Origin of the sequence: Methylophaga pinxianii (genome assembly GCF_020447225.1) — a bacterium.
Classification (GTDB): Bacteria; Pseudomonadota; Gammaproteobacteria; order Nitrosococcales; family Methylophagaceae; genus Methylophaga; species Methylophaga pinxianii.
In genome coordinates this window covers 1-49,384 of the sequence record NZ_JAJAEO010000166.1, presented here as the reverse complement: position 1 = coordinate 49,384, position 49,384 = coordinate 1, and the positions used below count along the sequence as shown (strand labels likewise).

Annotated in this window: 49 protein-coding genes and 1 riboswitch; of the genes, 21 read left to right on the top strand and 28 right to left on the bottom strand. The window is 45.2% G+C overall.

Annotated features, from left to right (window positions below; all coding sequences use genetic code 11):
- On the bottom strand, nt 1–705 hold a 705-nt coding region (locus tag LGT40_RS07255), incomplete at its 3' end, for a DUF2066 domain-containing protein (protein ID WP_226343182.1).
- Nucleotides 706–763: 58 nt separating this feature from the next.
- Between LGT40_RS07255 and purM the strand changes: the two genes are divergently transcribed.
- Genes purM through LGT40_RS07235 form a run of 4 tightly spaced genes read left to right on the top strand, consistent with a single transcriptional unit; the run spans nt 764 to nt 3,791 of the window.
- Entirely contained in the window at nt 764–1,825 is a 1,062-nt protein-coding gene (gene purM, locus LGT40_RS07250) for a phosphoribosylformylglycinamidine cyclo-ligase (protein ID WP_226074640.1), read from the top strand.
- Nucleotides 1,822–2,409, top strand: a complete 588-nt coding sequence (purN, locus tag LGT40_RS07245; protein WP_226074642.1) for a phosphoribosylglycinamide formyltransferase — start codon at nt 1,822–1,824, stop codon at nt 2,407–2,409. Before purM ends, purN begins: the two co-directional genes overlap by 4 nt.
- Nucleotides 2,410–2,415: 6 nt before the next feature.
- The gene (locus LGT40_RS07240) at nt 2,416–3,159 is read left to right on the top strand and encodes a DUF3108 domain-containing protein (RefSeq protein WP_226074644.1); all 744 of its coding nucleotides are present in this window, start codon (nt 2,416–2,418) and stop codon (nt 3,157–3,159) included.
- Nucleotides 3,160–3,185: 26 nt separating this feature from the next.
- On the top strand, nt 3,186–3,791 hold the full coding sequence (locus LGT40_RS07235; RefSeq protein ID WP_226074652.1) for an NUDIX domain-containing protein: 606 nt from the start codon (nt 3,186–3,188) through the stop codon (nt 3,789–3,791).
- On the opposite strand, the gene LGT40_RS07230 is transcribed toward LGT40_RS07235, so the two are convergent.
- From LGT40_RS07230 to icd, 3 genes are all read right to left on the bottom strand, one after another.
- Nucleotides 3,788–4,696, bottom strand: coding sequence for a D-hexose-6-phosphate mutarotase (locus tag LGT40_RS07230; protein WP_226074654.1), 909 nt, complete (start codon nt 4,694–4,696; stop codon nt 3,788–3,790). The genes LGT40_RS07235 and LGT40_RS07230 overlap by 4 nt on opposite strands.
- A 70-nt stretch (nt 4,697–4,766) precedes the next feature.
- On the bottom strand, nt 4,767–5,249 hold the full coding sequence (locus LGT40_RS07225) for an FKBP-type peptidyl-prolyl cis-trans isomerase (RefSeq protein ID WP_226074656.1): 483 nt from the start codon (nt 5,247–5,249) through the stop codon (nt 4,767–4,769).
- Between the two features lie 9 nt (nt 5,250–5,258).
- Nucleotides 5,259–6,512 carry an NADP-dependent isocitrate dehydrogenase gene (gene icd / locus LGT40_RS07220; protein WP_226074658.1) on the bottom strand — a complete coding sequence of 418 codons (1,254 nt, stop codon included), beginning with the start codon at nt 6,510–6,512 and terminating at the stop codon, nt 5,259–5,261.
- A gap of 57 nt (nt 6,513–6,569) precedes the next feature.
- Between icd and LGT40_RS07215 the strand changes: the two genes are divergently transcribed.
- Genes LGT40_RS07215 through hflD form a run of 4 tightly spaced genes read left to right on the top strand, consistent with a single transcriptional unit; the run spans nt 6,570 to nt 9,301 of the window.
- Complete coding sequence (locus LGT40_RS07215; RefSeq protein ID WP_226074660.1) at nt 6,570–7,268, top strand: pseudouridine synthase; 699 nt, start codon at nt 6,570–6,572, stop codon at nt 7,266–7,268.
- Nucleotides 7,201–7,566 carry an NUDIX domain-containing protein gene (locus tag LGT40_RS07210; RefSeq protein WP_247363558.1) on the top strand — a complete coding sequence of 122 codons (366 nt, stop codon included), beginning with the start codon at nt 7,201–7,203 and terminating at the stop codon, nt 7,564–7,566. Before LGT40_RS07215 ends, LGT40_RS07210 begins: the two co-directional genes overlap by 68 nt.
- Nucleotides 7,567–7,568: 2 nt before the next feature.
- Nucleotides 7,569–8,672, top strand: coding sequence for a tRNA 2-thiouridine(34) synthase MnmA (mnmA, locus tag LGT40_RS07205; RefSeq protein ID WP_226074662.1), 1,104 nt, complete (start codon nt 7,569–7,571; stop codon nt 8,670–8,672).
- Complete coding sequence (gene hflD, locus LGT40_RS07200) at nt 8,669–9,301, top strand: high frequency lysogenization protein HflD (RefSeq protein WP_226074664.1); 633 nt, start codon at nt 8,669–8,671, stop codon at nt 9,299–9,301. Before mnmA ends, hflD begins: the two co-directional genes overlap by 4 nt.
- Nucleotides 9,302–9,376: 75 nt before the next feature.
- On the opposite strand, the gene acnB is transcribed toward hflD, so the two are convergent.
- Nucleotides 9,377–11,914: a bifunctional aconitate hydratase 2/2-methylisocitrate dehydratase gene (acnB, locus tag LGT40_RS07195; RefSeq protein WP_226074666.1), complete on the bottom strand. Its 2,538-nt coding sequence runs from the start codon at nt 11,912–11,914 to the stop codon at nt 9,377–9,379.
- 138 nt (nt 11,915–12,052) lie between these two features.
- Here acnB and purB point away from each other — a divergent pair, with 138 nt between their 5' ends.
- From purB to LGT40_RS07175, 4 genes are read left to right on the top strand one after another with little or no spacing between them, the layout of a single operon-like run.
- Nucleotides 12,053–13,420, top strand: a complete 1,368-nt coding sequence (gene purB, locus LGT40_RS07190) for an adenylosuccinate lyase (RefSeq protein WP_226074668.1) — start codon at nt 12,053–12,055, stop codon at nt 13,418–13,420.
- Nucleotides 13,421–13,927 (top strand): DUF7931 domain-containing protein, encoded by a 507-nt coding sequence (locus tag LGT40_RS07185; RefSeq protein ID WP_226074670.1) that lies wholly within the window; start codon nt 13,421–13,423, stop codon nt 13,925–13,927.
- The gene (locus tag LGT40_RS07180; protein ID WP_226074672.1) at nt 13,924–14,706 is read left to right on the top strand and encodes a hypothetical protein; all 783 of its coding nucleotides are present in this window, start codon (nt 13,924–13,926) and stop codon (nt 14,704–14,706) included. Before LGT40_RS07185 ends, LGT40_RS07180 begins: the two co-directional genes overlap by 4 nt.
- Before the next feature lie 16 nt (nt 14,707–14,722).
- On the top strand, nt 14,723–15,325 hold the full coding sequence (locus LGT40_RS07175) for a nitroreductase family protein (RefSeq protein WP_226074674.1): 603 nt from the start codon (nt 14,723–14,725) through the stop codon (nt 15,323–15,325).
- A gap of 4 nt (nt 15,326–15,329) precedes the next feature.
- Here LGT40_RS07175 and LGT40_RS07170 read toward each other — a convergent pair whose 3' ends face one another.
- The 10 genes from LGT40_RS07170 to LGT40_RS07125 form a co-directional block, all read right to left on the bottom strand.
- Nucleotides 15,330–16,367, bottom strand: coding sequence for a GGDEF domain-containing protein (locus LGT40_RS07170; RefSeq protein ID WP_226074676.1), 1,038 nt, complete (start codon nt 16,365–16,367; stop codon nt 15,330–15,332).
- A 24-nt stretch (nt 16,368–16,391) separates the two neighbouring features.
- A complete protein-coding gene (locus LGT40_RS07165) occupies nt 16,392–17,603 on the bottom strand; it encodes an argininosuccinate synthase (protein WP_226074678.1) in 1,212 nt (403 codons plus the stop codon).
- A gap of 50 nt (nt 17,604–17,653) precedes the next feature.
- Nucleotides 17,654–18,421, bottom strand: a complete 768-nt coding sequence (locus LGT40_RS07160; protein ID WP_226074680.1) for a DNA adenine methylase — start codon at nt 18,419–18,421, stop codon at nt 17,654–17,656.
- A gap of 124 nt (nt 18,422–18,545) precedes the next feature.
- A complete protein-coding gene (lpdA, locus tag LGT40_RS07155; RefSeq protein WP_226074682.1) occupies nt 18,546–20,339 on the bottom strand; it encodes a dihydrolipoyl dehydrogenase in 1,794 nt (597 codons plus the stop codon).
- Nucleotides 20,336–21,658: a dihydrolipoyllysine-residue acetyltransferase gene (gene aceF / locus LGT40_RS07150; protein WP_226074684.1), complete on the bottom strand. Its 1,323-nt coding sequence runs from the start codon at nt 21,656–21,658 to the stop codon at nt 20,336–20,338. The genes lpdA and aceF overlap by 4 nt, the downstream gene beginning before the upstream one ends.
- Before the next feature lie 3 nt (nt 21,659–21,661).
- Complete coding sequence (gene aceE, locus LGT40_RS07145; protein ID WP_226074686.1) at nt 21,662–24,316, bottom strand: pyruvate dehydrogenase (acetyl-transferring), homodimeric type; 2,655 nt, start codon at nt 24,314–24,316, stop codon at nt 21,662–21,664.
- A 179-nt stretch (nt 24,317–24,495) separates the two neighbouring features.
- Nucleotides 24,496–25,098 (bottom strand): protein-methionine-sulfoxide reductase heme-binding subunit MsrQ, encoded by a 603-nt coding sequence (msrQ, locus tag LGT40_RS07140; RefSeq protein WP_226074688.1) that lies wholly within the window; start codon nt 25,096–25,098, stop codon nt 24,496–24,498.
- A complete protein-coding gene (gene msrP / locus LGT40_RS07135; RefSeq protein WP_226074699.1) occupies nt 25,098–26,054 on the bottom strand; it encodes a protein-methionine-sulfoxide reductase catalytic subunit MsrP in 957 nt (318 codons plus the stop codon). Before msrP ends, msrQ begins: the two co-directional genes overlap by 1 nt.
- The gene (locus LGT40_RS07130) at nt 26,041–26,676 is read right to left on the bottom strand and encodes an HvfX family Cu-binding RiPP maturation protein (RefSeq protein ID WP_226074701.1); all 636 of its coding nucleotides are present in this window, start codon (nt 26,674–26,676) and stop codon (nt 26,041–26,043) included. Before LGT40_RS07130 ends, msrP begins: the two co-directional genes overlap by 14 nt.
- A gap of 66 nt (nt 26,677–26,742) precedes the next feature.
- A complete protein-coding gene (locus LGT40_RS07125) occupies nt 26,743–27,039 on the bottom strand; it encodes an HvfA family oxazolone/thioamide-modified RiPP metallophore (protein WP_226074703.1) in 297 nt (98 codons plus the stop codon).
- A 248-nt stretch (nt 27,040–27,287) separates the two neighbouring features.
- Here LGT40_RS07125 and LGT40_RS07120 point away from each other — a divergent pair, with 248 nt between their 5' ends.
- Together LGT40_RS07120 and LGT40_RS07115 are read left to right on the top strand one after the other, a co-directional pair.
- Complete coding sequence (locus tag LGT40_RS07120) at nt 27,288–27,908, top strand: RNA polymerase sigma factor (RefSeq protein ID WP_226074705.1); 621 nt, start codon at nt 27,288–27,290, stop codon at nt 27,906–27,908.
- A 1-nt stretch (nt 27,909) separates the two neighbouring features.
- Entirely contained in the window at nt 27,910–28,149 is a 240-nt protein-coding gene (locus LGT40_RS07115; protein ID WP_226074707.1) for a zf-HC2 domain-containing protein, read from the top strand.
- A 22-nt stretch (nt 28,150–28,171) separates the two neighbouring features.
- Here the strand turns inward: LGT40_RS07115 and LGT40_RS07110 are convergent, their stop codons facing one another.
- The 8 genes from LGT40_RS07110 to LGT40_RS07075 form a co-directional block, all read right to left on the bottom strand.
- Entirely contained in the window at nt 28,172–28,417 is a 246-nt protein-coding gene (locus tag LGT40_RS07110) for a DUF1244 domain-containing protein (RefSeq protein ID WP_226074709.1), read from the bottom strand.
- Nucleotides 28,410–30,428, bottom strand: a complete 2,019-nt coding sequence (locus LGT40_RS07105) for an ABC transporter ATP-binding protein (RefSeq protein WP_226074711.1) — start codon at nt 30,426–30,428, stop codon at nt 28,410–28,412. The genes LGT40_RS07110 and LGT40_RS07105 overlap by 8 nt, the downstream gene beginning before the upstream one ends.
- Nucleotides 30,425–31,834, bottom strand: a complete 1,410-nt coding sequence (locus LGT40_RS07100) for an ABC transporter permease (RefSeq protein ID WP_226074713.1) — start codon at nt 31,832–31,834, stop codon at nt 30,425–30,427. Before LGT40_RS07100 ends, LGT40_RS07105 begins: the two co-directional genes overlap by 4 nt.
- A gap of 8 nt (nt 31,835–31,842) precedes the next feature.
- A complete protein-coding gene (gene ispH / locus LGT40_RS07095; RefSeq protein ID WP_226074716.1) occupies nt 31,843–32,805 on the bottom strand; it encodes a 4-hydroxy-3-methylbut-2-enyl diphosphate reductase in 963 nt (320 codons plus the stop codon).
- Nucleotides 32,806–33,894, bottom strand: a complete 1,089-nt coding sequence (gene pheA / locus LGT40_RS07090; protein ID WP_226074718.1) for a prephenate dehydratase — start codon at nt 33,892–33,894, stop codon at nt 32,806–32,808.
- 2 nt (nt 33,895–33,896) lie between these two features.
- The gene (serC, locus tag LGT40_RS07085; protein ID WP_226074720.1) at nt 33,897–34,976 is read right to left on the bottom strand and encodes a 3-phosphoserine/phosphohydroxythreonine transaminase; all 1,080 of its coding nucleotides are present in this window, start codon (nt 34,974–34,976) and stop codon (nt 33,897–33,899) included.
- A gap of 5 nt (nt 34,977–34,981) precedes the next feature.
- Nucleotides 34,982–37,567 (bottom strand): DNA gyrase subunit A, encoded by a 2,586-nt coding sequence (gyrA, locus tag LGT40_RS07080; protein WP_226074730.1) that lies wholly within the window; start codon nt 37,565–37,567, stop codon nt 34,982–34,984.
- 150 nt (nt 37,568–37,717) lie between these two features.
- Nucleotides 37,718–38,359 (bottom strand): ABC-type transport auxiliary lipoprotein family protein, encoded by a 642-nt coding sequence (locus LGT40_RS07075; RefSeq protein ID WP_226074737.1) that lies wholly within the window; start codon nt 38,357–38,359, stop codon nt 37,718–37,720.
- 167 nt (nt 38,360–38,526) lie between these two features.
- Here LGT40_RS07075 and LGT40_RS07070 point away from each other — a divergent pair, with 167 nt between their 5' ends.
- Together LGT40_RS07070 and LGT40_RS07065 are read left to right on the top strand one after the other, a co-directional pair.
- On the top strand, nt 38,527–39,042 hold the full coding sequence (locus LGT40_RS07070; RefSeq protein ID WP_226074739.1) for an adenine phosphoribosyltransferase: 516 nt from the start codon (nt 38,527–38,529) through the stop codon (nt 39,040–39,042).
- A complete protein-coding gene (locus LGT40_RS07065; protein ID WP_226074741.1) occupies nt 39,042–39,884 on the top strand; it encodes a MotY family protein in 843 nt (280 codons plus the stop codon). The genes LGT40_RS07070 and LGT40_RS07065 overlap by 1 nt, the downstream gene beginning before the upstream one ends.
- On the opposite strand, the gene thiE is transcribed toward LGT40_RS07065, so the two are convergent.
- The 5 genes from thiE to thiC are packed head-to-tail and all read right to left on the bottom strand — an operon-like array spanning nt 39,873 to nt 45,248.
- Entirely contained in the window at nt 39,873–41,342 is a 1,470-nt protein-coding gene (gene thiE, locus LGT40_RS07060; protein ID WP_226074749.1) for a thiamine phosphate synthase, read from the bottom strand. The two genes, LGT40_RS07065 and thiE, sit on opposite strands and share 12 nt — an antisense overlap.
- Complete coding sequence (locus LGT40_RS07055; RefSeq protein ID WP_226074757.1) at nt 41,335–42,132, bottom strand: thiazole synthase; 798 nt, start codon at nt 42,130–42,132, stop codon at nt 41,335–41,337. The genes thiE and LGT40_RS07055 overlap by 8 nt, the downstream gene beginning before the upstream one ends.
- A gap of 1 nt (nt 42,133) precedes the next feature.
- Complete coding sequence (thiS, locus tag LGT40_RS07050) at nt 42,134–42,355, bottom strand: sulfur carrier protein ThiS (RefSeq protein ID WP_247363556.1); 222 nt, start codon at nt 42,353–42,355, stop codon at nt 42,134–42,136.
- Nucleotides 42,345–43,415 carry an NAD(P)/FAD-dependent oxidoreductase gene (locus tag LGT40_RS07045; protein WP_226074759.1) on the bottom strand — a complete coding sequence of 357 codons (1,071 nt, stop codon included), beginning with the start codon at nt 43,413–43,415 and terminating at the stop codon, nt 42,345–42,347. The genes thiS and LGT40_RS07045 overlap by 11 nt, the downstream gene beginning before the upstream one ends.
- A gap of 21 nt (nt 43,416–43,436) precedes the next feature.
- Nucleotides 43,437–45,248, bottom strand: a complete 1,812-nt coding sequence (thiC, locus tag LGT40_RS07040) for a phosphomethylpyrimidine synthase ThiC (protein ID WP_226074761.1) — start codon at nt 45,246–45,248, stop codon at nt 43,437–43,439.
- Nucleotides 45,249–45,354: 106 nt separating this feature from the next.
- Nucleotides 45,355–45,459, bottom strand: a riboswitch (TPP riboswitch).
- 89 nt (nt 45,460–45,548) lie between these two features.
- Here thiC and LGT40_RS07035 point away from each other — a divergent pair.
- The 5 genes from LGT40_RS07035 (at nt 45,549) to LGT40_RS07015 (ending at nt 49,334) form a co-directional block, all read left to right on the top strand.
- Complete coding sequence (locus LGT40_RS07035; protein ID WP_226074763.1) at nt 45,549–46,103, top strand: Smr/MutS family protein; 555 nt, start codon at nt 45,549–45,551, stop codon at nt 46,101–46,103.
- 198 nt (nt 46,104–46,301) lie between these two features.
- Nucleotides 46,302–47,249 (top strand): hypothetical protein, encoded by a 948-nt coding sequence (locus tag LGT40_RS07030; protein ID WP_226074765.1) that lies wholly within the window; start codon nt 46,302–46,304, stop codon nt 47,247–47,249.
- A 93-nt stretch (nt 47,250–47,342) separates the two neighbouring features.
- Nucleotides 47,343–47,888 carry a hypothetical protein gene (locus LGT40_RS07025; protein WP_226074767.1) on the top strand — a complete coding sequence of 182 codons (546 nt, stop codon included), beginning with the start codon at nt 47,343–47,345 and terminating at the stop codon, nt 47,886–47,888.
- 296 nt (nt 47,889–48,184) lie between these two features.
- On the top strand, nt 48,185–48,790 hold the full coding sequence (locus LGT40_RS07020; protein ID WP_226074769.1) for a hypothetical protein: 606 nt from the start codon (nt 48,185–48,187) through the stop codon (nt 48,788–48,790).
- Nucleotides 48,791–48,908: 118 nt separating this feature from the next.
- Nucleotides 48,909–49,334, top strand: a complete 426-nt coding sequence (locus tag LGT40_RS07015; protein WP_226074771.1) for a hypothetical protein — start codon at nt 48,909–48,911, stop codon at nt 49,332–49,334.
- Nucleotides 49,335–49,384: the final 50 nt, after the last annotated feature.

Here is a 49,384-nt window from a genome sequence, read left to right as displayed (position 1 = left end):
TCCCTGACTGGACCATCGTTCAAGATGATCACCCATCATTGCCTGCCAGCTTATCTCTGCTGATTCTTCAGTCCCACTCAAACGTGCAGTCACGATCACAGACGCCCCATAACGAGCGGAAGCTTGTTGAACCGCAGCATTATTTCCTGTTGAAACATCATTGAAGGTCAATTGCGTTTGGTCTTCCAGGTCCATTAGTGGCAAAAGGAGCGGAATGCCGCGTTGCTTTGCTGCCTGTTCTACCTGTAAAAGCAACGAATCTTCATCACCTTCACCAATTAACTGTTGTTTTCCGGCGTATTCAACAGCCATCCAAATCAACGATTCAGGACGTACTTTATCCCACACGGGCAAGCCAATACGCTGCAATGCTGTGTTTACACCATTCGCATTGAAATCAAGCGTCAATACCAGTTGATTCCCCATCGTTTTATCATCACCGTAAGGCACTTGTTGATAATAAAATTTATCAATATAGCGTTCTGCATCAGTAATAAGCGCAGAGATATCTGCCTGCTCAACGGCGCGACGGTCTCCCACTACTTTTATTACTACCTGTTGGAGCAACTTTGGCGCAAGACGATGGCGTTCTTGCTCACTTTGTGACTCAACGGGCGCTTGTGCTTGATATAAATCAGTAACTTCCGCGGCGGAGGCAATCGACGCAGCGAAAACGAAAATCAGTGAGAAAAATAATCTAGGCATTGTGGTATTCTAACACGCTGTTTTTTGTGTGTGATGTCCAAATAATCAGGAAGCCAGCATGACCGATCCCGTCGTTCCACCTACTCAATCAAACCAAGCTCTCAGTTACCGCGATGCCGGTGTTGATATTGAAGCCGGAAATGCGCTTGTCGAGCGTATCAAACCCCTAGCATCAAAAACCCGTCGCCCGGGTGTTATGGCTGGGCTGGGTGGCTTTGGCAGTCTGTTTGAATTACCGCTCGATAAATATAAACAACCGGTTCTGGTCTCTGGAACGGATGGCGTCGGTACCAAATTAAGACTGGCAATTGAAGCTGGAATACATGACACCATCGGTATTGATTTAGTTGCCATGTGTGTCAACGATATTGCGGTTCTTGGCGCAGAGCCCCTGTTCTTTCTGGATTACTATGCCACCGGCAAACTGAATATTGATGTTGCAACCGATGTGGTGAGTGGCATTGCGGAAGGTTGTCTGCAATCCGGCGCCGCGCTGGTAGGCGGTGAAACCGCTGAAATGCCAAGCATGTATCAGGAAGGTGATTTTGATTTAGCAGGTTTTTGTGTCGGAATTGTTGAAAAAGACAACATTATTGATGGATCTCAGGTAAAAGCGGGTGATGCCATTATCGGGATCGCATCTTCCGGGCCACACTCAAATGGCTATTCATTGATCCGCAAGATTATTGAAGTCAGCAAGGCTGATCTCAATATGGCTTTTGATGGTGCAACATTAGGTGAAAAACTGTTAGCCCCAACTCGGATTTACGTTAAGTCACTCCTCCAACTACATGAAAAATTTAATATTCATGCTTTATCACATATCACCGGTGGTGGATTACTGGAAAATATTCCCCGTGTGTTACCAGCCAATGTGACAGCCGTAATTGATAGCCAAAGCTGGCAAAGACCGGCTGTTTTTGATTGGCTGCAACAGCAAGGAAATGTGGTTGATCGTGAAATGTACCGGACTTTTAATAATGGTATTGGCATGGTGGTCTGCGTCGATGAGCAGGATGCTGATGCCACCGTTCAGATTCTCACAGCATTAGGCGAAACGGCTATGCGGATTGGCCATATTGAAGCCAGTCAATCCGATGAACAAGTCATTATTAAATGAGTAACACCTTCAAACCAAAGCTGGTGATCCTGATATCAGGTCGCGGCAGTAATATGCAGTCAATTATCAAGGCTATTCAGGCAAATGAACTGAATGCCGAAGTTTCTGCTGTCATCAGTAATCGGCCCGATGCGGCTGGATTGGCATTTGCTCAGCAGTCGGATATTACAACTCGAATATTGGATCATAAGAATTTTGAGACTCGTGAAGCCTTTGATGCACAATTGATAGATTTGATTGATACCTTTGATCCAGACTACGTCGTATTAGCCGGTTTCATGCGAATTCTAAGCACCGGGTTTGTCCAGCATTTTGCTCAGCGTTTAATTAATATTCATCCTTCACTGTTACCCAAATTCAAAGGCATGCATACCCATAAACGGGCGATTGAATCAGGTGAAACAGAACATGGTGCCACGGTGCATTTTGTTACTGATGAACTAGACTCCGGCCCGGTGATTTTACAGGCCAAAGTCCCGGTAATGCCAGATGATACTGAAGAAACTCTGGCAGCAAGAGTATTAATTGAGGAACATAAACTTTATCCGAATGCCTTAAGGTTGTTGACTCAACAACAGAGCTGATAATTCATGCATTATTTTTGCTACTTTTTTTTGCTGTTTCTGTCTTCTACGGCTTTAGCCCAGGAGCTAGATGACTATTCAGCGAAATATGAAATTGGAATGAATGGTCTCCAGGCGGGTGAACTCACTCAGGAACTGGAGACTTTAACCGATGGTTTGCACCGGTTTCGTTCGGTTACCAAAGCCAAGGGTGTAGTCGCCTTATTTAGACGTGACACGGTGAAAGAAACCAGTTTATGGACGCTTTCACAGCAACAAATAATGCCCCGCCAGTATCTCTACCAACGTAGCGGCGGAAAAAAAGATAAATATTTGCGGATGGATTTTGACTGGCGTAAAAATACCGTTCATATCGATGACAAAGTGCATCCATGGGATCTTGAAATCGAAGCTGACACGCTGGAAAAACATATTTATCAGGTGCAGTTAAGACTGGACTTGTTGCAGCATCCTGAAAAGAAAAACTTTCGTTATTTAATCGCAGATGGTGGGCGCATAAAACACTATCAGATTAAACGACTTGAACAAGAAACTATCTCTACCCCGCTTGGTAAAATTGACACGGTCAAATTCACAAGACAACGAGATCGCGATAGCGATAAAGATCGTGAAACTACGCTTTGGTGTGCGCCAGAACTGGATTATTTACCCGTTAAACTTGAGCACATTGAAAAGGATGGCACGAAATTTACCGCCGTTTTACGCCGCATAGATGGTCTGTCCGAATCCGTATTTACACCCGTCGAATAATATAATTAAAGATACTGGGATACAGGATGCGTAACAAACAGTTTGAAATTATTGATGAAACAACGGCTTATCAAGGTTTTTTTAGTTTAAAAATTGTCACCTTAAGGCATACGCTTTATAAAGGAGGCTGGAGTGCCCCGCTGACTCGTGAAGTATTTCAACGAGGTAATTGTGTCGCGGTATTACTTTACGATCCACAAAAAGATGCACTGGTTATTATCGAACAATTTCGGCCAGGTGCTTTACAACTGGAGGATGAACGAGTCTGGCTGATGGAAATTGTTGCAGGTGCCATCGAGCCGGGTGAAACACCTGAATCAGTCGCTTATCGTGAGGCGGTTGAAGAATCCGGTTGTGAAATACTGGAGATGATAAAAATTAATGAGTTTTTCACTTCCCCCGGCGGCACATCCGAACTGTTACATCTGTTTTGCGGACGAATAGACAGCACCCATATAGGTGGTCTGCATGGGCTGGATGAAGAAGATGAAGATATTTCCGTCAGGGTCCTGTCATTCGATGAGGTCTATGCTTTATTGGAAGCCGGAAAAATCATTTCAGCCATTCCGATTATCGCTATCCAATGGCTGGCTTTGCATCGTGATGAGTTACTTAAACGTTGGTCTAATTAGCCCATTGGCATAATTCTATACCGTGCAGAAACGGTATGGGATTGTCCCGGAGACAAACTGATACTGTCATGTGCAGCATTTGCGGTTTCGACGCAGACAAAATGTCGATAGGCATCATCCGTCATATCTTTCAGCTCTTTAACCCGCTCCCAGGGATTCCAGACAATTGTCGTGTTTGAGCCCACGCTCTCCACAATAATTCGTCGTGACCATTGAGAATCTTCAATAAAAAGTTTATCCGGACTGTCCAGATAGACTCGGTCCGTCTCACCGGCAAAAAATATTTCACCGATCTGAAGTTTTTCACGAAAATTTTCAACCTTGTCGAGATAATGATGATTACTCAAACCTCTGACCTGTGTTTTTTCAATGTCTCCTACAGCGAAATAAGTATGTAACGCCTGAGAAATGACAAAACATTCTTTATCCAGGTTTTCCGTTGTCAGAGAGAGTGTGATTTGCTCATCAATCTCAATCTCCATTTTCAAAGCATAGTCACAGTGCCAAAGCGGTTCATCCTGCGGCTCTGGAGTTAATGACAAAGTTAATTTGATGCCATCATTTTCAGTCTGTTGAACATCAATCAAATCCCAAACTCGATTACGCGCAAAACCGTGCGCCGGTCGACCTTTGCCACTTGGATCCGAACCAAACCAGGGCCAGCATATGGGAACACCACCCCGTATCGCCCGTCGATTGCCATAGCGGGTCAGCCGACTCAAAAACAACAAATCATGATGTGCATCAGCGGAGCGATACGATAATACCTGAGCGCCCTGTGTCGTGATACGTGCTTTGGCACAAGGCGTATCAATATTGATCATCACGCACTCTGATGGCCCCATAGAAAAGTCCAGGCGTTCAGCAATTGCAAATTGTTGTTTAAGTTGTTCGATAGTTTGCATGGGATTCTAGGTCTGAAACAAAAAGACGGGCGCAATGCCCGTCTTTAAGATTAAATATTAAATGAAACTTCTAGTGGTGGTGTCCGCCTTCACCATGAACATGACCATGTTCCAGTTCTTCGGCACTTGGTTCACGGACTTCACGGATTTCAACATCAAAGTTCAAATGAACCCCTGCTAGAGGATGATTACCATCAACAGTAACCGTTTCATCATTGATGGCAACAACAGTCACTAAAACCGGACCTTGCTCAGTTTCAGACTGAAACTGCATACCCACTTCAACTTTTTCTACACCACTGAATAATTCAGCAGGGACATCTTGTTTTAATGCTTCATGACGCTCGCCATAAGCGTTAGCCGGCTCAATACTGGCCTGAACTTTATCGCCAGTCTCTTTGCCCATCAGAGCATCTTCCAGACCAGGGATAATATTGCCTGCACCATGCAGATACGCCAGCGGGCCGGCACCTTCACTACTGTCAATAACTGTGCCGCTGTTGTCGGTGAGCGTGTAGTCAATTACGACTACTTTGTTGTCTGCAACTTTCATGGAAACTCCTTACATGTTTTGAATAACAGCTGCAGCATAATCACTACAACTCAACGCATCGACGCCAATAGCCTGAGCTAAATCACCGGTGACACGCGCATTAGAAATGGCGCCTGAGACGCCGGAAACGACCAGATCAGCCGCTTCGACCCAACCTAAATGCCGTAAAAGCATTTCGGCCGATAGGATTAATGATGACGGATTCGCATTATTTTTTCCAGCTAATGCTGGAGCTGTGCCATGTGTCGCTTCAAACATGGCTACAGCGTCCGCTAAATTGGCACCCGGTGAGATGCCTATTCCTCCAACCTGTGCGGCAAGAGCATCAGAAATATAATCACCATTAAGATTTAATGTGGCCACCACATCATAATCTTTAGGATGTAACAGGATTTCTTGTAAAAACGCGTCGGCAATCGAATCTTTGATAACGATGTTTTTACCGGTATTTGGGTTTTTAAAGGTTTTCCAGGGACCACCATCCAGCGGTGTTGCGCCAAATTCATTTTCAGCGAGATCATAACCCCATTGTTTGAACGCGCCTTCGGTAAACTTCATAATGTTCCCCTTGTGCACAAGGGTCAATGAATCACGATCATTATCAATCACATACTGGATGGCTTTACGCACCAGTCGCTCGGTTCCCTCTTTCGATACCGGCTTGATACCAATACCCGATGTCTCAGGGAAACGGATTTTATTTACGCCCATTTCTTTTTGTAAAAAGTTGATGACTTTTTGCACTTCAGGCGTTCCTGCAGCCCATTCAATTCCTGCATAAATGTCTTCAGAATTTTCGCGGAAAATGACCATATCGATATTTTCCGGCGCTTTGACCGGGCTGGGTGTTCCGGGGTAGTAACGTACCGGACGTTGGCAGACATATAAATCCAGCGTTTGTCTTAATGCCACATTCAACGAACGAATGCCGCCACCAACTGGCGTCATCAATGGACCTTTAATCGATACCGAATATTCTCTCAAAGCGTCTATGGTCTCTTCAGGAAGATAGGTGTCAGAACCATAAAGCTGTGTCGCTTTTTCACCTGCATAGACTTCCATCCAGGCAATTTTTCGTTCGCCGTTGTAAGCCTTATTCACTGCAGCATCAATCACATCAAGCATTGCCGGTGTGATATCGACACCGATACCATCACCTTCAATAAAAGGAATAATCGGTTGATTAGGTACATTTAACGAATAATCGGCATTCACGCCGATAGCTGCACCCTGTTCCGGTACACTAATGTGTTGATATGCCATGCACGGCTCCTGAAGTAAAAAGTGGCATTTTACATGATCTATGACGTTGATATAACCATGACTAAACTTATTGCATTTAATAAACCCTACGATGTTCTGACCCAGTTCAGCGACAACACTGGCCGAAAAACACTGAAAGATTATATTGATATACCGAATATTTACCCGGCTGGACGCCTGGATAGAGATAGCGAAGGTTTATTATTGCTGACCGACGATGGTCAATTACAACATCATATCAGCGATCCACGTCATAAATTAAGCAAAACTTATTGGGTCCAGGTAGAAAATATTCCCGACGCCATTGCTATTCAACAATTGCAACAAGGCATTACATTAAAAGATGGTCTGACCAAACCTGCCTGCGCGAAACTTATTGATGAACCGGCGTTATGGGAAAGGCAACCGGCAGTGCGGTTTCGACAATCCATTCCAACCCAATGGATAGAATTGCAAATCAGTGAAGGTAAAAATCGACAGGTCAGGCGTATGACTGCTGCGGTAGGCCATCCAACCCTGAGGCTGATTCGCGTAGCAATAGGGCCATGGCATTTAAATAATCTGCAACCTGGACAATGGTGCGAAGTTAACTTTCAGTCCGTGATAAAATACGCCGATGATTTGGACTCCAAGAACCACCGTAGCCGCCGTAATAGAACGCGACCAAAAATTTCTGATGGTCGAGGAAATGATCGGCAGCGAACTCAAACTCAACCAGCCCGCCGGCCATCTCGAAGACGGCGAAAGTCTGATTGAAGCCGTTATTCGGGAAACCCTCGAAGAGACTGCCTGGCAATTTACGCCCGAGTCACTGATTGGTATCTATCGGTGGCGCCATCAACCTAGTCAAAATACCTATATTCGCTTCTGTTTTACTGGAAGCTTAGGTGACAAACTGGATCGCCCGCTGGATACTGACATCCATCAGGCCGTTTGGCTTGATGCTCAGACCATTGAGCAGCGCCGTTCACAGTTCCGTAGTCCTTTAGTTGAACAATGTTTACAGGATTATCTTGCCGGTAAACGTTATCCTCTTGATTTATTAACTGATTAATTATGTCTGAAAATAAAAAAATCGTCGTGGGTCTGTCCGGTGGTGTGGATTCCTCTGTCTCGGCTTTGTTACTCAAACAGCAAGGCTTTGATGTTGAAGGCCTGTTTATGAAAAACTGGGTCGACTATGCTGATGAGAGCGAATGTACCGTTGAGGATGATCGTAAAGATGCTCAATCAGTAGCGGATAAAGTTGGTATCGTTTTTCACGAAGCCAATTTTGCGATGGAATACTGGGATTATGTATTCAAACATTTTCTTGAGGAATATCAGGCAGGTCGCACACCCAACCCCGATATTTTGTGTAATCGTGAAATCAAATTTAAAGCTTTTTTAGATCATGCGATGGAATTAGGCGGTTATCTGATTGCCACTGGTCATTACGCCAGAGTTCGCGAATACAACGGTAAATTTCAATTATTAAAAGGTCTGGATAATACGAAAGATCAGAGCTACTTCCTCTACACGCTCGGTCAGGCGCAATTGTCGCGTACATTGTTTCCACTGGGTGAGCTACCCAAAACCGAAGTTCGCAAAATCGCTGAAGCGGCCGGCTTTATCAATCATGATAAAAAAGACAGTACTGGTATCTGTTTTATTGGTGAAATGCGCTTTCGCGAATTTCTTGGCCGTTATCTTCCAGCTCAGCCTGGAGAAATGCGTACCCCTGAAGGTGAAGTTGTCGGTGAACACAGTGGCTTAATGTACTACACGCTCGGCCAGCGTCAGGGCCTCGGCATCGGTGGGCGTAAAAACAGCAGTGGCGAACCCTGGTTTGTCGCTGGTAAGGACATGGAAAATCGTATCCTGTATGTTGTACAGGGGGAGCATGATTGGCTATACAGTACTAAGTTGATAACTGAGCAGCTTTCCTGGGTTTCCGGTGAAGCACCAGAATTTCCTTGCCGGGCTAAAGCGAAAACCCGTTATCGACAACCGGATCAAGCCTGCGTTATTACACAAGGCGAGGATGGCAAAATTCAGGTTGAATTTGATGAACCGCAACGAGCGGTTACACCTGGTCAATCCGTGGTGTTTTATCAAGAAGATGTCTGTATGGGTGGGGGTATTATTGTGGATACCAATGCACCGGGGATGCATCCATGAGTCAACAGTCAATCGTCGAGGATCGAGTCATAGCTCTGTCTGCATTGATGCAGGCTGTCACTTTGGTCCAGCAGATAGCCGAAACCGGCCAGGTCGATAATGATGATATGCAAACCATGTTGCAAAGTTTATTGGTTGTGGACGCCCCAGATACCGAATCGGTTTATGGTGGTATCAGTAAATTAAAAACGGGTCTGCGTCAGTTCAATCAACAACTGTCAAAACGAAAACAACCAGGTGATATTGTGGTATTACGCTATGCGATTGGTATTTTGCATTTACAACGTAAGCTCCGTAAACGCCCTGCCATGCTGGATTTGATAACTCGTGAGCTTGATCAAATACCACAACAGGTTGAGTATTTTGGCAGTATTACCAGTCCTCAGGTCATCGCCCGTTTTGCCGATATCTATCAACGTACAGTCAGCGAACTGACACCACGTATTCAGGTATTTGGCGATTCGACTTATTTGCAGCAACCCGACAACGTCAACCGTATTCGTGCTCTGTTATTATCGGGAATTCGTGCAGCAGTGCTTTGGCAACAAAAAGGTGGAAGACGTTGGCAGTTTTTATTGCAAAGCAATAAGTTATTACAAGCCGCGACAGAGTTACATACTCGAATATAATGCTGTTGATGACAACTAAGCGTCATAAAAAAGGGCTGTATAAACAGCCCTTTTTAGTTTCTCCGCTGGGTCAGCTTAACTGGCCTTCGCTCGTTGATAGTGCTCTAACTCGTTAAAGTTCAAATAACGGTAGATCTCATTGGCCATCGGCTGAATGCCAGCCACTTTCTCCAGATATTCGGCAACCGTTGGAATCCGTCCCAGACTGGCCACTACGGCAGCAAGTTCTGCCGACGATAAATACACATCTGCACCATTACCCAAACGGTTGGGGAAGTTACGGGTCGAAGTTGAAACCACGGTGGCATTATCAGCAACCCGAGCCTGATTACCCATGCATAAAGAACAACCCGGGGTTTCAGTCCGTGCTCCAACACGACCAAATATACTGTAAATCCCCTCTTCTGTTAATTGGTGCTGATCCATTTTCGTCGGCGGAGCAACCCAGAGTTTTACTGGCAGATTGCCCATTTTCTCCAGTACTTTACCCGCAGCACGGTAGTGACCAATATTAGTCATACACGAACCGATAAAGACTTCGTCAATATGCGCGCCAGCTACTGCAGATAACGGCTTGATATCGTCAGGATCATTAGGACACGCTAATAACGGCTCTTTTATTTCATTTAAATCAATTTCGATAACTGCGGCATATTCTGCATCAGCATCCGGCTCAAGCAGTTGCGGGTCTGCCAGCCAAGCGCGCATCGCATCAATACGACGTTGCAAGGTTCTGGCATCTTCATAGCCTTCAGCAATCATCCATTCCATCAAGGAAATATTGGAATTTAAGAACTCGATAATCGGTTCTTTATTCAGTCTCACCGTACAGCCATTGGCGCTACGCTCAGCTGAGGCATCCGACAGTTCAAACGCCTGCTCGACTTTCAGATCGGGCAACCCTTCAATTTCCAGTACGCGGCCATTAAAGATATTTTTCTTACCTTTCTTTTCTACCGTCAGCAATCCTTCCTGGATGGCAGCATAGGGAATGGCATTGACCAGATCTCGTAAGGTAATGCCCGGTTGCATTTCACCTTTAAAACGTACCAATACTGATTCCGGCATATCCAACGGCATCACGCCCAGTGCCGCAGCAAATGCCACTAAACCAGAGCCCGCGGGGAAACTGATACCAATCGGAAAGCGTGTATGCGAATCGCCGCCCGTACCGACGGTATCGGGCAGAATCATGCGGTTCAACCAGGAGTGAATAACACCATCGCCAGGCCTTAATGAGACACCACCACGGGTACTGATAAATTCCGGTAATTCATGCTGCAGTTTGATATCGACCGGTTTTGGATAAGCTGCAGTGTGGCAGAAAGACTGCATGACCAAATCTGACGAGAATCCCAGACAGGCCAATTCTTTTAATTCATCACGTGTCATGGCACCGGTAGTATCCTGCGAGCCAACAGTAGTGACTTTAGGTTCGCAGTAAGCACCCGGGCGTACTCCTTTCACGCCGCAAGCGACCCCAACCATTTTCTGCGCCAGGGTAAAGCCTTTGTCACTGTGAACCGGTTCAACGGGTCGCTTGAAAACATCGGAAGGAGGCATGCCCAGAGTTTCACGGGCTTTATCGGTTAAGCCGCGACCGATAATCAGTGGAATACGACCACCGGCCCGCACCTCGTCTGCAATGGTCGTGGGACGTAAAGTGAATTCAGAGACGACATCACCCGCCTCATTATAAATTTTGCCTTCGTAAGGTTTGATCGTAATGACATCACCGGTCTCCAGTTGATCAACATTACATTCAATTGGTAAGGCACCAGAATCTTCGGCCGTGTTAAAGAAAATCGGGGCTATGTTGTTGCCTAAAATCACCCCGCCCTGACGCTTGTTGGGTACGTAAGCAACGTCATGCCCCATGTGCCAGAGCACAGAATTAATGGCCGATTTACGTGAAGAACCGGTACCGACCACATCTCCCACATAGGCTAGTGGATGGCCCTTTTCTTTCAGTGTAATAATTTTGTCCAACGCATCTGGCATTTTGCTTACCAGCATGGCTTTAGCATGCAAAGGAATATCCGGGCGACTCCATGCTTCTGTGGCAGGCGATAAATCATCGGTATTTGTTTCACCAGGAACTTTTAAAACTGTCAGCGTAATTTCTTCTGCTAATGGCGGACGAGATAAAAACCATTCAGCTTCAGCCCAGGACTGCAGAATTCGTTTCGCATAAGAATTTGTTTCAGCTTTTTCCACTACATCATGATAAGCGTCATAAACCATTACGATTTTTGACAGTGCTGTTTCTGCAGCTTCAGCAGTTGCCTCATAATCCAACAGTTCGATTAAAGGCTGAATGTTATATCCCCCCATCATCGTACCAAGCAGTTCGGTGGCGAAGACTGGCGTTATCAAATCGCATTGCGTTTCTTGTTTGGCAATAGCCGTTAGAAATCCCGCTTTAACGTACGCCGCTTTATCAACACCTGGTGGAACGCGGTGAACCAGCAATTCTAATAAGGCTTCGCGGTCACTATTTTGAGGTTGTTTAAGCCCTTCGATAATGTCAGATACTTGTTTTGCATCTAACGGTAATGGCGGTAGCCCCTCAGCAGCACGCTCTTCAACATGTTTTTGGTATTCTTGCAGCACGTAAACGCTCCGAAGTTGAAACTAAGACGAACGGTATTTTAACGCAAATTCATAAATCAGATTGAATGAAATCCAGAATCAGGGCCGAGTTCTGCTATAATTTCGACCAATTTTCAGCTTATTTTTAATGGAGTTTTCATGGAATTAACTGCTCTTACTGCCATCTCACCGGTTGATGGCCGTTATGCCGATAAAACCAAGGCTCTGCGACCATATTTCAGTGAATATGGTTTGCTGCGAGCCCGTGTTGAAGTGGAATGTCGCTGGTTACACTTACTCGGCGCAAATGCAGACATTCAGGAAGTCCCCAAGTTAACTGAGAGCGCTGAGCAATTTCTCAATGATTTAGTAAGTAACTTTTCAGTTGAAGATGCTGCAGAAATTAAAGCTATCGAACGTGAAACCAATCATGATGTAAAAGCGGTTGAATATTTCATCAAACGTAAATTCAAAGGTAATGCTGAGCTTGATGCGGTAAATGAATTTGTGCATTTTGCCTGCACCTCCGAGGATATCAACAATACGGCTTACGGCATTATGCTAAAAAATGCCCGCGAACAGGTCATTCTGCCGGAAATGGATACCTTAATTGGTGCATTACGAAAACTGGCTATGGAACAGGCAGAGACACCAATGATGTCACGCACCCATGGTCAACCGGCCTCTCCGACGACATTAGGTAAAGAATTAGCCAATGTTGTGAAACGTCTTGAATTGCAGCGCACGCATGTTGCTGCAGTTTTGTTATACGGCAAAATGAATGGCGCAGTTGGCAACTATAATGCGCATTATGCTGCCTATCCAAATGTTGACTGGCCAATGATGGCCAATGCTTTTGTCACCGGGCTTGGCCTGCGCTGGAATAAATACACCACTCAGATTGAACCGCATGATTATGTCGCTGAGCTGTTTCAGGCAATGATTCGTTTTAATACGGTTCTGATTGATTTCTGCCGTGATGTCTGGAGCTATATCTCGATTGGTTACTTCAAACAAAAAACGGTGAAAGGTGAAATCGGCTCGTCTACCATGCCGCACAAAGTTAACCCTATTGATTTTGAAAATGCGGAAGGGAATTTGGGCATTGCCAATGCCACATTTGATCACATGGCCATGAAATTACCAATTTCTCGTTGGCAGCGTGATCTCACTGATTCCACTGTATTACGCAATATCGGCGTGGGTTTTGCGCATTCCATGTTGGCATACAGCTCTGCACTGAAGGGTATCAGCAAATTGGAAGCTGCACCGGAAACCATGGCCGCGGATCTGGATGCTAATTGGGAGTTGTTGGCGGAACCAATTCAAACTGTCATGCGTCGTTATGGTATCGAAAATCCTTATGAAAAACTGAAAGAGTTAACTCGTGGACAGCGAGTCAATAAACAAATCATGCATGAATTTATTGATAGTTTGGACTTACCTGATGCGGCTAAATTTGCTTTGAAAGATATGACGCCAGCAAGCTATATCGGTAATGCTATTGAACAGGCAAAAAACTGTTAAATGGCAGAAAATTCCACTCCGGCCAACACCGATCAAATCATTGCATTTGATGGTAAACATGAGGCAGCTTCGGCTGCCTTGGCATTGGTGGAAACCGCTCAGCGAGAAATATGTTTTATGGGCAGTCAACTGGACGCTGTCTTGCTCGACAGTCCGTCCTTGATTGATTGTATAAAACAACTCTGTATTAACAGCCGCCGCAGCCAAATCAGGTTATTGGTTGATGAAACCCAAAGCAGCATCATTAATTCTCATCGACTATTACCGTTAATATCTAAACTGACCAGTTCGATTACTGTAAACATTCTCTCAGATAAATATAAACGACCTAAAAATTTATTACTTTTAGTTGACCATTCGGGCTATTTGCGCTGTCTTAACAATCAACGCTACATGGGCCAGGCAAATCTGCATGATCCTCTAACCGTGCGTGAGTTAAAACAACAATTTGAAGAATGCTGGAATCATAGTTCTGCCGATATGGCTACAAGGCGATTACATTTATGAAATTTATCTATTCAATTGTATTTTTGATGCTGGCCTTGCCCGCCTATGCTGATCAAATCCGCACCATTGAATTGCAGCATCGTCTTGCAGCAGAAATCTTGCCAATGATTGAACCTATGGTAGATAGCTATACAACCATCAATGGCCACGATAACTTATTGATAATAAAAAGTTCGTCACAGAGTTTTGTAGAAATTGAACGTTTGGTCAAACAGCTAGACAGCCGACAACAAAGCCTCACCGTTACCGTACTGCGTACCCAAAGACAGATCAACGATCAGAATATGGCTGATGACCAGGTGAACATTGATTTGGATAACCCGAAAAATTCTTCTGTAGAAATACACCGGTGGTCTACCAAAAACAGTCGTGAACGGGATCAGCAATATCAGGCCCGGGGTATTGCCGGACAGCCTATCGATATTCAAATGGGGCGAGCCGTAGCTAACGATGAGCAACAACTCATTTTTTATCCCCATGGGGGTATTGCTGTGCAGGAAACGACACAGTATGTTCAATTGGATAACGGCTTTCAGGCGAGAGTCAATATACTCGGCAATCAACAGGCTCGAGTGGATATCCTGCCTTTGTTTTCCAAAATGCAGCGTAATGGTGATATCACAACGACCAGTTTACTCACTTCCATCACCGGTCCGGTCAATCAGTGGATCCTGATTGGTCAAATTGGTGAGCAGCAACGCCAGCAACAAAATTCCCAAACTTATCGCAGCCATCAGGATGAACAACAATGGCTGTATCTGAAAATTGAACTTAACTGAGTACCACTGCAAAACCATGGATATAAAACAAGCGATTCAAACTCGTCGCTCGGTCAAACACTATGACCCTGCACATCAAATGACCGAAGCCGAAATAAAAGAATTGATGGAGCATGCCATCCTTTCACCAACGGCATTCAATATTCAACACTGGCGTTTTGTCCGTGTTCAAGATGCTGAAAAACGTCAGCAAATCCTGGAAGCCGCATGGGGACAGGCGCAAGTTGTCGATTCTTCATTGTTATTGGTACTTTGTGCCGATTTGAATGCCTGGGAGAAACAGCCAGAACGCTATTGGCAGCATGCCCCTGAAGCAGCACAAAATGCCATTCTTCCCGCCATTGAAAATTACTATGCCAACCATCATCAAGGTCAGCGTGATGAGTGTGTTCGATCAGCTAGTATTGCAGCCATGAATATTATGTTGATGGCAAAAGGCATGGGGTATGACACCTGCCCAATGGATGGTTTTGACTTTGATAAAGTCGCCCGCATCATTAATTTACCGCATGATCATATTATCGTGATGATGATTACTGTGGGTAAGAAGCTCGAAGACGCACGTCCCCGAGCGGGTCAACTTCCACTGGAAGAAGTATTTTTTACAGATAGTTTTTAATTAATTAAATAATGGGTGGCGGCGCATCACACACAGTGTTGCGTCCGCTGCGTTTTGCTAAATATACGGCCCGATCCACACGTTGCAGAAAGCTATCCACCCCTTCCCCTGAAACATAACGGGCAACTCCAAAAGACATGGTGATCGCACCAAGGGGCTCGTGAGTATCTTTACGCTGAATCCGTTTACTGGCAATGTCCTGTCGAATCGATTCAGCAAGTTGACGAGCATTTTGCATACTGGTGTGGGGCAGAATAACCGCGAACTCTTCACCACCGTAGCGAGCAACGAGATCGCGTCCCTTCAAAGATTTTTTCATCAGTTCGGCAATGACTTTTAATACCTGATCGCCAACTAATTGCCCATGCTTTTCATTGATTGCACTGAACAGATCTACATCAGAAAAAATAACGGAAACATCCATACCATTCACATCAGCATCATGTGTCAATTTAGCAATAAGTTCGTCAAAGTGTTTGCGATTCGCCAACCCCGTCAGACTATCTGTAATCGCTTCACGACGGGAATCACTTAATTCTTTCTTCAACGACGCAACTTCTGTCATAGCACCGCTTAACTGTTCGTTCAGCAATTCACCGGAAGAAACCGCTAAACGGGTTTCAATCAGAACTTCTTCGATCAAGGTGTGCAATTGCTGACGATTTAAATCTGGTTGCAGACGACTTAACATGCTTTGTAAATGGCTATTGCTGCGATCGGTTGTGGTAACTCCCGTATAGACATAATGCAGAACTTGCTTCAGTAAACGCGCCAGTTCATGACGCATTTCAAACATTGCAGCGCGGTCTTTATCATCATCAAAAAACTGCTCATGTAATAATCTGCTTTGTTGAACAGTCAGTTTTCCGGTTAACTCAATTTCTCTATCAACCGCTTCCACCAAAGCCAAATTGGTGCCAGAAACATACTCAAACCATAAGGCATAATTGGCCGGTGTTGGAGAAATTTCATATTGCTTCATTTTAGAGAGCGCCAACCGCATCCATTCAGCTGTACGCTCTTCATTCTCACTGTATTTCATAAATACTCCGGCAAATCCATGTGCCTATTTTTTCTTCTTCCCTGCAATTTTTAATCTGAGAGCATTTAGCTTAATAAAGCCTTCTGCATCTTTCTGATTATAGGCACCGGCATCATCTTCAAAAGTGGCAATAGATTCATCAAACAGGCTGTCTGTAGCAGACTGTCTTCCTACTACAATCACATTGCCTTTATAGAGTTTGATTCTGACATCACCGTTCACACTGTTCTGTGATGCATCTATCATTGCCTGCATCATCAAACGTTCAGGCGCCCACCAATAACCGTTGTAAATCATGCTGGCATAACGTGGCATCAATTCATCTTTTAAATGCGCCACCTCACGATCTAATGTTAATGACTCAATGGCACGATGTGCACGTAACATGACGGTCCCGGCCGGGGTTTCGTAGCAGCCACGGGATTTCATACCAATATAACGATTTTCAACAATATCCAATCGTCCAACACCGTTTTCACCAGCGACCTTATTCAGATAAATCATTACCTGGGCAGGAGTCATACGCTCACCATTAATGGCGACAATATCCCCTTTCTCATAGCTCAGCTCGAGATAAGTTGCTTTATCAGGGGCATTTTCAGGTGAAACAGACCAGCGCCACATGCTCTCTTCCGCTTCAGCCCATGGGTCTTCAAGAATGCCGCCTTCATAAGAAATATGCAGCAGATTGGCATCCATCGAATAAGGTGATTTTTTACCTTGTTTCATCTCTACCGGAATACCATGTAATTCCGCATAATCCAGCAATTTTTGGCGTGACAATAAATCCCACTCACGCCAAGGAGCAATAACCTTAATATTTGGATTTAAGCCATAGGCACCCAGCTCGAAACGAACCTGATCATTGCCTTTACCGGTTGCACCATGCGAAACGGCTTCAGCCCCCGTTTGAGCAGCTATTTCGACCAGACGTTTGGCAATTAATGGGCGGGCAATCGAAGTACCTAACAGATATTCGCCTTCATAAATGGCGTTGGCACGGAACATTGGAAAAACATAATCACGAGCAAATTCTTCGCGCAAATCTTCAATATAAATTTCTTTAATACCCAACGATTTGGCTTTAGCACGAGCAGGTTCAACTTCTTCGCCCTGACCAAGGTCAGCGGTGAAGGTAACCACTTCACATTGATATTTGTCTTGCAGCCATTTGAGAATAACGGAAGTATCCAGGCCACCTGAATATGCAAGGACGACTTTTTTGATGTCAGACATGGGGGAAGAAATCCTGTATCGAAGAAATTTAAAATAGATGCGTTATTGTATCAAAATCCGCGTAAAGCAAGCACTTCTCTTGCTGACTGACGTTTATTTCCTTTACAACTGATCGTGCGAGGTGCATCAAGATATCTCAGGCTAAATCCCAGCTCACGATAAAGCTTTTTAATTTTATCCGTAGCCTGGTTGGATAACACTACTGGACCATCATGTTTTGCCAGCCATTCAGCCAGCCTTACCTGATCATCCCAATCAAAACCTTGCTGAGAATATTGTCGGAAAGGCACATCATAAGGCGGGTCAGCGTAAATAAAATCATTTTGCTGGATCGTTAGATTGGCAAAATCAGTGTTGCTAAATTCCCACTGGCTTAAAACTGCTTGGTAGGACGCAAAATCATCTACGTAATTGATGGTTTTATACCGACCGAATGGAACGTTATATCCACCACTCTTATTAAACCGGCATAAACCGTTATAACCGGTTCGATTCAGATAATAAAATAACTGGGCCCGCTCAACTTCATTATGTGCAGCAATATCATTGAACTGTTTACGATACTGGTAATAAAGCTGTTCATCATTTGCCAGTGGCAAATCGATAGTCAACCCCTGTTGTAATTGACGGTAAAAATTAATCAGCGCTGGATTTAAATCGTTTAATAAAGCTTGCTGAGGATTTAAGCCCAGAGCAACAGATAGACCACCACAAAAAGGCTCAACCAGCCGATACTCTGGAAACTGTTTCCACAACTTTAATAACTTGGGAATTAACCAGCGTTTGCCACCGGCCCACTTTAAAGGCGGTTTAAGCACAGAGTTCTCTCTGGTCATGGCTGAGTTATCACTGGCTGGATCCGCGGCATGAAAGGCAGTTTATCACTGATTAAGATTAAAGCTGTTCAGAACAACTATAGCGTTCTGAACAGCTGAGATTGGCTTATTTACTGTGTAATGTTTTACGTGGAGGCATCAAATCCGTGATATTACCTTCGGCCATTTCGGCCGCGAAGGCAAAGGTCTCAGATAAGGTTGGATGTGGATGAATACTCAGACCTATGTCTTCAGCATCTGCTCCCATTTCCAGCGCCAATACCGCTTCTGCGATTAATTCACCGGCATTGGGACCGACGATTCCGGCGCCGAGTAAACGACCGGTTTCCTTATCAAATAAAGCTTTGGTCAGACCCTCATCGCGATCTACGCTCAAACTGCGACCACTTGCTGCCCAAGGGAAAGCGCCCTTCACATATTCGATACCCTGTTTTTTGGCTTCATCTTCGCTAAGCCCCATCCAGGCAACTTCTGGATCAGTATAGGCAACCGATGGAATGGTCATGGGATCAAAGGCTACTTTTTTACCAGCGATATGTTCGGCAGCCACTTTACCTTCATGTGTCGCTTTGTGTGCCAACATTGGCTGGCCGACAATATCACCTATCGCATAGATATGCGGCACATTGGTCTGCATCTGCTGATTGACTTCAATAAAGCCATAATCATTGACTGTTACGCCCGCGGCTTCTGCATTAATCAATTTACCATTGGGTGAACGGCCAACCGCAACCAGAATCTTGTCATAAGTTTGTGGTTCCGGCGCATTATCCCCTTCAAAGGTAACCTTCAAACCGGATTTTAATGCTTCAATATTGCTGACTTTGGTTTCCAGGTAAATTGCTTTGTATTGTTTCTGAATATGATTATGCAAAGGTTTGACCAGATCCTTATCAGCACCAGGAATCAAACTATCCTGCAATTCCACCACACTGATTTCAGAACCCAAAGCGTTATAAACGGTAGCCATTTCCAGGCCGATGATACCGCCACCAATCACCAGCAGTTTTTTGGGAATATCTTGCAACTCCAAAGCATCTGTGGAATCCATCATGCGTGGATCATCATTGGGGAAAACCGGAATTTTAGTGACGCGAGAACCCGCGGCAATAATGCAATTATCAAAACTGATAGTTTTGACACCATCACCTGAGGTTACTTGCAAAAGATTGGATGCGGAAAATTGTGCTTCACCATGCACAACAGTTACTTTGCGCTGTTTAGCCAGGGCTGACAGACCACCCGTCAATTTGGAGACGATACTCTCTTTCCAATTGGCAACTTTACGAATATCAATTTTGGGAGCACCAAAGGTCACACCATTTTCAGCGATATGTTTTGCTTCATTTATTACATGAGCCGTATGCAATAACGCTTTTGATGGAATACATCCGACATTCAGGCACACGCCACCAATGCGTTGATGACGCTCAATCAAAATCACCTGTTTACCCAAATCTGCAGCACGAAACGCGGCCGTATAGCCACCAGGACCAGAACCTAAAACAACCACTTCAGCGTGCATATCTGCATCGGTTGGAATCTCGGACTTAACTACAGGTGCAGCTTTGGATTCGTCCGCTGGCTTTTCTGTTTCAGTAGTTTTTGGTTTGCCCGCTTCAGGTTTAGGCTCAGCGGGCTCTTCCTCAGTTGATGAATCCGCTTCACTTTCAACTGAGAGTATCACATCGCCTTGAGCAACTTTATCACCTACTTTGACGTTTATTGACTTGATGACGCCAGCAGCTGAGCTTGGAATCTCCATCGCGGCCTTATCAGATTCCAATGTGATAATGTCTTGGTTTTCACTAATCGAATCCCCTTCTGAGACCAGGATTTCAATAATTTCCACCGCATCAAAATCACCGATATCGGGTACTTTGACTTCAATCAAACTCATAACAAGACCTTTCTGATATCCGACAACATCTGATTAAGCATCACGGTAAACCGTGCGCCAGCAGCACCATCAATCACCCGATGATCGTATGAAATCGACAATGGCAACATCAGTCGTGGTTCAAACTCCTTACCATTCCACACCGGTTTCATTTGGTGACGACTGACACCCAGAATAGCCACTTCAGGGGCATTGACGATCGGGGTGAAAAATTGCCCCCCAATACCACCCAGACTGGAGATAGAGAACGTTCCGCCCTGTAAATCCTTCGCTGTTAATGTGCCTTCACGAGCCCGTGCACTGATTTCGCCCAGTTCGCCGGCCAGTTCCAGAAAACCTTTTTTATCCACATCACGAATCACCGGTACCATCAAGCCATTAGGGGTATCAACCGCTACACCGATGTTGTAGTACTTTTTATAAATCAGGCTTTGTTTGTCTTCACTTAACGAAGCATTAAATTCGGGATACTGCTTAAGACAGGCGACCACAGCTTTCATAATGAAGACTAATGGCGTTAAACCAACCCCTTTCTTAGCCGCCATTTCTTTATTTTCCTGACGGAATTCTTCCAGCTCAGTAATATCCGCTTCGTCAAACTGTGTCACATGGGGAATATTTAACCAGCAAGCGTGGAGATGTTTGCCAGAGATTTTTTTGATTCGTGATAGTTCTTTCGTTTCGATTTCACCAAACTGTTCAAAGTTAATGACTGGAACAGATGGAATGCCCGAACCCTCTGCTGCTTTAGGTGCAGGAGAGTTCATGACCTGTTTAACAAAGTTCTGTACGTCTTCTTTAGTGATACGGCCTTTCTGACCAGTACCCACAACACCGGCAAGTGGCACCCCTAACTCACGGGCAAACTGTCTGACTGAGGGCGATGCATGTGAGGTTTTCTTTGCAGAGCCGGTATCGGGTGCGTAAGGCAAGGTTTCTGTTCTTTCTGCTTGTGGAGCAGCCATAGTTGCTGCTGGCGCTGGCTTGCTTTCTGGTTCGGCAGGTTTTTCTTTTTCTGCAGGTTTGGCTTCGGCAGTTTTCTCAGCCGGTTTTTCTGCTTCACTGCTGGAACCTGAATCATCTGATTCAATCAGAGCGATAACAGAACCTTCACTGACCTTATCACCTACTTTTACTTTCATTTCTTTGATAGTGCCTGTCAACGATGATGGAATTTCCATCATCGCTTTGTCGGACTCTATGGTGATGACTTCCTGATCGGCATTAATTGAATCACCTTCAGCAACAAGCACTTCAATGATTTCAACGCTATCAAAATCGCCAATATCCGGGACTTTTAATTCGATTAAATCTGCCATGTTTTAAACCTTCACTGGATTTGTTGCGTCAGCATCAATGTTGTATTGCTTGATGGCTTTTGCGACCACATCGTATTTAATAGTGCCTTCATCAGCCAGCGCGCTAAGTGTCGCAACCACCACATGATAGCGATCGACTTCAAAGAAGCTGCGTAATCTTTCACGCGTATCACTGCGACCAAAGCCATCGGTGCCCAACACAACATAACGTTGTTTGATCCAGGGACGTAATTGCTCCGCATAAAGACGCATATAGTCGGTAGACGCGACAACCACACCATCCTGATCATCCAGGCAATGTGAAATATAGCTGCGTTTTTTCTCAGCTGTCGGGTGCAGACGGTTGTAGCGATCAACATCCATACCGTCACGAACCAGTTCGTTCACACTGGTCGCACTCCAAACATTGGCAGAGACATTCCAGTCTTTTTCCAGCATTTCAGCAGCCGCTTCTACTTCACGCAGAATGGTGCCACTGCCAAGAAGCTGTGCTTTAACTTTATGTTTTCCGCCAGATTTAAGCTGGTAGAGACCTTTGATAATGCCCTCTTCCGATCCTTCAGGCATCGCAGGATGGGTGTAGTTTTCATTCATCGCAGTGATGTAATAGAACACACCTTCCTGCTTCTCGTACATCCGACGCATGCCTTCATGCACGATAACGGCCATTTCATAGGCATATGTTGGATCGTAACTAATGCAATTAGGAATAGTGTTTGCCAGAATCAGACTATGTCCATCCTGATGCTGCAGACCTTCACCATTTAATGTGGTACGTCCTGCGGTGCCACCAAGCAGGAAGCCTTTAGCCTGGATATCACCAGCCAGCCAGCATAAATCACCAACCCGTTGGAAACCGAACATCGAATAGTAAATATAGAACGGCACCATATTCACGTTGTAGTTGGAATATGCCGTTGCTGCAGAGATCCACTCCGACATGGCGCCAGCTTCATTGATACCTTCTTCAAGGATCTGGCCTTTGGTATCTTCGCGATACCACATAACTTTGCCAGAATCTTCCGGTTCGTACTTTTGACCCGATGACGAGTAAATACCAATAGAACGGAACAGGCCTTCCATCCCAAAAGTACGTGCTTCGTCCGGCACGATAGGCACAATGTTTTTGCCAATTTTCTTATCACGAATCAAGGCGGTTAACACACGCACGAAAGCCATGGTGGTAGAAAGTTCGCGATCGCCGCTGTCTTTAAGCACCGCATCAAAAATACTTAATGGCGGGATTTCCAGTGCGGGTGCATTGTGATTGCGTTTGGGAATAAAGCCGCCTAACTCCTTGCGACGTTCCAGCAGGTATTTTTTCTCTGCGCTGTCATCATCAAGTTTAATGTAGGGGATTTGTTCAATTTCATCGTCAGGAATAGGAATATTGAAACGGTCACGAAAGCGTTTCATGTGTTCCAATTCCATTTTTTTCTGCTGATGCGTGGTGTTCTGACCTTCACCTGCCTGTCCCAGACCATAACCTTTAACAGTTTTAGCCAGGATAACAGTTGGTTGCCCCACATGATCCACCGCTTGTTTATAAGCAGCATAAATCTTCCGCGGATCGTGGCCACCACGACTTAAGTGCCAGATATCTTCATCCGTCATATCTGAAACCATATCCAGTAATTCTGGATATTTACCAAAGAAGTGCTTACGTACATATGCACCGTCTTTGGCTTTGTAATTCTGGTATTCGCCGTCGACGACTTCTTCCATGCGTTTCAGCAACCAGCCATCCGTATCGCGAGCCAGCAACTGATCCCAACCGCTGCCCCAGATGACTTTCAACACATTCCAGCCGGCACCACGGAACAAGGCTTCCAGTTCCTGAATAATCTTACCGTTACCACGCACCGGCCCATCAAGACGTTGCAGATTGCAGTTCACCACAAAAATCAGGTTATCAAGCTTTTCGCGACCCGCCAGGGTAATTGCACCCAAAGACTCCGGTTCATCCATTTCACCATCACCCAGATAGGCCCAAACATGGCGACCTGAGGTTTTAGCAATATCACGATGATGCATATACTTCATGAATCGCGCTTGATAGATAGACAAGATAGGACCCAGTCCCATAGAAACTGTTGGGAACTGCCAGTAATCTGGCATCAACCATGGATGCGGGTAGGAAGACAGACCTTTGCCATCCACTTCAAAACGGAAGTTATCAAGTTGCTCTTCCGTCAGACGACCTTCGAGGAAGGAACGAGCGTAAATACCGGGAGCGGAATGACCTTGAACAAACACCATATCGGCGCCTTCTTCATGATCATCACCTTTGTAGAAGTGATTAAAACCCACATCGTAAAGTGTTGCCGCAGAGGAAAAACTTGCAATATGACCGCCGACAGCGCCAGGTTTCATATTCGCTTTGACTACCATCGCCATCGCGTTCCAGCGGATATACGATCTGAGCTTATGTTCCATTGCCTGGTCACCAGGAATACGCTCCTGCTGGTCCACCGGAATGGTATTAACATAAGCGGTATTGGCACTGTAAGGCAGATTCACACCGCTACGGCGCGCCTTATCAATGAGTTTTTCAATAATGTAATGGGCTTTTTCGTCACCGGCAGCTTCCAGTACAGACTCCAGAGCGTCCAACCATTCTTGCGTTTCTTGTGGATCGTGATCGACAAAATCAGTCATATATACCTTCTTAAATCTCAACGCGATAAATTACAGCCGCACATTGTAACAGTTTTTGTTTAATTGACACTCCGACAGGAAGACAAAAGCCCGCCACAGCGCCATTCTGGCAAGAAAATCAAAACCTTGTGGAGATTATTAATTCAACTAAAAAGCTGATATCGCCAAGCGAATTGGCTTCAGGAACCTGCTGCTTGATGACGCCGACGCTGGCCAACCACTCTGAAACCCAGTAACAAACTAACGATTAATAAATATATTAACGGCTCGGTTTTATCCTGCTTGACCAGCATATAAAAATGTACGGAAGAAAGCACGACAATCAGGTAAATTAAATAATGTAATTTTTTCCAACGACGCCCACCGAGCCTCTTTATCATCTTATCGGTCGAGGTAATGGTCAATGGTATCAATAGTAAAAAACTGATAAATCCTACCGTGATAAATGGTCTTTTGATGATATCCACCCAGATTTCCTGCACATCAAAGAACTGATCCAGTCCAATATAAAGCAGCATGTGCAGGCTGGCATAAAAAAAGGCAAACAAGCCCAGCATACGACGAAAGCGAATGAATTCATTGATGCCCGTCAGTTTACGTATTGGCGAAATCAATAAAGTCACCAAAATGAAACGTAATGCCCATAATCCGGTGTCTCGGGTCACCGCTTCAATCGGATTAGCACCTAATTGGTCAGTCAGTAGCGCATAGCTTAACCAGATAAATGGCAGCAATGAAATACAAAAAACCAGTGCTTTGAGTCTGGTGAGGTGCTTTTTCATTAGAAATAACGTTTTAAATCCATTCCGCTGTATAACTCGGCAACCTGATCACCATAACCATTAAACATAAGCGTTTCGCGTTTGAGGAATTCGCCAATACGTCTTTCGCGCCGTTGACTCCAGCGTGGATGATCTACCTCCGGGTTTACGTTGGAATAAAAGCCGTATTCACTTGCGTTAGCCTGTACCCAGGCGGTTAACGGCATTTTTTCAACGAACCGAATTCGCACTATAGATTTGATACTTTTAAAACCATATTTCCAGGGCACAACCAAACGTATTGGCGCCCCGTTCTGTCCCGGCATCTCGCGTCCATAGAGCCCCACCGCAAGCAAGGTCAAGGGATTCATCGCCTCATCCATTCGGAGACCTTCCAGATAAGGCCAATTCAGGACGCGGCGGCGTTGCCCGGGCATTTGCTCGGGATCGTACAACGTTGTAAATTCAACAAACTTGGCTTTGGAATTTGGTTGCGCCTGCTTCAACAGATCCGCGAGTGGAAACCCGACCCAAGGTATCACCATTGACCAACCCTCAACACAGCGCAAACGATAAATCCGTTCTTCCAACGTCTGAGATTGAATCAACTCGTTGTAGTCATATTGCCCCGGTTTATCGCACTCACCATCAATGTTAATCATCCAGGGTTCACTACGATCAGGAAAGTTAGCCGCTAATGCGGATGGGGATTCCTTATCCGTACCAAACTCATAAAAATTGTTATAAGTCGTTATGGATTCATAGGTAGTCAGTTTTTCCTCAGTGGAAAATCCGCTTTGCTGTAAATTCTCAAAAGCTGCCCCGGTCGGCTCTTTTGCAGCAAAGCTTAATGGCATTGCCGTCGCGGCAGCCAAACCAGCTGCACCATTAATGAACTGTCGACGGTTTAAATACACTTGATAATCAGTGACTTCTGATTCAGGAATTTCCCACGGATGTTTTTTACGAATCCACATGATTCACCTCATCTGACATGTAATGTTTGGCTAGCCAGTAATCAACACTGATATATCGACCCGCCCCAATAAAGAATAACGCCAGCAACATGACAAAATAAGTTGCGGCAAACTCTATTCCGTTATTGAGTACAACAAAGCTGCCATGTTCCGTCAGCCAGCTATAATTGCCATGTTCTTGCAAAATTGATTTTGCTCGATCTAACCGTTCGATTGCTCCGGCAGCGTTATCCGCAGCAAAAGCACTCATGGGATCGTGAATCGCTTGCCAGCCATTTTTCCAATGCACACTGAAGGCAGCAACCAGCATAGTGATCATTAAAGGAATGCTGATCCAGCGAACAGCAAGTCCCAGCAGTAACAGGATGGCACCAAAATATTCTGCGGCCCAGGCCATATAAGCCATTATTTCAGGAAACGGTAAACCCAAGCCCCAGTCAGGATTGGCAAACCAGTCTATGGTGTTTTGTAACGAACTCTCGGAATTAAATGGATTCCATTTATTATTGGCAGCTACCCAGAAAACCGGTATCAGGTAAGCTCTCAGTAATAAAGTGGCCAGAAAGTCCACTTGGCGCGTGGTATTCAACAACCGTTGCAGTTTTTTAAATAGCTCAGACATAGTGATTATCCCTGGAGGAAAAACAGGGGCCTTAGCCCCTGTTTTTTTGATGAATTGCAACGAATATTATTTGTTACCGCATTTAGCTTCGCCACATTTGCCTTCAGCATCTTTTTTGCTATCTTCGCCACACTTGGCTTCACCACATTTACCCTCAGCATCTTTTTTGCTGTCTTCACCACACTTTGCTTCACCACATTTGCCTTCTTCGTGATGTTCCGCCAACTGCATGTAGCCATGCGTTAATTCAGATGATTGGAAAGGGTTAGCGGTATCCGCCATAGCTAATGGTGATAATGACAAACCAGCTGTCATTGCTGCGCTGGCTGCTAATGCGAAAGATGATTTTTTGTTCATAGCCATGTCTTAAAATCCTTATAGGTTTAGTTTGTGTCAACCAGTCCCTCAGAACCGGTCTCGCTAACATAGACTGACGAAGGATTCGTTTGTTACAAAGAATTATCAAATTTGCTCAATCAGCTGCTTTTGCCTGCTTTCTCCAATAATTTTCTCTTGAATGCCTACCTCACATACTTTATTAATGTGTTTGGGAAAAAGTGCCACACAAGGTTTAACAACTTCACACAACCCTATGCAGGATTGGTTAAAGGATGAGCATAAAGGCTGATCCGCCTCCGTTAAAAACAGAGGCGGAGTTAATTAAAGGCATGCTTGCAGGTGAGTCATCTGCATTTGAGATGACAGTCGCTTTGTATCACAACCGTATGTTGACCATTGCCAGAGCGATTATCGGTGAAGCCTTTGCGGAAGAGATTGTGCAGGATGCATGGCTTTCTGCCATCCGCTCACTGAATGAGTTTGCTGGCCGCAGCAGCTTGCAAACCTGGTTAATTCAAATCACCGCAAATGCCGCAAAAACAAGATTACGAAGGGAAAAACGTCAGGTCTCATTAGATGAAAACTGGCAACAGATCGAGTCAGATGATCTGTTTGATGCTTCCGGCCATTGGCGAGAGCATATTTCAGAATGGGATTTGGAAACACCTGAAGCCATCCTTGCCAACGATCAGCTGAGTGACATCATCCGCCAGACCTTTGAAAAATTGCCAGCACAACAACAAGCCGTTCTCACGCTCTATGACCTGGAAGGCGAAACAATGCCACAAATTTGTAACATTCTGGGCATCTCTGCGTCCAATGCCAGAGTGTTGTTGCATCGTGCTCGCTCAGTGATCCATCAACAAATTCATCAATATCAGGAAAACGACTAATATGCTCAAATGTCGTGACATCGAATCAATGGCAAGTGAATATCTGGACAAGAACTTGTCCTTACGGCAGCGTATGGCGTTTAAAATGCATTTATTTCTTTGCCATAACTGCCGCAATTACATCAGACAATTACGCACAACCATTGAGAGCATTCGTTTGATGCCACAAAAACAACCTATCGTGATTGATCAGCACGTTAAAAACCTGGCTCAACAGCTAAAAGATAGCACCCAAAAGTAATATTTTCAGACTCGGTCGACGGTTATTTCTGATATTTCTGCTTCCACTCATCATATGTCATTCCGTAGACATGCTGACGGGCAGCATCATAATCCATTTCAACACCCTGTTGCTCTGCAGCGGCCAGATACCACTTTGACAGGCAGTTACGGCAGAACCCCGCCAGATTCATCAAATCTATATTTTGTACATCGGTACGCTCTTGCAAGTGGGCAACCAATCGACGAAAAGCGGCCGCTTCCAGTTCAGTTTGAGTTTGTTTATCCATTTTCATTCTCTTCATATAAAAAACAATTAACCTGATGTCCATCGTCCAGCAACGTGGTCGGCGGATAATGCTTCTGGCAAATTGGCATCACCCGGGGACAACGCTGATGAAAATGACACCCTTCGGGAGGATTGGCTGGCGATGGTAATTCGCCATTTACAGTGACCTGCAGCTGCTGCTTACCAATCTCCGGAACCGCTGCAAGTAAAACTTGAGTATAAGGATGTTTGGGTGAATCCAATACCTGCTGACGACTCCCCTGTTCTACTATTCTACCCAGATACATCACCGCAACTCGATGTGCCAGATAATCAACTACCCCAATGTTATGGGTAATAAACAAAAATGACAGCCCAAATTCATGCTGGATATCCCGAAGCAAATTCAGAATTTGCGCCTGAACAGAAACGTCCAGAGCGCTGGTGGGTTCATCACATATAATTATCTCGGGTTCAGTTGCCAAAGCCCTGGCAATACAAATACGTTGCCGTTGACCGCCCGAAAACTCATGGGGATAACGATGCCGGATATCGGCTCTCAACCCGACGCGCTGTAACAATGAATCCACGTACTTGGATCTTGCAACAGTGTCCTTGCGGAATCGTGTTGCACTGATGGCTTCTTCAATGATCTGTTCAACAGTCATTCGAGGATTCATTGAAGAAAACGGATCCTGAAAGATGATCTGTAACTGACCACGATAGGGTTTCAATTCATGTTGTGAGAGACGATTCAGTACTTTTCCCCGAAAACGCACTTCTCCAGAGGTCACCCGCACTAGCTGTAAAATGCCCTTTCCAACCGTGGTTTTACCACAGCCGGATTCGCCTACTAATGCCAGCGTTTCAGCGTTATGCAACGTCAGATTAACCCCATCGACTGCTTTTACCTGTCCGACTTGACGCTGAAAGATACCTTTGCGGATGGGAAAATGTACTTTTAGCCCTCTAACATCAAGCGCATGAATCTTTGAGGGAACCACCTCTGATAAGTGTGAGGTATGAAGCGCTTTAGAGGCGTTACTGTGTGAAATTGCTACCACCGGATCATATAAATGACAGCGAATACCACTTTGCTCTGTTGCCAGCCACTTTGGTTCATGCTGATGACAGTGATCCCATGCAAAATCGCATCTTTCAGCAAAGCGGCAGCCGATAAAATTTTGATTTAACGGTGGCACACTGCCTTTTATAACCGTTAAACGTTGATCACGTTTCTGTTCACTGGGTAAAGCCTCAAATAATTTTTGTGCATAGGGATGTTGAGCATGGTTGAAGAAAGTCTGTCGATCAGCTTTTTCAACGATTTGTCCGGCATACATTACGGCTATCTGATCGGCCATCTGTGCCGCAACACCCAAATCATGTGTAATCAACAGAATCGCCATGCCCGTGTCGCGCTGAATTTGTTTCAGTAGATCGAGTATCTGTGCCTGAATCGTGACGTCCAGAGCAGTCGTTGGTTCATCCGCAATCAGTAATTCAGGCTCTCCCGCCAATGCCATCGCAATCATCACACGTTGCTTCATTCCGCCCGACATCTGATGGGGATATTCTTTCAAACGTCTCAAGGGATCGGGAATACCCACCGCATCCAACAGTTTCAGACTACGTTGCTGTATTTCCTGAGGGGATAAGGTGAAATGCCAGCGCAAGACCTCCCCAACCTGTTGACCGAACGTTAATACCGGATTCAATGAGCTTTGCGGTTCCTGAAAAATCATGGCGACCCGACGCCCCCGAACCCGTTCCATTTCTGCTTCAGAGAGTTTGAGAAGGTCCAGACCATCTAGTTTGATTTCGCCCGCCACTATATTACTGGCAGGATAAGGATTTAATCTTAATATAGAGAGTGCACTAATCGACTTGCCACAGCCTGACTCCCCTAATAACGCAAAAGTCTCACCTTGTCGGATAGAAAAATCGATACCATCAACTGCTTTAAACGGCCGATCTTTGCTCGAGAACCAGGTTTTCAGACCCTTGACTTCCAGTAATACCGGCGTACTCATCGTGCTTTTTGCATCCGTGGGTCAAAGGCGTCGCGCACCACATCAGCAAATAAATTTGCGGCCAATACCAGTATAAACATAGAGATAAACGCGGCGGTTAATGACCACCAAACCACCGGTTCACGAGCCATCTCCAGCCTGGCGCTATTAATCATATTGCCCCAACTGATCATCGATGGATCAACCCCGACGCCGACATACGACAGTACCGCTTCAGCCAGTACCAAACCACTGAAGTCCAGCACGACCGTAATTAAGACGATATGCATCAAATTGGGCAGAATATGTCGATGCAGAATTTTGAAACTGCCGACACCCAATGAACGGGCAGCCAATACATATTCGGCTTCGCGTAACTTCAGTGTTTCTCCCCGCAGAATTCGGCATAATCCTGTCCAGCTGGTCACACCGAGAATCAAGCACAAAAATAACAATCGAATATCCGCGCGTTCCGCAATGGTGGCGAAATTCTCCGGATGGGTATTCATATAGACCTGCAACATCAAAACGGCCGCAGCAATTAACAACACACCAGGAATCGAATTTAAGGTGGTGTAGATATACTGAATAACATCATCGATCCAGCCGCGGAAATATCCTGCACTAATGCCGAGAAGAATCGCCAGCGGCAGCATTACCAAGGTGGTTAAGGTACCTATGGCCAAACCGGTTCGAATACTTTTCAGTGCCTGATAAAGCACACTTTGCCCCACTTTATCAGTACCCATTACATGGTAATGCTGACTCAGCATAATCAGCGTCAGACACAGCCAGCTGAGCAGGAAAACCATCAGATAAAAGGTACGTACCGGAAATTCAGATTCGCCTTTAAGTAATCGTTTTATCTCAGCCATCGGCTTTCGCTGATAACGAAACGATTTGTATAAAAGATAAAAAGAAATCAGCAATAAGGTAAATAGCGTGGCTTGTAGCGTGCTATTCACTATGATTTTGGTAACGTCAGCCCATTTTTCATTTTCAGATTGCAGATGTTGCCCTGAATAACGTAATCGTGGATAGCTATATTCAAGCTGTCCACTTTGACCAACCTGCATCTCTTTCACAAATAAACGGGTGGCAAACGGTGCTGAGTACGTTTTCTCAACCTGAGTACGAATCGGCGTAACCAACCAGTCAAGTACGCTCAGTACCTCAGTGGAATAATGTTGTTGTTTGTCTTGCTGCGGCGCTAATGCCAGTCGAAAATGTAAGGAATCTAAAACGCCTATAAAGACATAGCTCAATAGAATAATGACCGAAATAACACCGCGTTTACGCTGCATCACCATTATCCATGGTGCCCGTAAATGTGGTTTGTTATGAAGGTAAAGGATGCCAGCAGTGATGACAGCGAGCAAAAGAAAAATCAGAATGTCGGTCCACAGAAATACCGGCAGAAAGGGCATGGCTGTCCTTATGTTGATTTTCTAAGGCTGGAAATATCCACTTTAAGCGCTTTGGGTAAAGAGAAAGCGACGTTTTCAATTTGACCTTTATCTTCCGTAACCGCTTCAACACCGAGCATTTTGAGTTTTTCCACCACGGCCTGAACCAGGGACTCGGGGGCAGAAGCTCCGGCGGTTAACCCTATGCTTTGTTTGTCTTTTAACCACTCCGCATTGATCTCATCTGCGTTATCAATAAGATAAGCTTCTGTATCAAGTTTGGTTGCTAACTCTTTGAGTCGATTGGAATTAGAGCTATTAACAGATCCTACGACCAGTACCAAATCACAATTTTCAGCCAGACGTTTAACAGCATCTTGACGGTTCTGGGTGGCATAACAAATATCGTCTTTGCCCGGACCGATAATGTTTGGAAACCGTTGACGAAGTGCATCAATCACCAGCTTTGTATCATCAACCGATAAGGTTGTTTGCGTTACAAAGGACAGATTATCCGGATCATTGACCGTTAAATTAGCCACATCCTCTGGAGATTCCACCAGATACATCGCGCTGGGATCAGAGGTGTACTGACCCATGGTACCCTCAACTTCCGGGTGTCCAGCATGGCCGATCAGAATACATTCGCGAGCGACTTTCTCATGTTTGGCCACTTCCAGGTGCACTTTAGTCACCAGTGGACAAGTAGCATCAAACACTTTCAAACCCCGAAGTTTTCCCTCTTCCTGAACGGCTTTGGAAACACCGTGTGCACTGAAAATTAATGTGCTGTTATCAGGCACATCGGATAATTCTTCAATAAAAATCGCGCCTTTATTACGCAGGTCTTCCACAACGGTCCGGTTGTGGACGACTTCATGACGAACGTAGATTGGGGCGCCAAACAATTCCAACGCGCGCTCGACGATTTCGATAGCACGATCGACTCCGGCACAAAAACCTCTTGGATTGGCTAATACCAACTTGGTCATTTACAACACTGCCTTTGGATACGAACCTAAAACACGGAAAACAGAAGATTCTGATTCCAGTTCCTTTAATGCACTGGCCACTGTCGGATCTTCACAATGACCTTCAATATCAATAAAAAACACATATTCCCAGATGCCTTTGCGTGAAGGTCTGGATTCAATTCGACTCATACTAATACCTTTGTCAGCCAAAGGTTTGAGTAAGTTTTGTAACGCACCCGGTTTATTTTTGGTCGAAACCAGTAATGCCGTTTTATCAACGCCTGACGGACCGACATGTTGATTACCTATCACCAGAAACCGCGTCGTATTACCCGCTTCGTCTTCGATATTGCTGGCCAGGACTTTTAAGCCATAAATTTCAGCAGCAGTGCTGGCTGCAATCGCCGCACTATCATGATCCATTTCCGCAACACGTTTAGCCGCTTCTGAGTTACTGTCAAGGGGAATCAGTTCCGCCTGAGCCAGTTGATCCCCTAACCACTGCCGGCATTGAGCCAAAGCCTGAGGATGTGCATAAACCTTTTTAATATCAGTTAGCTGCGCAGCATTACTCAATAAATAATGATGAATAGGCAACGTGACTTCACCGTTGATTTTTAAGGGTGAACTCACAAATCTATCTAAAGTATGATTGACCATGCCTTCAGTAGAATTTTCTACCGGCACCACACCATAACAGGCATATTCGGTTTCTACGGCACTAAAGACGTTGGCAATCGTACTCACTGGATGTAACTCGGCAGAACCACCAAAATGTTTCAACGCGGCTGCCTGAGTAAAAGATCCTTCCGGTCCAAGATAGGCAATTCGTAATGGTTTTTCTGCGGCCAGACAAGCTGACATGATTTCGCGAAATAACCGGGCCATTTCTTTATCAGACAGCGGACCGGTATTACGTTGCATCACTTGGCGCAAAATCATCGCTTCACGCTCAGGCCGATAGAAATCCGCTTGTTCGCCCGATTGTTGTTTTATTTCAGCTACTTGATGCGCTAACGCCGTGCGTTGATTTAATAAATCCTGGAGTTGCTTATCGACTTTATCAATCTGTTCACGAACGGCTTGAAGTGCTTGTTTCTCGGACATGTTTAACCAAACCTGCGCTCAAATTCAGACATAAACCAGATCAATTTATCGACACCGGCCTCAGGCATAGCATTGTATATGCTGGCTCGCATGCCTCCCAAATCCCGATGTCCTTTTAGTGTTAACAAGCCTTCTTTGGCCGCATCTGCCAGAAACTGTTTATCCAAATCGCTATTGGCCAGCGTAAAGGGAATATTCATCCACGAACGATAACGTATATCTACCGGGTTGGCATAAAAATCACTGCCATCAATCGCTGCATACAATTTTGCGGCTTTGCGCTGATTGATTTCAGCCATGCCCTCTAATCCGCCCTGCTGCTTCAGCCATTGAAACACCAGACCCGCCAGATACCAGCTGTAAGTTGCTGGCGTGTTATACATCGAACCATTATCCGCATGAATTTTGTAATCAAACATCACCGGTGTGCCCGGTAAGGTTTGACCAATTAAATCCTTACGCACAATAACAATACATAAACCGGCAGGACCAATATTTTTCTGAGCACCAGCGTAAATCAGACCAAAACGATTTACATCAATTGGACGGGACAATATCGTGGATGACATATCGGCAACCAGTGTGGTCTCGCCAACCTCAGGGATCTCGGCAAACTCCAGTCCATGAATGGTTTCATTTGGCGTGTAATGTACGTAAGCCGCATTATCGGATAATTGCCACTGGCTTTTATCCGGGATGGTTTGATAATGCGATGGTTTTGCATCCGCCACCACATTCACTTTGGTGTAACGCCCGGCTTCGGCAATGGCTTTTTCAGACCAGGCACCAGTGTTGAAATAATCTGCGTGGGTTTTGCCATTCAACAGATTCATTGGAATCATTGAAAACTGACTGGATGCCCCGCCTTGTAAAAACAGCACAGCATAATCATCCGAAATCCCCATCAGATCCCGCAGATCAGCCTCAGCCTGTTCGGCAATTGAGGTGTATTCCGGACCACGATGACTCATTTCCATCACCGACATACCGGTACCGCGCCAATCGAGCATTTCCTGCTGGGCAATCAGCATCACTTCGTCCGGTAGCATGGCTGGACCGGCACTAAAATTATAGGCTCTCAAAGTGCTTATTCTTCCGTTAGATCATCAGTATGTGGCAGATTTTCAATATCGACCTCTTCATCCTCATCTTCGATGACGCGCTCAAGACCGACCAGTTTTTCATCATTACTCAGATTGATCAGGCGTACACCTTGTGTATTACGACCAACCAATGAGACATGTTTCACCGGAGTGCGAACCAGTGTTCCACCATTGGTAATTAACATGATCTGATCTTCTTCACGAACCTGTACCGCACCGACGACATGACCATTTCGGGCAGAAGTCTGAATAGAAATAATGCCCTGACCACCACGACCTTGAACGCGGTATTCTTCGAGATTCGTCCGTTTACCATAACCAAATTCAGTCGCCGTCAGAATCGCTCCTTCCTGCTGCGCGATAATCAACGAAATAATCTGTTCACCATCGGCCAGACGCATACCACGAACACCGCGTGAAACACGGCCCATTGAGCGCACATCCGTTTCAGGGAAACGAATGACTTTTCCGTTGCTGCTGAACAGCATGACATCCGATAGACCATCGGTTAACGCCACACCCACCAGTTTGTCATCTTCTTTCAGATCCACAGCAATAATACCGTTGGCACGCGGACGAGAATAATCAACTAATGGGGTTTTCTTCACTGTACCGCTGGCCGTTGCCATAAAGATAAATTTATCGGCTTCAAACTCACGAATTGGCAAGACCGCGTTAATACGCTCGTTTTCTTCCAGCGGTAACAGATTCACAATAGGTTTACCACGGGCCGTACGGCCACCTTGTGGTAACTCATAAACTTTTTTCCAGTAAACCTTACCAGTACTGGAGAAACACAATAGAGTGTCATGGGTATTGGCGATAAACAGATGCTCAATGAAATCTTCATCTTTCATTGAGGTTGCTGCTTTGCCTTTACCACCACGACGTTGTGCCTGATAGGTATCCAATTGCTGCGTTTTGGCATAGCCGGCATGGGATAAGGTGACCACCATTTCTTCTTCTGTGATCAGATCTTCAAGCGTCAGATCCAGATGGGTATCAAGAATCTCGGTACGACGCTTATCACCGTACTCATCATTAATCGCGACCAGTTCACCACGGATAACGGCCATCAAATTGTCAGGATCACTCAAGATAGCCAGCAAATCACGGATTTGATCCAATACTTCACGATATTCCTGCAGAATCTTGTCTTGTTCAAGACCGGTCAATCTGTGCAGACGCATGTCCAGAATGGCCTGAGCTTGCACAGGTGATAAATAGTACTGACCATCAACCAGACCGAACTCAGCCGCTAAATCTTCTGGACGAGAAGCCTGAGCGCCTGCAGCGCCCAACATTTCCAGGATCATCTCACTGCGCCAGCCCCGGGTTAATAAGGCCTCTCTGGCTTCAGACGGACTTGGTGATGCTTTAATCAGTTCAATAACTTCATCGATATTGGCCAGGGCTGTCGCCAGACCTTCCAATATATGTGCACGTTCACGCGCTTTACGCAGCTCATAAATCGAACGACGGGTAACAACCTCACGGCGATGACGAATAAACGCTTCAAGAATCGGTTTGAGACCCAATGTACGCGGCTGACCATCAACGATCGCCACCATATTGATACCAAACACGGTTTGTAACTGGGTTTGCTGATACAGATTGTTCAGAATGACTTCAGGCACGTCGCCACGTTTGATGACGATCACCATGCGCATACCATCTTTATCAGACTCATCACGCAGGGCAGAAATACCTTCGATTTTTTTCTCTTTAACTAACTCAGCAATTTTTTCCAGCAGACGGGCTTTGTTTACTTGATAGGGCAGCTCATGCACGATGATACTTTGCTGACCCGTTGCTTCATTCGTTTCAATTTCGGCACGAGCTCGCATATAAACGCGGCCGCGACCGGTTTCATAAGCTTCGGCAATACCATTGGCACCGTTGATAATACCGGCAGTTGGAAAATCCGGACCCGGAACGTATTCCATCAAATCACGCGTGGTGACACTCGGATCATCAATGATCGCAATACAGGCATTGAGAATTTCAGTCAGGTTATGCGGCGGAATGTTGGTCGCCATACCGACGGCTATACCAGATGAACCATTAACTAATAAAGCAGGGAATCGGGTCGGTAAAACGGCTGGCTCTGATTCGGATTCATCATAGTTGGGGATGAAATCAACAGTTTCTTTGTCCAGATCGGCCAGCATTTCGTGGGCGATTTTCGCCATACGAACTTCGGTGTAACGCATCGCGGCCGGTGGATCACCATCCACTGAACCAAAGTTACCCTGACCATCAACCAGCATGTAACGCATTGAGAATGGCTGAGCCATCCGTACCATCGTGTCATATACCGCTGTATCACCATGTGGGTGGTACTTACCGATAACGTCACCGACGATACGAGCAGATTTTTTGTATGGGCTGTTCCAGCTGTTTCCCAGTTCCCGCATGGCATATAACACACGACGGTGAACCGGTTTCAGGCCGTCCCGGACATCCGGTAAGGCACGACCTACGATAACGCTCATTGCGTAATCCAGGTAGGACTGTTTCATTTCATCTTCGATACTGATCGAGTCCAGTTCCAGAGCAATCTCAGACATTTAATATTCTTCCAAAATGAACAAAAGCAAGCCTAGCTTGTTGAAGTTTCAAGCAAAAAGTTTCGCCAATAAAACTCGAACAGATGCTAACCATAGTTAAACCGTAATCGTACCACTCTGAGCGATTTCCTGCACGATTATAAGAGACTGCTAGGGTGTACCAGCTTTATTAAAATAATCGCTCAAATCCTGCTCCAAAGTCGCGAGAATTTCTTCCAGCGCATTTTGCCAGCCAGTTACCACTGTTTGGGGTGAGGTTTCATCAATAGAAGCGTCTACACGAAAGCCGGTTTGAAACAGCATTTTGCTGCGATCTGCATCACCGGGACTCATGAAGAATTGCATTTCCAAAACGGCTTGCGGCGGGTACTCGGCGCGATCATCGCCGTAAAGTTTGGTCACCGCGGCTTCCAGTACCAAATCCGCTGGTTGTGACTCATCGGTGATCACATCACTGAATAAACCGCTTTTCGCTAACCAACGTTGCAGTTGAGAAGTAAACATCACCTGAGGATCTGTCAGCAATAAATGCCCTGCCTGCGGCTGATATTCATTATCTCCAATGCGAAACACAATATTCTCGGTGCGATAATGCGGTGCAATACGGATGGGTTTGATACGTAAAACACGATTTTGGGCAAACTCTGCGGCAACATTACCGCGGTCAACATCAACGATATAAAAGCGCGGTTCAATATCGTCCGCTGCTTTATCACCACCACCAAAACCGAAACAACCGGTCAAAAAACTGAACAGAACAAAAACCAGCACTCTCAGCCATCTGTTAATCACGAAATGTGGTACTCCTGAATATACTTAGAAATTACATAAGCGTTGTCAGGACTATTGAGCTTTCATTACTAATACGGTCGGAGCTTACGAAAGAAAAATAGACCCTGAGAAACCAGTCGTTATAATAGCTGTGGTGACCATCCCTTCTCAAATAAATTAGGCGTCAGATGGACGAGATAAAAAACAAGATCCGCGATATCGCAGATTTTCCCGAACCCGGCATTTTATTCAAAGACATCACCCCGCTAATGCAATCACCAGTGTTACTGCGCCAAGCCGTGGAATTACTGATTGCTCCTTACCGTGATTCGCCCATTACTGCTGTCGCCGGTATGGAAGCACGCGGCTTTATTTTCGGTTCGCTGGCTGCCTCTATGTTGGAAGTGGGTTTTATTCCACTGCGCAAACCGGGTAAGCTGCCACACATCACGCACAAGGTGGAATATCAACTGGAGTATGGCGAAACCAGCCTGGAAATTCATGCTGATGCCGTAGCGGAAGGTGACAACATTCTTATTGTTGATGATGTCCTCGCTACCGGCGGAACGGCTAAAGCCGGTTGTGAATTAATCCAGCTACTCGGCGGACGGGTTGTTGCTTGTGCATTTTTAATGGAAATCACTGCGTTAAATGGGCGCTCGCTGTTACCGAATACAACTGTACATAGTGTGATTAAATACTGATGAAGTTTTTACTCTTTATATTATTCGCCTCTCCTGCCATTGCTGATACCGTTTATCAATCCGCGGTTCATGAAGCAAAATGGCAAATAGAAGAATCCCCACTACTGTGCATTTTGCAACACGAGATCACCGATTACGGACAGATTATGTTCCATCGTGAGAGTGGTGAACCATTACAGCTTTCCATCACTACTCAGGATCACCCGGCATCTCAGTCAACCGCTGAACTGGTGATCACCAATACGCCCTGGCAAAACGAAGCCATCAGTCAAAAACTGATGACCTTACCAGTCACCTACGGTCAGCGTGAATTTACCGTTGAAGGCATTACAGCCAGCAAAGCATTATCGGCTCTGCAACAAGGCCAGTTTGTCCAACTGAAATATGCTTCACAAAGCAGCACTCAACCACTTAGTGTGATCCTTTCCAATGTGCAATTTTTGCCAGCCATGCGTGATTTTCAAGCGTGCTCAGATAAAATGCATCCAGACAGCTTCAACGATTTACAGCAATTCAGTGTGTATTTTGAATCGGAAAAAGCCATTCTCGACAACAGCGCCTCTCAACGGATGAAACGTTTGGCCGACTATCTGAAAGTGGATGACAGCATTACGCGAATTATCATCGAGTCACACACCGACAGCTTTGGTCGTAGAGAGCTTAATACCGAATTATCAGAACAACGTGCTCAAGTGGTGAAAACCTTTTTAATAGAACAAGCGGAAGTTGACGAAGCAATAATCGAAACGCATTCCTATCGTGATAACAAACCTATTGCAAGTAACAAAACTCCGGAAGGCCGCGCCAAAAACCGTCGCACGGAATTACGTTTAATTCGCTGAGTTTTGCCATAAAGACAGCAGTTGCTGTGTCACCTGCTGATAATCAGCAGCTTTGGTAATTGCTGAAATCATTGCCACTGAACCCACTCCGGTTTTATGCAACGCTCTGGCACGCGCCACATCAATACCACCAATGGCAACCAGCGGCGTATGCCCATCTAATAAGCGTATCCACTCTGCTAAACGATCAAAGCCCTGCGGTTGCCAAGGCATTTGTTTGCTGTCAGTTTCAAATATTGGTCCCAAGGCAATATAACTGGGATTTACCGCCAACGCTCTGGCCAGTTCCCAATATGAATGGGTGGAAATCCCCAGCCGCAATCCGGCCTGTTCAATTTCCAGCAAATCAGCGTCATGCAAATCTTCCTGTCCCAGATGCACACCATAAGCGCCGTTATCAATCGCCATACGCCAGTGATCATTCACAAAAAACTGAATATCACTGTGTTGGTGAGAGATATCTACCGCACTGGCAACCTCAGCATTGAGAAACGCGTTATCGGTTTGTTTTAAACGTAACTGGATGGTCTTGATGCCGATAGTCAACAAACGGTTCACCCAATCAGCACTATCCACCACCGGATAGATTCCCAATCGATCTGGACAATCCGGAAAACTGAAGCTTTTGCCAATCAGATCCGGGGTATAACTCAGCCTGGGGATATCACGCAGCTCAACAGGTTGCCGTTGATGCGAAAATAACTGATAAGGCCCTAAAGTCTGCGATTCCCGAATCCCGCGGTTGATGTAACTTCGCGATAAAATCACTGCATCACGGATATCTTCACCTTGTGCAAGATAGCACGCCAGACTCGATGCCAGCACGCAGCCGGTTCCACGAACATTTTTATTTAACCTTGGCTGATAACAATAAAAATGGCCAAATGCACTGGCAAAATAATCCGAGACAAAACTTTTATCACCATGCCCGCCTTTCACCAGACAAGCTGACAAGCCTTCCTCAATTAAATGTCGAACCTGCTTTTCCAGAGACCCGCCCAGATTGTCCGAAAGATATTGCATTTCGGGTAAATTAGGCGTCAGCAAAGTGATCTTGGGTAATACGGATTTACGCACATATTCCAGTACTTCAGGCGCAGCCTGTTTCCCTCCACTGCTTGCCGCCATCACCGGATCCATCACGACCGGCACATCATGAAGCCTGATAATCCGCTCAATCACTTCGGCTATTTCAAGATTAGGTATCAGACCAATTTTAATTGCGGCAATATCAAAGTCAGCAATACCGCTTTCATATTGTTTGAGAAATTTCTCCGCAGTTAATGGATTCAATGCCTGCATACCGTTTTGCGTCTGCTCGGTGACACAGGTAATCAAAGGGACTGGATGAAAACCATGATGACTCACAGTTTGAATATCTGCCGTCAGACCGGCACAGCCCTGAGGATCCAGTCCACCAATTAATAAGATTGCAGTTTGAGGTATTTGCTCAGCCATGTTGCTGCCAGATTGGTTGATCTAAAGTAGGCGTACTGGGCTTGGCGGAATCACGTTTTGGCATAATGCCCGCTTCAAACGCCAGTCGTCCTGCATTAATAGATTGTTTAAACGCCTCGGCCATAAGCGCCGGTTCAAGTGCTTCGGCAACAGCGGTATTTAACAGAATGCCGTCATAGCCGAGTTCCATCGCTTGCACCGCATCAGAAGGTTTGCCGATGCCAGCATCGACCAGTAAGGTGATTTCCGGCAGGCGTTCTCTTAATGTTCTCAATGCATAAGGATTGAGTAATCCCTGGCCGGTACCGATTGGTGCGCCCCAGGGCATTAAGACCTCACAACCTGCATCCGCCAGTTTCTGGCACAACACCAGATCATCGGTGCAATAGGGAAACACTTTAAAGCCATCGGCAATGAGGGTTTTAGTGGCTTCCAGCAAAGCAAACGGATCCGGTTGCAGATTAAAGCTGTCGCCTAATACTTCGAGTTTGATCCAGTCCGTTTCAAATAACTCACGGGCCATATGGGCTGTTTTAATCGCCTCGGCGGCACTGTAACAACCTGCAGTATTGGGTAATAAATGACAGCCCAGTACTTCAATCATGTTCCAGAATTGCTGACCGCTATTGGCCTGGCCGGCACTTTGCCGACGCAAAGAGACAGTAATCACCTGTGCGCCTGACGCTTTGATGGCATCACACATAACCTGCGGTGACGGATAAAGCGCCGTGCCGATAAATAAACGACTGCTGAGGGTTTGCCCGTAAACGTTCCAGTCAGATGCCTGCATGTCAGCCTCCACTGATGGGCGACAGCACATCAATGCGATCGCCTGCTGATAATTGATAGGTTGAATGTGCCGATTTGGCGATAATATTGTCGTTAATCACCACTACAAACCGGCCTTCTGCCCAGCCATGTTCAGCTAGAAAAACCTGCAAATTAAAGTTTGTGGTTTCCACTGGCTGTTCATTCAAAATAAGTGCAATAGCTTGAATCGACTCAGCTTGCATAACGCACTCCCGAATCTGTGTGTTCTGATAATGTTGTGAGTAATTGGTCGACCATCACCGGCCCCAGTAAATAACCATGCCGGTATAATCCGTTGATTTGATAACCCCACTCCTGCTGGCGAATGGTGGGTAAATGATCGGGTAATGCTGGTCGGCAATGCGCCCGCATTTCCAAAACCCGGGCTTCGGCAAACCCTTTATGAATGCTGTAAAGCGCTGATAGCAATTCCATCGCACTGCGCACGCTAACCGGCGAGCGATCTTCGGATTCAATTACCGTAGCCCCAATCACATATTGCTGATCAGGTCTTGGTGCCAGATACAGCGGATAACGTGGATGCATTAACCGTACGCACTGTTGCAGATTCACTTCCGGTGCATAAACACGCAGCACTTCTCCACGCACACCGCGTAAATCAGTTATATCCGTCTTGCTGCCATTACCCCGGCAATCAATCACCGAGGTAAATTTATCCAGCGAATGTCCAAGCGTTTGCTGACACAATTGTTCCAATGTGGCGTTACTTAACGTTTCAATCGGTTCAATGGTTTGCCAGTTAGCGTGTTCCGTTAGAAACTCACCGACCTGCTGATAAAACTGGCGATTATCCAGACAGCTCTCTTGCGGAAAATACAACGCCGAACGAAAGTTCTCGGCCAGTTCAGGAGACAGGTTTTGCAACTGCTGAGCATCAATCTGCTGATAGTCATCTGCATCGAGAATATGCGCTGCCCGAAGCTGATAGCGTGCCAGTTCGGCCTTATCGCCTTCATGTGCCACCACTAATGTTCCGGTTTTTGGGTAAAACACCGGCTCGTCAAACTCAACCAGCCATTTATCCCACAACGCCTGACTTTGAATACCCAGATCACGAATCGACCGATCTGCCGTAACGGCCTCGGTAAACGGCGCGATCATCGAAGCCGCAATAAAACCGGCACTGTCGGTACCGGCTTTATCGTCTGATGACAAAATCGTCACGGCATGACCGGCCTGAATCAGACGCCAGCCTGTCAGGCGTCCAATCAGACCACTGCCGATAATCAGATAATGCTTCATAGCGCTTCGCAACCGATCCAATCACACCTGATGATAGATTTTGCTGCCACCGGCCTTAAACTCTTCCGACTTCTCGGCAAAAGCTTCTTTCACGTCATGTGAAATCTTCATTGAGCAGAATTTCGGGCCACACATCGAACAGAAATGTGCCACTTTGGCTTTGGGTTGTGGCAGGGTTTCATCATGGAAAGCCCGCGCTGTATCCGGGTCTAACCCGAGATTAAATTGATCTTCCCAACGGAATTCAAAACGTGCTTTGGAAATCGCATCATCACGCTCATGTGCGCCCGGATGGCCTTTGGCCAAATCAGCAGCATGAGCAGCGATTTTGTAGGTAATGATGCCGGTTTTAACGTCATCTTTATTCGGTAAACCCAGATGCTCTTTAGGCGTCACGTAACACAACATCGCCGTACCAAACCAGCCAATCATCGCCGCACCAATACCCGAGGTAATGTGGTCATAACCCGGTGCAATATCAGTAACTAAAGGCCCTAAAGTATAGAAAGGCGCTTCGTGGCAGACTTCCAATTGCAGATCCATGTTTTCTTTGATCTTGTGCATTGGCACATGGCCCGGCCCTTCAATCATCACCTGCACATCATGTTTCCAGGCAATATGCGTTAATTCACCCAAGGTACGCAGTTCGGCAAACTGGGCTTCATCATTGGCATCCGCTTGTGAACCAGGACGTAAACCATCCCCCAGCGAAAACGACACATCGTAGGCTTTCATGATTTCGCAGATATCTTCAAAGTGCGTGTACAAAAAGCTTTCTTCATGATGTGCCAGACACCAGGCCGCCATAATCGAACCTCCACGCGAGACAATCCCGGTGGTACGGTTCACGGTCAGTGGAATATGCGCCAGACGAATACCGGCATGAATTGTAAAGTAACTAACGCCCTGCTCGGCCTGTTCAATCAACGTATCGCGAAATACTTCCCAGGTCAGATCTTCGGCAATGCCGTTTACTTTTTCGAGTGCCTGATACAACGGCACGGTACCGATTGGCACCGGTGAATTACGGATAATCCATTCACGGGTCTGATGAATATGTTTACCAGTCGACAAATCCATTACGGTGTCGCCGCCCCAACGGGTGCTCCACACCATTTTTTCGACTTCTTCTTCAATCGACGAGGTCGTTGCTGAGTTACCAATATTGGCGTTGATTTTGACCAGAAAGTTACGACCGATAATCATCGGCTCAGCTTCAGGATGATTGATATTGGCTGGTATAATCGCCCGACCTTCGGCGACTTCTTTACGCACAAATTCCGGGGTGATGTGATTCGGTTTATCGGCTGGCAATTCGCCTTTAGCCTGCAACGCTGCACGACCCATGCTTTCACGAATGGCGATATATTCCATTTCCGGGGTGATGATGCCCTGACGGGCATAGTGCATCTGGCTGACGTTTTTTCCCGGCTTGGCTTTGCGTGGCAGACGACGATTGGTGAACAGCGGAATATCAAATTCCAGACCATCCTGATCGCGGGTAAAGTTGGAACTGAACGCTGGTAATACTTCGGTATCGTTACGCTCTTCAATCCATTTCTGACGAATCGGCGTTAAGCCTTTTTCCAGATCAATGGTTTCAGTCGGATCAGTGTAAATACCCGAGGTGTCGTAAACCATTACCGGCGCATTTGGTTCACCCGGCAAATTGGGATCACGATTCGGTGTGTCGGTCAGAGAAATTTGCCGAAATGGCACCCGGATATCATCACGACTGCCGGTAATATAGATTTTTTCAGAACCCGGTAATGGCTGAGTAGTAATGCCACTACGGTCTTTAATATCAATGACTTTTGGATTGGCTGCTGACATCTGATTTCCCCTTTTTGAATAAAAAAGTCGGGGAAATGAAGACGTTGCGCTTACGCGAACAAGGGGATGGAGATACACGGCGGCTACAGTCAGACAATCAGACGTACCGGCATTCCGGCTTGTTTCCTACGGAGGTTCTAGCCTCTTCAGGTTCAACGGGTTTCATCTCAGCCATTTCTGAAAAAACAGAGTGGCACCCCGACAAGTGGAAATCATCCTAAACTAAAAATGATTTTTTACACAAGCATCATCTGGCACAATGGTTCACATCAAACGGCATGAAATCAGACAACATCGGCCATGGCAGATAACAAAAATAAAAATGATGACGACGAGTTTTCCTTGTTTCGCAATGAAATGAGCGACGCCGAGCCGATCAAACACGACCGCCTGGTGCATCGAAAACCTCCGCCGCCGCCAAAGGTCAGAAAGCCCTCCGCAGCCGAACTCACCCATGACACCAGCGAGTTTTCCAGTTTATTCGCACCTGAAACAGTGGGAAATGAGGAATATCTGGAATACCGTGGCGACGGGATTCAAAACCGCCAATTCGCCAAACTCAAAAGTGGCAGAGTACATCTCGAAGCTGAACTCGATTTACACGGCCTCACCCTCGCCAAAGCCGAGCCCACCCTCTCCCAATTTCTCGAACAATGCCAACAAGAAAAGATTAGATGTGTGCGAATCATTCACGGCAAAGGCTGGGGATCACGCGATAACAAACCGGTTTTAAAAAGCAAACTTAATCACTGGCTCAGAGAAAGTGATGCCGTTTTGGCGTTTTGCAGTGCAACGATTGAAGATGGCGGGACTGGGGCTTTGTATGTTTTATTGAAACGGCGGTTTGAAAGGTGAATTTATAAATGGCCTTTTAAGTTGTATATTTCGGGCCATTGATCTTTTAATTATACTTAATTTTTTTGTCTTTTATTATTCAGATATTTAGATAATCCATGTCAGGTGGCCTAAGAATTAGATGGCCGACCACTAATAATTATTATGAAACCAAAGGCCTCGTTAACATACTTTTAAGGTCAAACAAGGAGTCAGATTTTGGGAGTGAAAATTAGCACCGTAAAAGAAAAAAGTACGGGCAACGAAATAACCGTCAAGGACTGTGAAAAAGGCCATGATGGAGAATATATATGCAAAACTGATGGCTGTAATGCGCATATGTCATTTGTCAAAGCTCATGAGAAAAGAAGGCTGGATAAAACAATTGAAATACCTTCTTTTTTTAAGCTTAAATCGAATGATAAGCATGCTTATAAAGTCTGCCCTTATAATACAAAAGGAGCTGTTGAAATTATCGCCAGAGATTCAGATTCAAACGTATTAAAGGCTATAGAAAACGAGAAATATCAATTCAATCTCCAGGTGCTTCATAAGGATAAGAATACACAGGAAAAAATTACAGAGGCTAACTCAAAAACAAGTGCGGATGAATTCAGTGCACAAAAGGGAAAGGTTTATACGCGTAGTGGTACTGCATCGAGCTATATTAAAACTTTGACTCAAGTACTGACGCTTAGAGCGCAGCTTGAAGACAACAAAGAATTAGCCAGTTTGGTTACCCTTACGTATAAAAATACAAAGATAAAATGGTCAAATTTCTATTTTGAGATAGATAGCTACATCGATGCTTTTGAAATAGCCAAAAATTCGGCAATTCATTATCCAATGTGTTTTCACGGTGTTATATCTAAAGTAGTGGATTCAAGTAAAAAGTTTAAATATGCTAAGTTTAAGCTTCACAGCCCATACATCGAATTGGAAGGCGAATCAACTGATATTCCAAGTTTGGAGTTTATAATAGCGGATGATTCACTTGATCTGAATGCTTTCTCTGCGGGGGCTGAAGTGTTGATCTATGGGGTAATTAAAGTCAGCAGTGGAGACTGGGTTCCTCCTGAACAGAGAGGGTTGGAGGAACCTAAATCAATACGTTTTCTAAATATGAGTGCCTGGGTAAATCATGCAGAACAAGTTACTAAGCTATAGCTTTAACAAAGCCATCAATTTGACCACCTTATGCTACGCTTCAGGTGGCAAATTATGGCGACGTTGTAGGTAAATAATACGGAATTAGAAGTTATGGATGTAATGGAAAGATTATTCTTTATTGCCTTGGTCGCCCTGTCTCTATATATGGGGGGTACTAACATGGTTAAAGAAACTGTCTTTGAGATTGAATCAACGGCAGCCATCAATGAATTAAAAATTGAGCTCACAAAGAAAGATGAAGAGATAAATAAGCTAAATATCGAGCTAGGGAAAATCAACGATCAATTTAGTCTCATTACAAACCTGTCCGATGAAGCGAGAGAAATGCTAGCAGCATCTAAATTAGCTGAAAATATCGCAAAAAATCAATCTTTAGTAAATGAACTAACAGCAATCATTAAAGAGACACCTGAAGAAGCAATTACGCTCTCTTTAATGAAGGGGAAATTTGAGAGAGATCAAATAGAATTAAATGGAAAGCTTGAGGCCGTTAAAGCTAGGTTAGAAGAAGTAAAATCAAACAACTCTGTTTTAATTGGATTTATCGCAGCATTCTTCATATATATTATAGGGTTTCATTTTAACCATAGAGCCAAGTCAAAAAATGTACAACAAAAACATCAAGCCGACACATAATAATCAATAGGGTCATAGTGTTTGATATTTCAGTCATATCGATTTGGTTGAAAAATATTTTTTTTACACCCATGAGATTTAAGAAGAACAGCAACAAATAAAGCAAATGACAGGTAGTAAAAATCAAACACTCTGACCCCATCGATTAATAATAATTAAATTTACTTAACTTTGACTGTTTGTATATTATTCAGTTACTTATGAAGTTGGTGTCAGGCGCAAGCAGAATTAAATTGCACCTGATAATAATAATTATGAGGCCGAAGTCCTCATTCACGTGCAGTTAGATTATTCGTATGAATCCGAATCGATTTATAAATGACATACTTAAGCCTTGGGACATGCTCAACTCCTTATTGGTTCAGCAATATGCATTTCAGCCAGACCTCTCTGATATAACCAGATTGACCGGTAATATTGCAGTATCTATTCGCCACCAAATAGACTTTGCTCATTTAAACGATAAACAAGCAAATAACTTATCCCAGGCTCACCAAATAATCTCTGATGCGGGTGATTACTGGAAACATGGGAGTTTGAGGAAACAAGAACGTAATTGTCCTATAAGGGTGGCAGCTGCTTTTGAGTACGCAGAAAATGGAACCTTCAGGTTTATCCGTAACATTGCCACATTAGCCCATAGCTCTCTAGGTGAGCACGACTTTCTAACAACTTCAGCTGAGGCTGCAAGGTTTTGGATGTCTCAACATGGCTTTAACGTAGAATGGAAGGGCTTGCCTAACAGCGCGCCGCCAATATTTGAGCAGTCTGCCCGTTTAAAGTTTGACCCAAGATACTGTATCAATATGTCAAACACTCAGATCAGGTTCTTTAAAAAAATATCGGATGGAAAACTAATTCCCTTTGATCCGCCACAAGTTCGATTTGAGGTATATGAGTAATCGTAATCTAACAAGGAAAATGCACTCGGACGTCAAAAAGCGTGGCTCGTTCTGCTTTTTGCTGCCGGTGATTTTCGACGTTAAGTGTCCGTGTTAGCCACAGTAATTGGAGAGTGGTGTGAGTAATTGGTTTGAAGATAATCCTACGAAATCTGTAGTAGCGCATACCGTCATCGTAGCCGCTGCAACTTGGGCTGCTTTCTACTTTGTATTTGATGAAAATAAGATAAAGCTAATAGAGGCTAAGGCGGAGAAAATAGCTGCAGAATCTAAAGAAGTTAATGCTAGAAATTCTGTATTAGTAACGAGATTAGATTATCTGACTAAGGAAAATGAAAAATATTTACGCTGGCTAGAAAGCACTCCTAATACGTTGCCATTCTATGAGTTAGAAATTACAAAGCTCGAAGAACAAATTGTCAAACTGAAAACAGATTTAGCAACTAGGCCCAAATTGGACAATCCTTTCAAGCCACCTCTTCCAGACGCTTACGAATTTAGTTGGGTTCTACCCCGTTTCTACGGACGGTTTAAAAACGGTTGAAAACGTCATATCGCTTCTTGCGACTCGTCTTCTCATGCGAGGATTATGGA

What these genes read in the sequence shown, in the direction of transcription:
- purM (WP_226074640.1), top strand. Translation starts at nt 764, where the DNA reads ATGACCGATCCCGTCGTTCCACCTACTCAATCAAACCAAGCTCTCAGT.
- purN (WP_226074642.1), top strand. Translation starts at nt 1,822, where the DNA reads ATGAGTAACACCTTCAAACCAAAGCTGGTGATCCTGATATCAGGTCGC.
- LGT40_RS07240 (WP_226074644.1), top strand. Translation starts at nt 2,416, where the DNA reads ATGCATTATTTTTGCTACTTTTTTTTGCTGTTTCTGTCTTCTACGGCT.
- LGT40_RS07235 (WP_226074652.1), top strand. Translation starts at nt 3,186, where the DNA reads ATGCGTAACAAACAGTTTGAAATTATTGATGAAACAACGGCTTATCAA.
- LGT40_RS07230 (WP_226074654.1), bottom strand. Translation starts at nt 4,696, where the DNA reads ATGCAAACTATCGAACAACTTAAACAACAATTTGCAATTGCTGAACGC.
- LGT40_RS07225 (WP_226074656.1), bottom strand. Translation starts at nt 5,249, where the DNA reads ATGAAAGTTGCAGACAACAAAGTAGTCGTAATTGACTACACGCTCACC.
- icd (WP_226074658.1), bottom strand. Translation starts at nt 6,512, where the DNA reads ATGGCATATCAACACATTAGTGTACCGGAACAGGGTGCAGCTATCGGC.
- LGT40_RS07215 (WP_226074660.1), top strand. Translation starts at nt 6,570, where the DNA reads ATGACTAAACTTATTGCATTTAATAAACCCTACGATGTTCTGACCCAG.
- LGT40_RS07210 (WP_247363558.1), top strand. Translation starts at nt 7,201, where the DNA reads ATGATCGGCAGCGAACTCAAACTCAACCAGCCCGCCGGCCATCTCGAA.
- mnmA (WP_226074662.1), top strand. Translation starts at nt 7,569, where the DNA reads ATGTCTGAAAATAAAAAAATCGTCGTGGGTCTGTCCGGTGGTGTGGAT.
- hflD (WP_226074664.1), top strand. Translation starts at nt 8,669, where the DNA reads ATGAGTCAACAGTCAATCGTCGAGGATCGAGTCATAGCTCTGTCTGCA.
- purB (WP_226074668.1), top strand. Translation starts at nt 12,053, where the DNA reads ATGGAATTAACTGCTCTTACTGCCATCTCACCGGTTGATGGCCGTTAT.
- LGT40_RS07185 (WP_226074670.1), top strand. Translation starts at nt 13,421, where the DNA reads ATGGCAGAAAATTCCACTCCGGCCAACACCGATCAAATCATTGCATTT.
- LGT40_RS07180 (WP_226074672.1), top strand. Translation starts at nt 13,924, where the DNA reads ATGAAATTTATCTATTCAATTGTATTTTTGATGCTGGCCTTGCCCGCC.
- LGT40_RS07175 (WP_226074674.1), top strand. Translation starts at nt 14,723, where the DNA reads ATGGATATAAAACAAGCGATTCAAACTCGTCGCTCGGTCAAACACTAT.
- LGT40_RS07170 (WP_226074676.1), bottom strand. Translation starts at nt 16,367, where the DNA reads ATGAAATACAGTGAGAATGAAGAGCGTACAGCTGAATGGATGCGGTTG.
- LGT40_RS07165 (WP_226074678.1), bottom strand. Translation starts at nt 17,603, where the DNA reads ATGTCTGACATCAAAAAAGTCGTCCTTGCATATTCAGGTGGCCTGGAT.
- lpdA (WP_226074682.1), bottom strand. Translation starts at nt 20,339, where the DNA reads ATGAGTTTGATTGAAGTCAAAGTACCCGATATCGGTGATTTTGATGCG.
- aceF (WP_226074684.1), bottom strand. Translation starts at nt 21,658, where the DNA reads ATGGCAGATTTAATCGAATTAAAAGTCCCGGATATTGGCGATTTTGAT.
- aceE (WP_226074686.1), bottom strand. Translation starts at nt 24,316, where the DNA reads ATGACTGATTTTGTCGATCACGATCCACAAGAAACGCAAGAATGGTTG.
- msrQ (WP_226074688.1), bottom strand. Translation starts at nt 25,098, where the DNA reads ATGAAAAAGCACCTCACCAGACTCAAAGCACTGGTTTTTTGTATTTCA.
- msrP (WP_226074699.1), bottom strand. Translation starts at nt 26,054, where the DNA reads ATGTGGATTCGTAAAAAACATCCGTGGGAAATTCCTGAATCAGAAGTC.
- LGT40_RS07130 (WP_226074701.1), bottom strand. Translation starts at nt 26,676, where the DNA reads ATGTCTGAGCTATTTAAAAAACTGCAACGGTTGTTGAATACCACGCGC.
- LGT40_RS07125 (WP_226074703.1), bottom strand. Translation starts at nt 27,039, where the DNA reads ATGGCTATGAACAAAAAATCATCTTTCGCATTAGCAGCCAGCGCAGCA.
- LGT40_RS07120 (WP_226074705.1), top strand. Translation starts at nt 27,288, where the DNA reads ATGAGCATAAAGGCTGATCCGCCTCCGTTAAAAACAGAGGCGGAGTTA.
- LGT40_RS07115 (WP_226074707.1), top strand. Translation starts at nt 27,910, where the DNA reads ATGCTCAAATGTCGTGACATCGAATCAATGGCAAGTGAATATCTGGAC.
- LGT40_RS07110 (WP_226074709.1), bottom strand. Translation starts at nt 28,417, where the DNA reads ATGGATAAACAAACTCAAACTGAACTGGAAGCGGCCGCTTTTCGTCGA.
- LGT40_RS07105 (WP_226074711.1), bottom strand. Translation starts at nt 30,428, where the DNA reads ATGAGTACGCCGGTATTACTGGAAGTCAAGGGTCTGAAAACCTGGTTC.
- LGT40_RS07100 (WP_226074713.1), bottom strand. Translation starts at nt 31,834, where the DNA reads ATGCCCTTTCTGCCGGTATTTCTGTGGACCGACATTCTGATTTTTCTT.
- ispH (WP_226074716.1), bottom strand. Translation starts at nt 32,805, where the DNA reads ATGACCAAGTTGGTATTAGCCAATCCAAGAGGTTTTTGTGCCGGAGTC.
- pheA (WP_226074718.1), bottom strand. Translation starts at nt 33,894, where the DNA reads ATGTCCGAGAAACAAGCACTTCAAGCCGTTCGTGAACAGATTGATAAA.
- gyrA (WP_226074730.1), bottom strand. Translation starts at nt 37,567, where the DNA reads ATGTCTGAGATTGCTCTGGAACTGGACTCGATCAGTATCGAAGATGAA.
- LGT40_RS07070 (WP_226074739.1), top strand. Translation starts at nt 38,527, where the DNA reads ATGGACGAGATAAAAAACAAGATCCGCGATATCGCAGATTTTCCCGAA.
- LGT40_RS07065 (WP_226074741.1), top strand. Translation starts at nt 39,042, where the DNA reads ATGAAGTTTTTACTCTTTATATTATTCGCCTCTCCTGCCATTGCTGAT.
- thiE (WP_226074749.1), bottom strand. Translation starts at nt 41,342, where the DNA reads ATGGCTGAGCAAATACCTCAAACTGCAATCTTATTAATTGGTGGACTG.
- LGT40_RS07055 (WP_226074757.1), bottom strand. Translation starts at nt 42,132, where the DNA reads ATGCAGGCATCTGACTGGAACGTTTACGGGCAAACCCTCAGCAGTCGT.
- thiS (WP_247363556.1), bottom strand. Translation starts at nt 42,355, where the DNA reads ATGCAAGCTGAGTCGATTCAAGCTATTGCACTTATTTTGAATGAACAG.
- LGT40_RS07045 (WP_226074759.1), bottom strand. Translation starts at nt 43,415, where the DNA reads ATGAAGCATTATCTGATTATCGGCAGTGGTCTGATTGGACGCCTGACA.
- thiC (WP_226074761.1), bottom strand. Translation starts at nt 45,248, where the DNA reads ATGTCAGCAGCCAATCCAAAAGTCATTGATATTAAAGACCGTAGTGGC.
- LGT40_RS07035 (WP_226074763.1), top strand. Translation starts at nt 45,549, where the DNA reads ATGGCAGATAACAAAAATAAAAATGATGACGACGAGTTTTCCTTGTTT.
- LGT40_RS07025 (WP_226074767.1), top strand. Translation starts at nt 47,343, where the DNA reads ATGGATGTAATGGAAAGATTATTCTTTATTGCCTTGGTCGCCCTGTCT.
- LGT40_RS07020 (WP_226074769.1), top strand. Translation starts at nt 48,185, where the DNA reads ATGAATCCGAATCGATTTATAAATGACATACTTAAGCCTTGGGACATG.